The sequence below is a fragment of the Pseudomonas sp. NPDC086251 genome (genome assembly GCF_044746405.1).
Classification (GTDB): domain Bacteria; phylum Pseudomonadota; class Gammaproteobacteria; order Pseudomonadales; family Pseudomonadaceae; genus Aquipseudomonas.
In genome coordinates, this window is record NZ_JBIVBY010000026.1 from 57,672 (window position 1) to 99,393 (window position 41,722).

38 protein-coding genes (1 of these 38 running past the window's edge) are annotated in these 41,722 nt (G+C 60.9%); 15 read left to right on the forward strand and 23 right to left on the reverse strand.

The genetic code is table 11. The features are described from left to right. The 6 genes from ACIPL2_RS25805 to ACIPL2_RS25830 form a co-directional block, all read left to right on the forward strand. Positions 1-870 carry the 3' portion of an MFS transporter gene (locus ACIPL2_RS25805; RefSeq protein WP_401361086.1) on the forward strand. Its footprint begins 420 nt before the window's first position, so only the last 870 of its 1,290 coding nucleotides appear in the window; its start codon lies beyond the left edge, outside the window; the stop codon is at positions 868-870. 167 nt (positions 871-1,037) lie between these two features. Further along, on the forward strand, positions 1,038-1,871 hold the full coding sequence (locus ACIPL2_RS25810) for a dihydroorotate dehydrogenase electron transfer subunit (RefSeq protein ID WP_401361088.1): 834 nt from the start codon (positions 1,038-1,040) through the stop codon (positions 1,869-1,871). Continuing rightward, the gene (locus ACIPL2_RS25815; RefSeq protein WP_401361090.1) at positions 1,868-2,803 is read left to right on the forward strand and encodes a dihydroorotate dehydrogenase; all 936 of its coding nucleotides are present in this window, start codon (positions 1,868-1,870) and stop codon (positions 2,801-2,803) included. Before ACIPL2_RS25810 ends, ACIPL2_RS25815 begins: the two co-directional genes overlap by 4 nt. After that, positions 2,800-4,056 carry an allantoate amidohydrolase gene (locus tag ACIPL2_RS25820; RefSeq protein ID WP_401361092.1) on the forward strand — a complete coding sequence of 419 codons (1,257 nt, stop codon included), beginning with the start codon at positions 2,800-2,802 and terminating at the stop codon, positions 4,054-4,056. The genes ACIPL2_RS25815 and ACIPL2_RS25820 overlap by 4 nt, the downstream gene beginning before the upstream one ends. Beyond that, positions 4,053-5,399 (forward strand): dihydroorotase, encoded by a 1,347-nt coding sequence (locus ACIPL2_RS25825; protein WP_401361094.1) that lies wholly within the window; start codon positions 4,053-4,055, stop codon positions 5,397-5,399. Before ACIPL2_RS25820 ends, ACIPL2_RS25825 begins: the two co-directional genes overlap by 4 nt. Positions 5,400-5,436: 37 nt before the next feature. Beyond that, positions 5,437-5,766 carry a hypothetical protein gene (locus tag ACIPL2_RS25830; protein WP_401361096.1) on the forward strand — a complete coding sequence of 110 codons (330 nt, stop codon included), beginning with the start codon at positions 5,437-5,439 and terminating at the stop codon, positions 5,764-5,766. A gap of 164 nt (positions 5,767-5,930) precedes the next feature. Here the strand turns inward: ACIPL2_RS25830 and ACIPL2_RS25835 are convergent, their stop codons facing one another. Together ACIPL2_RS25835 and ACIPL2_RS25840 are read right to left on the reverse strand one after the other, a co-directional pair. Further along, the gene (locus ACIPL2_RS25835; RefSeq protein WP_059406030.1) at positions 5,931-6,563 is read right to left on the reverse strand and encodes a response regulator transcription factor; all 633 of its coding nucleotides are present in this window, start codon (positions 6,561-6,563) and stop codon (positions 5,931-5,933) included. 33 nt (positions 6,564-6,596) lie between these two features. Then, positions 6,597-7,958, reverse strand: coding sequence for a cache domain-containing protein (locus ACIPL2_RS25840; RefSeq protein ID WP_401361099.1), 1,362 nt, complete (start codon positions 7,956-7,958; stop codon positions 6,597-6,599). A gap of 378 nt (positions 7,959-8,336) precedes the next feature. Here ACIPL2_RS25840 and ACIPL2_RS25845 point away from each other — a divergent pair, with 378 nt between their 5' ends. Both ACIPL2_RS25845 and ACIPL2_RS25850 read left to right on the forward strand, forming a co-directional pair. Then, positions 8,337-10,394, forward strand: coding sequence for a carbon starvation CstA family protein (locus ACIPL2_RS25845; RefSeq protein WP_401361101.1), 2,058 nt, complete (start codon positions 8,337-8,339; stop codon positions 10,392-10,394). Positions 10,395-10,409: 15 nt separating this feature from the next. Then, the gene (locus ACIPL2_RS25850; protein WP_054050768.1) at positions 10,410-10,607 is read left to right on the forward strand and encodes a YbdD/YjiX family protein; all 198 of its coding nucleotides are present in this window, start codon (positions 10,410-10,412) and stop codon (positions 10,605-10,607) included. A 231-nt stretch (positions 10,608-10,838) separates the two neighbouring features. On the opposite strand, the gene ACIPL2_RS25855 is transcribed toward ACIPL2_RS25850, so the two are convergent. Beyond that, entirely contained in the window at positions 10,839-11,069 is a 231-nt protein-coding gene (locus ACIPL2_RS25855) for a DUF6555 family protein (protein WP_401361104.1), read from the reverse strand. A gap of 174 nt (positions 11,070-11,243) precedes the next feature. On the opposite strand from ACIPL2_RS25855, the gene ACIPL2_RS25860 reads away from it, so the two are divergent. Beyond that, a complete protein-coding gene (locus ACIPL2_RS25860) occupies positions 11,244-12,281 on the forward strand; it encodes a GGDEF domain-containing protein (protein WP_401361106.1) in 1,038 nt (345 codons plus the stop codon). 105 nt (positions 12,282-12,386) lie between these two features. Here ACIPL2_RS25860 and ACIPL2_RS25865 read toward each other — a convergent pair whose 3' ends face one another. From ACIPL2_RS25865 to ACIPL2_RS25915, 11 genes are all read right to left on the reverse strand, one after another. Beyond that, positions 12,387-13,694, reverse strand: a complete 1,308-nt coding sequence (locus tag ACIPL2_RS25865; RefSeq protein WP_401361108.1) for an OprD family porin — start codon at positions 13,692-13,694, stop codon at positions 12,387-12,389. Positions 13,695-13,838: 144 nt separating this feature from the next. Then, positions 13,839-14,411 (reverse strand): PPC domain-containing DNA-binding protein, encoded by a 573-nt coding sequence (locus tag ACIPL2_RS25870; RefSeq protein WP_059406023.1) that lies wholly within the window; start codon positions 14,409-14,411, stop codon positions 13,839-13,841. Positions 14,412-14,542: 131 nt separating this feature from the next. Beyond that, positions 14,543-16,120: an aldehyde dehydrogenase (NADP(+)) gene (locus ACIPL2_RS25875; protein WP_401361110.1), complete on the reverse strand. Its 1,578-nt coding sequence runs from the start codon at positions 16,118-16,120 to the stop codon at positions 14,543-14,545. A 31-nt stretch (positions 16,121-16,151) separates the two neighbouring features. Beyond that, positions 16,152-17,111 (reverse strand): amidohydrolase family protein, encoded by a 960-nt coding sequence (locus ACIPL2_RS25880; RefSeq protein WP_401361112.1) that lies wholly within the window; start codon positions 17,109-17,111, stop codon positions 16,152-16,154. Then, positions 17,104-18,063 carry an amidohydrolase family protein gene (locus ACIPL2_RS25885; protein ID WP_401361114.1) on the reverse strand — a complete coding sequence of 320 codons (960 nt, stop codon included), beginning with the start codon at positions 18,061-18,063 and terminating at the stop codon, positions 17,104-17,106. Before ACIPL2_RS25885 ends, ACIPL2_RS25880 begins: the two co-directional genes overlap by 8 nt. A 16-nt stretch (positions 18,064-18,079) precedes the next feature. Then, positions 18,080-18,535 carry a thioesterase family protein gene (locus ACIPL2_RS25890; RefSeq protein ID WP_401361116.1) on the reverse strand — a complete coding sequence of 152 codons (456 nt, stop codon included), beginning with the start codon at positions 18,533-18,535 and terminating at the stop codon, positions 18,080-18,082. A gap of 65 nt (positions 18,536-18,600) precedes the next feature. Next, complete coding sequence (locus ACIPL2_RS25895; protein ID WP_401361118.1) at positions 18,601-20,499, reverse strand: TRAP transporter large permease subunit; 1,899 nt, start codon at positions 20,497-20,499, stop codon at positions 18,601-18,603. Positions 20,500-20,514: 15 nt separating this feature from the next. Beyond that, on the reverse strand, positions 20,515-21,558 hold the full coding sequence (locus ACIPL2_RS25900; RefSeq protein ID WP_401361120.1) for a TRAP transporter substrate-binding protein: 1,044 nt from the start codon (positions 21,556-21,558) through the stop codon (positions 20,515-20,517). A gap of 170 nt (positions 21,559-21,728) precedes the next feature. Further along, complete coding sequence (locus ACIPL2_RS25905; RefSeq protein ID WP_401361122.1) at positions 21,729-22,934, reverse strand: CaiB/BaiF CoA transferase family protein; 1,206 nt, start codon at positions 22,932-22,934, stop codon at positions 21,729-21,731. A gap of 1 nt (position 22,935) precedes the next feature. Then, positions 22,936-23,715 carry an enoyl-CoA hydratase-related protein gene (locus ACIPL2_RS25910; RefSeq protein ID WP_401361124.1) on the reverse strand — a complete coding sequence of 260 codons (780 nt, stop codon included), beginning with the start codon at positions 23,713-23,715 and terminating at the stop codon, positions 22,936-22,938. Between the two features lie 75 nt (positions 23,716-23,790). Then, positions 23,791-24,930 (reverse strand): iron-containing alcohol dehydrogenase, encoded by a 1,140-nt coding sequence (locus tag ACIPL2_RS25915; protein WP_401361126.1) that lies wholly within the window; start codon positions 24,928-24,930, stop codon positions 23,791-23,793. Positions 24,931-25,105: 175 nt separating this feature from the next. Between ACIPL2_RS25915 and ACIPL2_RS25920 the strand changes: the two genes are divergently transcribed. Then, positions 25,106-26,029 carry a LysR family transcriptional regulator gene (locus tag ACIPL2_RS25920; RefSeq protein WP_059406013.1) on the forward strand — a complete coding sequence of 308 codons (924 nt, stop codon included), beginning with the start codon at positions 25,106-25,108 and terminating at the stop codon, positions 26,027-26,029. Between the two features lie 184 nt (positions 26,030-26,213). Then, positions 26,214-27,560 (forward strand): PQQ-dependent sugar dehydrogenase, encoded by a 1,347-nt coding sequence (locus ACIPL2_RS25925; protein ID WP_401361128.1) that lies wholly within the window; start codon positions 26,214-26,216, stop codon positions 27,558-27,560. Positions 27,561-27,569: 9 nt separating this feature from the next. Here the strand turns inward: ACIPL2_RS25925 and ACIPL2_RS25930 are convergent, their stop codons facing one another. The 5 genes from ACIPL2_RS25930 to ACIPL2_RS25950 form a co-directional block, all read right to left on the reverse strand. After that, positions 27,570-28,886 (reverse strand): MFS transporter, encoded by a 1,317-nt coding sequence (locus ACIPL2_RS25930; protein ID WP_401361130.1) that lies wholly within the window; start codon positions 28,884-28,886, stop codon positions 27,570-27,572. A gap of 118 nt (positions 28,887-29,004) precedes the next feature. Further along, on the reverse strand, positions 29,005-29,826 hold the full coding sequence (locus ACIPL2_RS25935) for an enoyl-CoA hydratase (protein WP_401361132.1): 822 nt from the start codon (positions 29,824-29,826) through the stop codon (positions 29,005-29,007). Beyond that, on the reverse strand, positions 29,823-31,262 hold the full coding sequence (locus tag ACIPL2_RS25940) for an aldehyde dehydrogenase family protein (protein ID WP_401361134.1): 1,440 nt from the start codon (positions 31,260-31,262) through the stop codon (positions 29,823-29,825). The genes ACIPL2_RS25935 and ACIPL2_RS25940 overlap by 4 nt, the downstream gene beginning before the upstream one ends. Further along, positions 31,259-32,041 (reverse strand): enoyl-CoA hydratase/isomerase family protein, encoded by a 783-nt coding sequence (locus ACIPL2_RS25945; RefSeq protein WP_401361136.1) that lies wholly within the window; start codon positions 32,039-32,041, stop codon positions 31,259-31,261. The genes ACIPL2_RS25940 and ACIPL2_RS25945 overlap by 4 nt, the downstream gene beginning before the upstream one ends. Further along, positions 32,038-34,128, reverse strand: a complete 2,091-nt coding sequence (locus ACIPL2_RS25950) for an acetate--CoA ligase family protein (protein WP_401361138.1) — start codon at positions 34,126-34,128, stop codon at positions 32,038-32,040. Before ACIPL2_RS25950 ends, ACIPL2_RS25945 begins: the two co-directional genes overlap by 4 nt. Before the next feature lie 170 nt (positions 34,129-34,298). Here ACIPL2_RS25950 and ACIPL2_RS25955 point away from each other — a divergent pair, with 170 nt between their 5' ends. Beyond that, entirely contained in the window at positions 34,299-35,195 is an 897-nt protein-coding gene (locus ACIPL2_RS25955; RefSeq protein WP_401361140.1) for a LysR family transcriptional regulator, read from the forward strand. Between the two features lie 182 nt (positions 35,196-35,377). Here the strand turns inward: ACIPL2_RS25955 and ACIPL2_RS25960 are convergent, their stop codons facing one another. From ACIPL2_RS25960 to ACIPL2_RS25970, 3 genes are all read right to left on the reverse strand, one after another. Continuing rightward, positions 35,378-35,521: a hypothetical protein gene (locus ACIPL2_RS25960; protein ID WP_401361142.1), complete on the reverse strand. Its 144-nt coding sequence runs from the start codon at positions 35,519-35,521 to the stop codon at positions 35,378-35,380. Positions 35,522-35,613: 92 nt separating this feature from the next. After that, positions 35,614-36,333 (reverse strand): SOS response-associated peptidase family protein, encoded by a 720-nt coding sequence (locus tag ACIPL2_RS25965; protein ID WP_401361144.1) that lies wholly within the window; start codon positions 36,331-36,333, stop codon positions 35,614-35,616. A 439-nt stretch (positions 36,334-36,772) separates the two neighbouring features. Further along, positions 36,773-36,976, reverse strand: a complete 204-nt coding sequence (locus tag ACIPL2_RS25970; RefSeq protein ID WP_401361146.1) for a hypothetical protein — start codon at positions 36,974-36,976, stop codon at positions 36,773-36,775. 585 nt (positions 36,977-37,561) lie between these two features. On the opposite strand from ACIPL2_RS25970, the gene nspC reads away from it, so the two are divergent. The 3 genes from nspC to ACIPL2_RS25985 all read left to right on the forward strand — a co-directional run bounded on the left by nspC (position 37,562) and on the right by ACIPL2_RS25985 (position 40,365). Further along, positions 37,562-38,659, forward strand: a complete 1,098-nt coding sequence (gene nspC, locus ACIPL2_RS25975; RefSeq protein ID WP_401361148.1) for a carboxynorspermidine decarboxylase — start codon at positions 37,562-37,564, stop codon at positions 38,657-38,659. A 27-nt stretch (positions 38,660-38,686) separates the two neighbouring features. Next, positions 38,687-39,922: a saccharopine dehydrogenase family protein gene (locus ACIPL2_RS25980; RefSeq protein ID WP_401361150.1), complete on the forward strand. Its 1,236-nt coding sequence runs from the start codon at positions 38,687-38,689 to the stop codon at positions 39,920-39,922. 116 nt (positions 39,923-40,038) lie between these two features. Next, entirely contained in the window at positions 40,039-40,365 is a 327-nt protein-coding gene (locus ACIPL2_RS25985) for a hypothetical protein (protein WP_401361152.1), read from the forward strand. A 300-nt stretch (positions 40,366-40,665) separates the two neighbouring features. Here the strand turns inward: ACIPL2_RS25985 and ACIPL2_RS25990 are convergent, their stop codons facing one another. Further along, a complete protein-coding gene (locus ACIPL2_RS25990; protein ID WP_401361154.1) occupies positions 40,666-41,340 on the reverse strand; it encodes a polysaccharide lyase family 7 protein in 675 nt (224 codons plus the stop codon). Positions 41,341-41,722: the final 382 nt, after the last annotated feature.

Sequence of the window (41,722 nt, forward strand, 5' to 3'; positions counted from 1 at the left end):
AAGCGCAACCGTGCCTCGTCCTATGTCGGCATGGGATGGCAGGCCGGGGTGTTGGCGGCGGCGCTGTTGACGCCGTTGCTGTTGCCGCATATCGGTTGGCGCGGAATGTTCCTGGTCGGGCTGGTGCCCGCGCTGCTGTCCTTCGTGATTCGCCACACCATGGGCGAGCCGGAGGAGTTCGTGAAGGCCACGGCCAATCCGATTTCCTTCTCCCGGCGCTTTGGCGAACTGTTCAAGGACGTGCCCACCAGCAAGGCCAGCATTGGCGTGATGGTGCTGACCTCGGTGCAGAACTTCGGTTACTACGGAATCATGATCTGGATGCCCAGTTACTTGTCCCGGCAGTTCGGCTTTTCGTTGACCGCGTCCGGCACCTGGACCGCCGCGACGGTGGTGGGCATGGCGTTCGGCATCTGGTTGTTCGGGCAACTGGCGGACCGCTTCGGACGGCGCAAAATCTTCCTGCTGTATCAGGCCAGTGCGGCGGTCATGGTGCTGATTTATGCCAACCTGACCGACCCGATCAGCATGCTGTTTACCGGTGTGATCATGGGGATTTTCGTCAACGGGATGATCGGTGGTTACGGCGCGTTGATCTCCGATCTGTACCCGGCTCAAGTACGGGCCACGGCGCAGAACGTGCTGTTCAACGTCGGGCGCGGGGTCGGTGGTTTTGGCCCGCTGGTGGTGGGTGCGATAGCCCTGGCGTACTCGTTCTCGGCGGCGATCATGCTGCTCGCCAGCATCTACCTGCTGGCCATGGCCGCGACCTTGTTTTTACTGCCGCGCAGCCAGGGTGATGCGGGCCAATCCACCGCCGCACCAGCACGACAAGAACCGGCGATTCAGGCGGATTCGCAACGCCCATAAAAAAAATCGTCCGCGCCGTATCAATAATTAGACAAATGATTTTCTCAGGCGTAGAGTTGGTCTCGTAAAGACACAAAACAACTCGCGGTGCTGCCATTCCTAGGGCGGCACCGCTTATCTTTGATTTGCCTGTATCAAAAATTAGACAAAAACAGAGGGCTTTCAAAATGACCGTGATTTCCAGCTGCTGCCGGGCCATCGCCGTCACGCCACCGAACGATACGTTGGCGGTGGTGCTTTCCAACGAATGGGTCAACGACGAATACAAGCGTCTGGTCCTGCAAGCCGATGGCGCGGCGTGCCACTCGCAGCCCGGGCAGTTTTTCAATTTGCTTTGCCCCAGCGAGGGCGAGCACAAGCCGTTCTTTCGTCGGCCGATGAGCACTTACAAAGCCGATCCGCTGAGCGGCCAAGTGGAGTTCCTCTACAAGGTCACCGGCAAGGGCACCTTCGGCCTGGAAACCCTGGGCGAGCAGCAGACCCTGGAGATCCTCGGGCCGTTGGGCAAGGGATTCGATCTGGATGCGAACTGGCAGCACATGACCATCGTCGCACGCGGTGTAGGCCTGGCGACGCTTGCGCCGCTGGCTGAAGCGGCGCATGCCCTCGGCATCAAACTCACTGCGGTACTCAGCGCTCGCAGCGAAAAGAGCCTGCTGTCACGGGAACGCTTCGCCTCCCTGGGCGCGGAAGTCGTCAGCGTGCTCGATGAAGACGGCAGCAGCTCACTGGAAAACATCGAACAGGTCCTGCGCGACATCATTGCTCGCGAAGGCAGCAATGCGCTGTTCACCTGTGGCTCGAAACGTCTGACCCGTTTGCTCAAACGGCTGTCGGGCGAGCTTGGGCTGGCCGGGCAGGTCGCGCTGGAGCAGCAGATGGTGTGCGGGCTGGGGATGTGCCAGTGCTGTGTCGATGTGTTTGAAGTCGACGGTTTGAAAATTGGCAAACGAGTGTGTCTGGAAGGCCCGGTGTTCGACCTGGCGGAGGTGCTGGAATGATTGATTTAAGCGTAAACATCGGCGGCCTGCGCCTGAAAAATCCGGTGATGCCGGCCTCTGGCACCTTCGCCGAAGAACTCACTCACTTGCTGGATTTCAACAACCTGGGTGCGTTGGTGACCAAGACCATTACTAGCGAAAAACGCACCGGCAACCCCATGCCACGGGTCTGTGAATTGGCCGACGGCATGATGAACGCCATCGGTATTCCGAGCAAAGGCGCGGACCTGTTCATCGAAAAGGTGGTGCCGTTCTACCGCGATTTTGATTCGCCGCTGATCGTCAGCATTTCCGCGCCCACCGCCCAGGGGTTTGCCGAGTTGGCAGCACGGCTGAGCGATGTGCCGGGCGTTGCCGGAATCGAAGCGAACATTTCCTGCCCGAACCTGGAAGCACACGGGGAATCGTTCGGCATGCGTGCCGACAGCACCCGCGACGTGGTCAGGTTGATGCGTGCCTCCACGGCGTTGCCGCTGTGGGTCAAGCTCACGCCGAACAGCGGCGAGATCGTCGACATTGCGCTGTCCGCCCAGGAGGAGGGCGCCGATGCGGTGGTGGTCGGCAATACTTTGTTGGGGCTGTCTATCGACATCGAAAAAGGTCGCGCGCGGCTGGGCAATTTCATGGGCGGGATTTCCGGCGCCACGATCAAACCGCTGATGGTCCGCCTGACCTATCAATGCGCCCAGGCGTTGCAGATTCCGGTCATCGGTTGTGGCGGCATTTCCACCGCCGACGACGCGTTGGAATTCATCTATGCCGGGGCCAGTGCGGTGCAAGTCGGGACGGCCACGTTTATCCATCCGAAAACCATGAACCTGATGGTCAATGAGCTGGAAGTGTTCTGCCGGCGCAAAGGCATCAGTCGCTTGAGTTCACTGATCGGCAGCCTCGACGACTCTCCCGCCGCTGCCTTTGGAGCATTGCCATGAGCACTCTCTGGAAACAACAGGCGCGACAGATTTTCAGTGAGATCGCCGAGCTGTCCCAAGACCTGGAAATCGGCATCACCCGCGAGAGCTATGGCGCGGGTGAAAACGCCGCGATTGCCTACCTGTCGCAATTTGCCCGGGCCAATGGGTTGCACGTCCACACCGACCGCGCCGGCAACGTGATTTATCAACGCGCCAATGACAACGGGCAGCCCGCGATCTGGATCGGTTCGCACCTTGACTCTGTTCCCCAGGGCGGCAACTACGATGGGCTCGCCGGTGTGGTGGCGGGGCTGTTGTGCCTGATTCGGCTCGATCGTGAACAGGTGCAAACCCTGCAGCCTTTGCGGGTGCTGGGTTTGCGCGGTGAAGAAAGTGCCTGGTTCGGCAAGTCGTACATGGGCTCGCGGGCCTTGATCGGGGGGCTGACCGGCCATGATCTGGCGCTGGTCAACCGCTTCAGTAAAAAGACCCTCGGTGAGGCGATGCGCGCGGTCGGCGCCGATCTGGAGGCCATCGTCAGCCAGCAATGGTTGATCGAGCGCGAACAATTCGCCGGTTACCTGGAAGTGCATATCGAGCAGGCCGAGTCCCTTGAGCGAATGGGCCAGGCGATCGGCATCGTGCCCGGTATTCGGGGCAACCTGCGGCATAACCTGGTGCGTTGCCTGGGCGAGGATGGCCATTCCGGTGCGGTGTCCCGTGAGGACCGGCACGACTCGGTGTTTGCGGTCAGCGAACTGGTGGCGCACATCGATCAACGCTGGGGCGAGTGGCTGAGCGACGGCAAGGACCTGGTCGTCACCGTCGGCACATTCGGGACCAACGCCTCACATCACGCCGTCTCGCGCATTCCCGGGGAGGTCTCCTTCAGCCTGGAAATCCGCAGCCTGCATCAACCTACGCTGGAAGCCTTCTATCGCTTGATCCATGCCGAAATCCGCCACATCGAAGAACACCGTCAGGTGCGTTTCGAGTTCGACGAACGAATCGACACCCAACCGGCCGCCATGCATGGCCCGTGGGTCGATGCGCTCGTCCGGGTGACCCGCGAGCATGGCTGGAAAGGCGTCCTGACACCGAGTGGTGCGGGGCATGACGCTGCGGTTTTCGCCAACGCCGGAATCCCCAGCGCCATGCTCTTCATCCGCAATCAGCACGGCTCGCACAACCCTCATGAGGCCATGGAGCTGGACGATTTTATCGAGGCAACGGAGGTGCTTTATCACACCACGCAGGAGTTGACCGTATGACACTCGCACGTAATTCTTGGCTGATCCGTAACGCCACATTGGTCAATGAGGGCCGGCGCTTTCGCAGTGACTTGCGGGTGCGCGACGGCCTTATCGAACGGATCGCGCCGCGCCTCGAACCGAAGCCCAATGAGGAAGTGATCGACGCCACGGGCCTCTGGCTGTTACCGGGCATGATCGACGATCAGGTGCATTTTCGCGAACCGGGGATGACGCACAAGGCCGATATCGCCAGCGAATCGCGGGCCTGTGCCGCCGGTGGCATTACCAGCTTCATGGAAATGCCCAACACCCGTCCGCCGGCCCTGGATCGCGCTTCACTGGAGGCCAAGTACGCCATAGCGGCGCAATCGTCAGTGGTCAATTACGCCTTTTATATGGGCGCGAGCAACGACAATCTTGAGGCGATTCGCGGGATTGATCCCAAGAGTACGCCTGGGGTCAAAGTGTTCATGGGCGCCTCCACCGGCAATATGCTGGTGGACGATCCGGAAGTACTGAACGGGATCTTTCGCGACACGCCGGTGATGATCATCACCCACTGCGAAGACTCGCCGATGATCGAGGACAACCTGCAGCATGCCCTGCGCGAATTCGGCGAAGAGATTCCGGCGCGGATGCACCCGCTGATCCGCTCCCGCGAGGCCTGCATCAAATCCACGCGACTGGCCATCGACCTGGCCCGCAAGCACGGAACCCGCTTGCATGTGCTGCACATTTCCACCGCCGAGGAGCTTGAACTGTTCGAGCCCGGGTCGCTGATGGACAAGCAGATCACGGCGGAAACCTGCGTGCATTTCCTGCACTTCAATGACAGTGATTACGAGCACCTGGGCATGCGCCTCAAATGCAATCCGGCGGTGAAGACCGAGGCGGATCGGCAAGCGATTGTCCGTGCGCTGGCTCAGGGCCGTATCGATGTGCTGGCGACTGATCATGCCCCGCACTTGCTGGAGGAAAAGCAAGGCTCCTATCAGAAAGCGCCTTCCGGTTTGCCGTTGGTGCAGTTCGCCCTGCAAGCGGCGCTGGAGCGCACGTTCGCCGGTGAGTTGAGCCTGGAACGGGTTGTCGAAGCGGTCAGCCATGCCCCGGCCATGCTGTTCGACGTGGCCCGGCGCGGGTTTCTCCGGGAAGGTTATGCGGCGGATCTTGTGTTGGTTGATCCGCACAAGTCCCAGACCGTGGAGCGGTCGCAGGTGCTGTCCAAATGCGGCTGGAGTCCGTTCGAAGGCGTGACGTTTTCATCACGCATCGTCAGCACTTTTGTTAATGGGCAATGGGTCTGGGACGGTACGCGGGTCGCCACGGGTGTTCACGGCCAACGACTGTCGTTCGATCGTTGATGGCTGTTCATTTCACTGACGTTGTAAGGAGTCTGCCATGAACTTTTCAACCGCTGTCCAGGAGTTTCGCAATGCCTTGCCCGGCACCGATGCGTTCAAACGCGTGCGCATGCACTGCGAGCAACTGATTCGCACCGTACCGGAGCAGGCTGCGCTGTGTTTTTTCGTCGGCGAGTTTTGCCGCGCGTATGTGTTGTTCTATGAAGACCAGGAAGTCAGCCCGGAATTTGCCCAGCAGATTCAGATGCAATTGCTGGGCTACATGGACAGCCTCGAAACCGCGTTGCAGGCCAATGATAGCCATGTGCTGATTGCCGCTCTGAATCAGGTGGTGGTGGCTTATGCCGGTAGCCGCGGACTGGTCTGAGAGCAGCACCACCATAGATGTAGCAGCTGGCGAAGCCTGCGTTCGGCTGCGAAGCAGTCGTGAAATCAGACAATGCGGTGCCTCAGGGATACCGCGTGCGCAGGTTTTACGACTGCTGCGCAGCCGAACGCAGGCTTCGCCAGCTGCTACACGTGCGTTGTGGGCTACCGCGAAATGATCCCGTGATCGATCGCGTATTTGACCAGCGCCGCGGGTTTGTCGATGTTGAGTTTGCGGCGGATGCTCAGGCGATGGGTTTCGACTGTGCGCACGCTGATGTCCAGCTCCCGGGCCATTTCCTTGTTGTTCAGCCCCTGGGCCATTTTGTACAGCACCTGACTTTCGCGCGGAGTCAGCTCATTGTCGGTGCTTTTATCCGCGATCAGTCTCTGGGCAATTTCGGCGCTGTAGAACGTGCCGCCGCTGGCGATGGCTTCGATCGCCGCAATGATTTCCCGCGACGGTGAGTTCTTCAGGACGTAGCCGCTCGCACCCGCGCGCACCGACTCACTGACGTATTCATTGTTGTCGTACATGCTCAGCATCAGCACCTTGAGCGACGGGTATTGGCTGCGTAGTACCCGGGTCAGTTCCAGGCCGTTCATGTCTTTGAGGCTGATGTCGACCAGCAACAGATCCGGCTTGCAGCGCCCGACCATCTCGATCGCGTCCGCGCCGTTCTCGGCTTCGCCCACCACTTCCAGGGGCGCCATGACCGCGAGCAAGGCTTTGATGCCGTCGCGGACCAGGGAGTGATCGTCGACCAGGGCGACGCGGATCGGGTAGGGCAGGTTCATCGCAGGCATTCACTCTTGTTGTTGGTGGGCACGTCAGCGTTTGGTGCCGGGCATTTTCATCGGCAGCCAAACGTCGAGTTCACTTCTACCCGGCATCGAGATCAGGTCGAAGCGGCCACCAAAATGCTCGACCCGTTCACGGATATTTCGCAGGCCAATGCCGGCGTGACGACGTTCGACCTGGGCAACGTTGAAACCGATGCCGTCGTCGACCACGGTCAATCGCACGGATTCTTCGCTCCCGTGCAGGGTAATGGAGACGTTTTTTGCCTGTGCGTGGCGTTCGATGTTGGTCAGGCCTTCTTGCACGATGCGAAACAGCGAGACGGCGGCGCCATCGACCAAATCACAGGCGAATTCGTTGTCGTCATAGGTCACCACCAGCCCGCTGCGTTGTTCGAATTCAGCGGCGAGTTGGCCGATCGCCGCTGGCAGGCCAAGGGTGTCGAGCAGCGACGAGCGCAAGTCGTGGGAGAGGCTGCGAACTTCGCCAATTGCATCGCCCAGGCGCCCCGTGGCCTCTTTTAGAATGTTCAAGCCCTTGTCTTGTCCACTCTCCAGCACAAGGCTCGCCAGTTCGAACTGAAACTTGATCGAGACCAGCACCTGGCTGATGCCGTCGTGCAGTTCGCGGGAAACCCGTGATCGTTCTTCCTCTTGCAAACTGACGATGCGCTGGGTCAGCCGCTGGAGTTTTTTGTCGGCCAGGCGATGCTCGCTGACGTTTAGCGTCATGCCGCTGGCGAAGACGAACAGCACCGCCACCAGGGCGACGACGGCAATCGCCATCATGGTTTTGCGGATGCCCTGCGCGACCTCGGCCCGCGCCTGTTGCGTGGCGCGCTCGACGTCTTCAAGGTAGATGCCGGTCCCGAGCATCCAGCCCCAGCGATCCAGCATCACCACGTAGGCGAGCTTGTCGGTGACCTGGCCGGAAGAGGGTTTGTTCCAGGCGTAGCGTTGAAAGCCTTCGCCGGATTGCGCACTTTTCAGCAGCGCCTGGATTACGGGGAGGCCGTGCGGGTCTTTCATGTCCCACAGGTATTGCCCCACCAGATCCGACTGCCGCGCGTGCATCAGGCTGCGGCCCTCGCGGTCGTAGACGAAGAAGTAGCCGTTGATGCCAAAGCTGAGTTTGCGCAATTCTTCCAGCACTTGTTGCTGGGCTTGCGCGTCACCGTGGCCGTCGTCGTACAGCGGGGCGATCAGGCTTTGCGCCATTTCGACGTAGTTTTTCAATTCGGCGCGCTTGCTGGCCAGAATGCTGTCTTCGATCAGCTGCGCCTGTTGATCACCCAATTGGCGGTTCAGGGAAATCACCAGCGCGCAGATGACGGCGATCGCCAACACCAACGGCAGAATCCCGAGCGCGACGATTTTGTGTTTGAGCTGCATCGGTGCTCCTGACCGGACCGAGGGAAGGCGGGGCTCGGCATCATATGCCAAAGATACGCCCGCCCTGTAGCGCTGCTGGACGGAATGACCGGTGGCCAGGATGCCCGTCACTTGAAACGCCAATCCTTGTGGGAGCGGGCTTGCTCGCGAAGGCGGTAGATCAGTCACCATTGATGTTGAATGACAGATTGCATTCGCGAGCAAGCCCGCTCCCACAAGGGATTGGGTTTATCTACGTAGAACTACGTAGGTGGCGCGTACGTAGTAACGCGGATTTATTTGTAGACGGCATGCGGGGATATTGGGCCAGCTCCGCACAGCGGACACAATTATAAAAATTACCGCCGCAGTCCACTGGCTGTCGGCAGGAGACACGCTATGCCCCGTCTGGCTAAACACCTCGCCTGGTTTGCCGTGGCTGTCCTTGGAGCGTTTGCGCTAAGTGTCGTGGCCCTGCGCCGCGGCGAAGCGATCAACGCCCTCTGGATCGTAGTCGCAGCCGTCGCTATCTACCTCGTCGCCTACCGCTATTACAGTCTGTTCATCGCCACCAAGGTGATGCAACTCGACCCCAATCGCGCGACCCCCGCCGTACTCAACAACGATGGTCTGGACTACGTGCCGACCAACAAACACGTGCTCTTCGGTCACCACTTCGCCGCCATTGCGGGCGCGGGTCCGCTGGTCGGTCCGGTGTTGGCCGCGCAGATGGGCTATTTGCCCGGCACGCTGTGGCTGATCGCCGGCGTGGTGCTGGCCGGTGCGGTTCAGGACTTCATGGTCCTGTTCATGTCCACCCGCCGCAATGGCCGCTCCCTGGGCGACATGGTCCGTGAAGAAATGGGCCGCATCCCCGGGACCATCGCGCTGTTTGGCTGCTTCCTGATCATGATCATCATCCTCGCGGTGCTGGCGCTGATCGTGGTCAAGGCCCTGGCCGAAAGCCCGTGGGGGATTTTCACGGTGATGGCGACCATCCCGATCGCGATGTTCATGGGCATTTACATGCGCTACATCCGCCCGGGCCGCATCGGTGAAATCTCCGTGGTCGGCGTGCTGTTGCTGCTCGGTTCGATCTGGCTGGGTGGGCAGATTGCCGCTGATCCGGTGTGGGCCAAAGCCTTTACCTTTACCGGAATCCAGATCACCTGGATGCTGATCGGCTACGGTTTCGTGGCTGCCGTGCTGCCGGTGTGGCTGATTCTGGCACCGCGCGACTACCTGTCGACCTTCCTCAAAATCGGCACCATCGTCGCCTTGGCGATCGGCATCCTGATCACCATGCCCGAGCTGAAAATGCCGGCGCTGACCCAATTCATCGACGGCACCGGGCCGGTGTGGAAGGGCGGGATGTTCCCGTTCCTGTTCATCACCATTGCCTGTGGCGCGGTCTCCGGTTTCCACGCGCTGATCGCATCCGGCACCACGCCGAAGTTGCTGGCCAGCGAAGGGCATGCCCGTTACATCGGTTACGGCGGCATGCTGATGGAATCGTTCGTCGCCATCATGGCGATGGTCGCGGCGTCGGTGATTGATCCGGGCGTGTACTTCGCCATGAACAGCCCGGCCGCCATTGTCGGCGCCGACGCTGTTTCGGTTGCGCAAACCGTCAGCAGTTGGGGTTTTGCAATCACTCCGGAAGCGCTGCAAGCGGTGGCCAAGGACATTGGTGAAACCACCATCCTGGCCCGTGCTGGCGGCGCGCCGACCCTGGCGGTCGGTATCGCGCAGATCCTGCACCACGTCCTGCCGGGTGAAAACACCATGGCGTTCTGGTACCACTTCGCGATTCTGTTTGAAGCGTTGTTCATTTTGACCGCCGTTGACGCCGGTACCCGTGCCGGGCGTTTCATGCTGCAGGACTTGCTCGGTTCCTTCGTGCCGGCCCTGAAGCGTACTGATTCCTGGACCGCCAACCTGATCGCGACCGCCGGTTGCGTGGCGATGTGGGGTTACCTGCTGTACCAAGGCGTGATCGATCCACTGGGCGGCATCAACACCTTGTGGCCGCTGTTCGGTATCTCCAACCAGATGCTGGCCGGTATCGCGCTGATGTTGGCGACTGTCGTACTGATCAAAATGAAACGCCAGCGCTACGTTTGGGTGACCATGCTGCCAGCGGTATGGCTGCTGATCTGCACCGTGACCGCAGGCTTCATCAAGCTGTTCGACGCCAACCCGGCGATCGGTTTCCTGGCCCTGGCCAAGAAATACAGCGATGCCCTGGCCAACGGTCAGGTGCTGGCCCCGGCCAAAAGCATCGAGCAGATGCAGCACGTGATCTACAACGCGTACACCAACGCGACCCTGACGGCGCTGTTCCTGTTCGTGGTCTTCAGCATCCTGTTTTTTGCACTCAAAGTCGGTGTCGCCGCTTGGGGTACCAAGGAACGTACGGATAAAGAAGCGCCATTCCAGGCCATTCCGGACGCGTGATCGAGGATTGCAACCATGTTCAATGACCTGAGTCGCCTCGGTAAATACCTCGGTCAGGCCGCGCGCCTGATGGTCGGCATGCCCGACTACGACAACTACGTCGAGCATATGCAAACCAAACACCCGGACAAACCGGTGATGGACTACGAGATGTTCTTCCGCGAACGGCAGGAAGCCCGTTACGGAAGCAAGGCCGGGCCGAAGTGCTGTTGATCGTCGACAGCGCTGAACCCGCTTAAAACGCAAACGCCGCTCAATGAGCGGCGTTTTCGTTTGTACGAGTTTTATGCCCACGACCTGTAGCAGCTGTCGAGCTTGCGAGGCTGCGTTCGGCTGCGAAGCAGTCGTAAACCCTGAACACACGGTCTCCCTGATACACCGCATTGCCTGATTTCACGACTGCTGCGCAGCCGAACGCAGGCTGCGCCAGCTGCTACAAGGTTTTTACGGCAATTCTTCCCATCTAACCTGCGTCAAACCGGACCTTTCAGCGTGTTCGCGTAGCTGCGCGTCATGATGTTCAGAGTGGATTTCTCCATACAAAAGATCCACGCCCGCATGCAGGCACGCGTAGTACCAGGCGTCTTCATCGGTCATGTGCGAGTCAGGCTGGACAAAAATGTGCCGCTGCTTGTTGAAGCAATAGGTGATTTGAAAATGCCGAGGGCGGTTCATCCGATTCTCCTGGTATGCCGCTACGACACTAGTGGCTCAATGCCAGTTCAGTTTATTTCGAACGTCCCCCTGTTTTTTTCCTGCAACGCAGTCCGCGAGGACATGGCTGTTTGCCCTGCGTGCGGTTATGCTCCGGCTACTTTCCGTTTTCCTTTAATAAATAACAGTGACGGCATGAACCCATCAGAGACACGAACTAATGCTCTAGCGTTATATCCCGAGGATTCCCGCGAAGCGGCTGCGTTGCTCAAGCAGGCGGTGCCGCTGATGGTGCGTCACAACATTCCGCCCAATCCGGTGCACTACGCCCTCTGGTATACCTACAGCAAAGGTGTCGAGCCCGAACTTAATCGCCACCTGGATCGTGTGGTGAAGGACTTCGACAGTTTCCCGCCGGAGTCCGCGTCGAAGCTGTTCCGCGAATACATCATTCGCGACGAGCTGGAAGACGCCCGGGCCGGGCAGCAGCAAGCGATCAATCTGGTCGACGGCATGGAGCGGGACGTCTCGCGCAGCGTCAGCGGCAGTCGCGATTATCAGGACAGTTTGGGCCATTGCCTGGAAATGCTTGAGGCGCCGCTGGACACAAACCTGCCGAACATCCTCAACGAGCTGCAACAAAGCACCCAGTTGATGCAGGATCAGCAAGCGCTGTTTCTCTTCCAGCTGCGCGCCGCGCAAAACGAGATCAAGGCCCTGCGTGACAAGCTCGAAAGTACCAGCCGGGCTGCCACGCTGGATGGCCTGACCCAGGTGTTGAACCGAAATGCCTTCAACCGCGTGCTGGAAAAGGCCATGCGCAAGGCACCCGAGACAGTCGCGCTGGTCATGCTGGATATCGACCACTTCAAGCAATTCAACGACCAGTACGGTCATCCGCTGGGTGACCGGGTACTCGAACATGTCGGCCAGGTGCTGCGCAACGCGTTGCCGGCCGAAGCCGTGGCGGCACGTTATGGCGGCGAAGAGTTCTGCGTGATCCTGCAAGGCTGCACCGATCTCGACAGTGCGCGCGCATTTGCTGAACAGCTGCGCCTGAAAATTCAGTCATTGCGGATCAAGGCCCGCGTCACCGACACGGTGCTCGACACCATCACGGCGTCCTTTGGTGTGGCGCTGTCCAAGGCCGGCGATACCCTGGAAACGCTCGTGACTCGTGCCGACGATGCGCTCTACCGGGCCAAACGCAACGGGCGCAATCGCGTGCAGTGATGAGATTCGGCCCGCATAAAACAAAGCGCTGACGCAAGGTCAGCGCTGAGGTAAGAGGCCAGGCCGGCGTCCTCGAAGTGCGCGCAATGGCGGGGTGTCGCGGTGTTAAAGCAGCGGAATGCTGTAGCTGACGATCAAGCGATTCTGGTCCTGATCACGGCTCGCTTCACTGTTGGACTTGCCGTTACGCCAGCCAAACCCGACCCCTTTAAGCGCTCCGGATTGAATCGTGTAATCCAGGGCGATATCCCGCTCCCATTCCTTTTGGGTGTCGCCCGTGGTGGTCTTGATGTTGTCGCCGCTGAGGTAGATGACCGACGCCTTCAACCCAGGCACACCCAAACCCGCAAAGTCGTACGCATACTGTCCGAAAGACGTGCGTTCGCCCGCGCGGGTGAAGGTTTGAATCAGGCGGTCGGTGTACAGGTAAAGGCTGGCGCCGCCGGCACCTTTGTCTGGCAGGTTGCCCTGGCTCAGTTGAGTGAAGTTACTGCCGCTCGAAACGCTTTGGTAACCCGCCGTCAGTGCATGGGCGCCCACGGTGTAAACCAGCGCGGCACTCCAGGTGCGGTTGTCGATCTCGCCATCACCGTTTTTGGTGAAACCACTGATTCTGTAGCCTGTGGTGCCCGAGCTGTTTGCACCGGACGAGTCTGTGTTGAAGTAGCGCAGGTCGGTTTTCAGGGATTGATTGTCCGAGATAGCCAGGGTGTGGATCAGGCCGAAAAACTGCTGGGTGTAGTAGTTGTCGAGGTTGGCGAAGTAATACTGGGCGGTCAGGTCTTTGGTGACCTTCCAGTCGGCGCCGGCGAAGTCGAATTCGTTGCTTTCACGGGTACCGCCTGTGGCGGCCAGTCCGGTCTGATCGCTTGAACCCCGCCCTGTCGCATGTTCGATGCGTCCGCCTGTCAAGGTCAGGTCCTTGAATTCGCCCGAGGTGATTTGCCCGCCTTCGAAGGTTTGTGGCAGCAGGCGACCGTCGTTGGACACCAGGATCGGCAGCTTCGGTATCAGCGTGCCCAGGCGAAGTTCGGTCTTCGAGACTTTGACCTTAGCGGTCAACCCCAGCCGGCTCCACTCGTCGACAGCGCTGTTATCGCTGTCCGACGGAATCATGCTGCTGCCGACGTGCCGTCCCTTGCCGCTGTCCAGGGTAATCCCCATCAAGCCCAGTGCATCGACGCCAAAACCCACCGTGCCGTCGGTGTAGCCGGACTTGAAGTCCAGCATGAAACCCTGCGCCCACTCTTCGGTTTTCGAAGGCGTGGCGGTGCCGTCGCGGTTGTCATTATTGAAGTAGAAATTCCTCATCCCCAACGTGGCTTTGCTGTCACTCAGAAAGTCCGCCTGTGCCTGGGTGCTGAGTGCAAAGGCACCCAGTGCAAAAGTTACCGCCGTCTTCTTACCGCTCATGTGTATCGCCCCTTTTATTTTTGTAATTTGAAGGTGGGAGCGGACTGGTCCGCGAATGCTGTGAATGGGTGGCTCCCGCCAGCGCGGAACTCGGTAACGTTCCATGCCTGCGGGAGCGATGCTTTTGGGTGAGTGGGGCTTGGGTTAAATCCCCAGGACATTGGCCCCGATGCACGGATCGATGCCGCGTTCCAGGCGACGCTGGTGGACGATGACAGTGATTTCCATCGAACCGGTGGTGACTTCAAAGTCGAGGATGTGGCCGCCATAGGCCTGGAACGTGGCGTCACCGGCAACGCCGTGCATATGGATCGAAGGCTGGTCGTTCTTCCACGCCACGGAGCCGGTAATGCTGGCCATCTCGACGCTGTTCAAGGTCTTGGCGTCGAAGTCCTTTTTATCCTTGTTCCAGAAGCCGAACTTAACGTTGCCAAAGCCGATACCGCTGATAGAGGCGCTCGGGATCTTTTCGGCGATGGCCAGTTTGGTCAGCTCTTTAAAGGCGTTGTCGCCCATACGCAGCACCATGAGGTAACCGGTCGGGGTTTTGGTGTAACGCGGTGTCGCTTCAGTTGCACATTGCATAGGCGCTGGCGTCGCGGTTGGTGCGGTTTCTGCAACCGCTAGTTGGGAAATACTTGAATTGAGCAGAACGGCAGCGGTGACCGCCAACATCATTTTGGATAAACGCAGTGTCGGGTGACGTTGAACTTGCATGAGACTTCCTCTGTTTTTGTTGTTGTGTGGATGCAGCGTTTTTTGAGACGAGCGTGTCCGGCGCCTGTTTTTCAACAGGCGCGGGAGTTGTTGTTAGCCGTGGGTGTTAGTTACGGCGTTACTTGGGTGGATTACAGCGCATCGCGGCCGCCCATACCGTCGACCAATCGGTTAATGCCCAGCGGATTGGCGTTCTGCAGCGCTTCGGGAAGCAAGCTGTCGGGGCAATTCTGGAAACACACCGGCCGTAGAAAACGATCGATCGCCAACGTCCCGACCGACGTGCCGCGCGCATCCGACGTCGCCGGATACGGGCCACCGTGAACCATCGCATCGCTGACTTCGACGCCGGTGGGGTAACCGTTGAACAGCACGCGCCCGACTTTCTGTTCCAGCAGCGCCAACACCTCGTTCAAGGTGCTGAGCTCCGAGGTCTCGACGATCAGGGTGGCGGTCAACTGACCACGCAAGCCGTGCAATGCCTGGAGCAACTCGGCCTGGTCGGCGACTTCCACCACGATGGTGGTAGGCCCGAACACTTCTTCCTGCAAAAGCTCATCACCGTTGATCAACAGGCTGACATCGGCCTTGAACAATTGTGGTCGCGCCTGGTTGCCTTGTTGCTCGGCACCGGCCAAATGCGTCATGCCGCTGTGAGCACGGAGGTTATCCAGGCCGTGACAATAGCTTTTCAGCGCGCCGGCGTTGAGCATGGTTTGCGCGGGTTGCTCGCCCATCAATGCCGCGAAACGTTCAAGGAATGCGCTGAACTCTGGCGAGCGAATGCCCAGCACCAGACCGGGGTTGGTGCAGAACTGACCGGCGCCGAGCACCACGGAGGCCGCCAGTTCGCTGGCGATTTTGTCGCCGCGTGCCTTCAGGGCTTCGGGCATCAGCAGCACCGGGTTGATGCTGCTCATCTCGGCAAACACCGGGATCGGTTGCGGCCGCGCCGCCGCCATATCGCACAACGCCCGACCGCCGCGCAACGAGCCGGTGAAACCGACCGCCTGAATAGCCGGATGTTTGACCAGTGCCTCACCGACGCTGCCGTAGAGCATGCTGAACACGCCATCAGGCATGCCGGTTTTTTTCGCCGCGCGAGTGATCGCATCGGCGACGTAATCGGCGGTCGCCATGTGCCCGCTGTGGGCCTTGAACACCACCGGGCAACCGGCCGCGAGTGCCGCTGAGGTATCGCCGCCAGCGGTGGAGAAGGCCAGGGGAAAGTTGCTGGCACCGAACACGGCGACCGGGCCCAACCCGGTACGGTATTGACGCAGGTCGGCGCGAGGCAGCGGTTGGCGATCCGGCAGCGCACGGTCTATGCGCGCACCATAGAAATCACCGCGTCGCAGCGTCGTGGCAAACAGGCGCATCTGGCCGCTGGTGCGCGCTCGTTCACCTTGAATGCGCCCGGCGGGCAGGGCGGTTTCCCGGCACACCAGGGCGATGAACGAGTCGTCTAGCGCATCGAGTTCCGTGGCGATGGCATCGAGAAATTGGGCACGGCGCGCGGCCGACAGGTTACGGAACGTCGGAAACGCGCTGGCCGCGGCTTGCGCCGCTGCATTCACTTCATCGACGGTCGCCTGATGAAAGCGGTAGGGCAGGGCTTCGCCGGTGCTGGCGTCGTGGCTTTGCAGGGTGGTCGAACCGTTTGCCGAGCGAGTGCCAGCGATGTAGTTGTGGCCTGAAACTTCAAACATGGGAACTCCTGATGAGCTGTTCAAATGAGGGTCAAGTCAGCCGGTAAATACGCCGGGCGTTGTCATGAAACCGGGCCAGCCGATCGGCGCGGGAGCGGTCCCGGACGATGGTTTTGAAACCGTCGAGAATTTCGCTCATGCCATTCACCACGCCATCGACCGGGTAATTGGTGGCAAACGCACAGCGGCTGACACCGACAATCGAAATCGCATCGTTCACCACCACGCGGTTCGACTCGACGGGCCATGCCTGGCCGGGGATGCAAATGCCGGAAATCTTCAAGGCCACATTCGGCTCGCGGGCCAACAGGGCCAGGTTCTTGCGCCAACCCGCCAGGCCTTCGTCGGAACGATCGGACGGCAGCGCGGTGTGATTGACCACGATGGTTACGTCGGGAAAATCTCTGGCCAGCTCGGCGGCCTCCGACAAATGCCACCACGGCGCCTGCAACTCGAAATGCAGGCCGTTATCAGCCAGTTGTGCGTAACCCTGGCGCCAACGGGGATCGCGCATCGAGCCTGGCGCGGCAAAATCTTCACGCCATGCCTCGCGGCTAGTCACCGCCGGTTTGTGCCGCACACCGCGAACCAGCGGGTGCTCGCCGTACTGACGCAACAGCTGCGAGGCATCTTCACGATCCAGCCAAGCCTGACCGACCATGGCGCCCAGTGTCGGCTCGGTGTTCGCCAGCGACGCGACAAAATCCACCTCATCGGCCGGCGTCGCCGGGTCCCATTCGCCTTCGATCACTACCGTCTGCACGATGCGATGGCTGCCGGTGAGTGGGCGATAGTCCTCGGGCAGAAAGTTGCGACAGATCGACGAGTAATCGCCATAACGAAACGGCCGCAACGGGCGATCGTTTAGCCACGGGTAGTAATGCGCTTCGATGTCGAAGTAGTGTTGGTGAGCATCGACGATGGGCAAGTCGGCGTCCTCGCCACTGGCGAGAAACCGCGTGCGCCAGTCGATGGCCGATACGTTATCCATGCTGCTCCTCCAGTCGGTAAAAGCGTCGGGCATTGCCGGCGAACACCGCTTTCTGCACCGCGCGGCCCATGGGCGCGAGCATCGCAGCCATGCCATCGGCAATCGTGTCGTAGGACGCCCGCAATCCGGCGACCGGGAAGTTGCTGGCGAACATGCAACGCTCGGGGCCGAAAATTTCCAGTGCGGTCAACACCACCACGCGGTTGTCGTCGTAGTTCCACGGCGAATCTTTCAGGCCGAATTCCGAGAGCTTGATGTGCACGTTCGATTGCAAGGCCAGGGCTTCCAGGCCTTTGCGCCAGCGCGCCATGCCTTCCGGGCTGCGATCCCAGGCGAAACCGGTGTGGTTCAGGGCAATCCGGATCTGCGGGAACATTGCCGCCACTTCAGCGGCCTCGGCCAGGTGCCACGGCGGCACCCGCAGATCCCATGACAGCCCGTGATGAGCCAGTCGTGAAAACCCTTCCAGCCATTTTGGGTCCTGCATGGTGCCGCTGGCGCCGGCAATCGAGACATCCGGTGATGCCGAGGTCACCGGTTTGGAGCGGATGCCCCGCACCAGCGGCCGCGCGGCCTGGGCGGCGAGAATCTCGGCGCTGTCTTCGCGATCGAACCAGGCGTGGGCAACGATGGCGTTCGGGAAGCCGTAGCGTTCATTCACCTGTTCCAGCCAGCGGGTCTCGGCGACTTGCTCATCGCGGGCACGCTCGGCCTCGACATGCACGGTGCCGACCAACCGTTGCTTTTCGGTCAGGGCGAGAAACTGTTCCGGCAGGAAATCACGGCACAGGCTGCGATAGTCACCGAGAAAAAACTCCTCGTGATACTCGTCCTGCAGCCACGGATAACGCCCGTTGCCGAGGTCCCACAAATGATGGTGAGCGTCGACAATCGGTAGCGCATCCTCGGCGGCGAGGTTCGGTAAGCCGTTGCGTTCGTGGAGGGTGATCATGGCGTCGTCCCTTGACTCAGCGCGATGCGAATTGGGAAGGGCTGAGCACGCCGTCTTCGACTTCTCCGGCGGCGGCCGCTTCGGCCTTGGCCTGGACGCGGCTGCGCAGTTTGGCGACGTTGACCATCACCCGGGTATGCGCCGCCGTGGCGACCAGTTCGACGTCATCGCGCACCTCGATATTGAAGGTGACGCTGCGCCCCTCGATGCGGGTGACTGTGGCGACGATGCTCACCGACATGCCCAGCAGCGTGGCACCGACATGGCGAATATCGACCGCCGCGCCGACGGTGTTCTCGCCTTCACCGACGAAGCCGAGCAGGTAGTCGAGGCAGGTCTGTTCGATGTCGTCCACCAGCCGGGGCGTGGCGTAGATGCGCAAGTCCTCGCCGAGAAACGAGATGGTGCGTTCGCGGTCGACGATCAGTCGGCGCTCGGTGGCGGTACCTGCTTGCAGTGTGGAGAAATTCATAAGCGACCTCGAGTTTGAGTGCCGACAGTCGGGGCTGCGACCATCGGCGGGATGTCAAAGGGTGATCATTTGGTCGGCAGGAAACCGATAGAGATCCACGGCACGGCGATCAACACGCCCAGCGCCACCACGAGCGCGCCGAGGTACGGCCAGACCCGGCGCATGGCGCCACTCGGATCAACCTTGGCGATGGCGCACGCGGCATAGAAACCGACACCAAAGGGTGGTGCGAACAGGCCCAGGCCCATGGCGAAAATCGCAACCATGGCGTAGTGCACGTCGTTGATGCCCATGGCTTTGGCAATCGGAAACAGCAGCGGCCCGAACAGCACGATGGCCGGGATGCCTTCCAGAAAACTGCCGAGGAGGATGAACGCCACCGCGGAGATGATCAGGAAGCCCATCGCGCCACCCGGCACGGTCGACATCACCTGCGCCAACTGGTGCGAGAAGCCCGACTGGGTCAACGCCCAGGCCATGGCGGTCGCGCTGCCGATGATGATCAGGATCGCGCCGGACAACGACGCGGTGCTGACCAGAATCGGGTACAGGCGGCGCCAGTCAAAGCAGCGGTAACACAGCAAACCGACGATGAAGGTGTAAGCCACGCCGATGGCGGCAACTTCGGTGGCGGTGGCGACCCCTTCAACCACTGCGGTGCGGATCACGAAGGGCAGGGCCAGTGCCGGTAGCGCGACCAGCAGCGAGTGCACGATCTCCTTGCCGGTGGCGCGTTTGCCGGTGGAGGCCTCGCCTTTGCGGTTCTTCCACCAGATCACGGCGGCCATGGCAATCGCGCCGACGATGGCCGGCATGAAACCGCCGGTGAACAGCGCGGAAATCGACACGCCCGTCACCGAGCCGATGGTGATCAGCACCAGGCTTGGCGGAATGGTTTCCGACATCGCACCGGAGGCATTGAGCATCGCCACCAGTTCGTTTTCATCCTCACCGCGTTTCTTCATTTCCGGAAACAGCGCCGGCGCGATGGCGGCCATGTCGGCAGCCTTGGAACCGGAGATGCCGGAGATCAGGTAGATCGCGCCGATCAGCACATACGACAGGCCGCCCCGCACATGGCCGATCAACGAGCAGAGAAAGCGGATCATCGCCCGCGCCATGCCCATGGCTTCGATCAGCGCACCCAGGAACACAAACAACGGAATGGCCAGCAGAATCAGACTCGCCATGCCTTCGTCCATGCGACCCACGACCAGCGTCAGCGGTGTGCTGGTCATGGTCGACAGGTACGCCACGGTGGCCAGGCCGAACGCGACCATGATCGGCACGCCGATGACGATCATCGCCATCACCCCGATCATGAAAAACAGCACCAGGTTCCAGTTGCCCATCAGCAGCAACGTGCCTTCCGCCGCCCACAGCAACCCGGCCAGGGAGGCCAGCATCGCCACCGATACGGAGAAGTCGATCAGCCGTGCGCTGGTCAACAGCCGCGCGACACAGGTCATCAACATCAGGCTCAGGCCGACCGCGATGGCGGACACGCGAAAGGCGTTGGGGATTTCCAGCGCGGCGGTGGTGATGATCCACTCGTCGCTGACGTACTCCCAGGCCGGTGTGAACAGCAGCGCAATGAAGGTGATGACGATCACCGCGCCCAAGGTGTCGACAAAGGCGCGCTTTTCCGCAGGCAAGCGCCCGATGAACGAGGTGAGCCGCATGTGCTCGCCCCGACGCATTGCCACCACCGAACCGAGCATCGCCAGCCACAGAAACAGCAGCGAGGCCAGTTCGTCGCCCCAGACGATGGGCTGGTTGAGCACGTACCGGGAGAACACATTGCAGAACAGCAGCGTGACTTCAACGACCACCAGCAACGCCGCGCTGCCCTCGGTCAGCCAACGCAGGCCAGTGTCGAGTCCGCGGCCAAGACGAAAGGTGGTGTGGTGCGGGCTGAGTCGTTCAGCGGGAGAAACATCCGTCATTGGTAGTTCGTTTTTCATGACCTTGTCTCCGGCTTAGGACAGTTGACCCGCGTACTGCTCGAGCAAGCTCCAGGCTTCCGGGCCGTACTTGTCTTTCCATTGGGTGTAGAAGCCTTTGGACTGCAGATCCGTCCTGAACAATGCACGGTCGACTTTGTTGAACGTGATGCCGTGGGCGGTCAGGGACGGCTCCAGGCTGGCGTTGAGATCGATCACTTGCTGACGCTGGACCAGCGCGGCGGCGTTGATCTGCCGGGAAACGATTTCCTGCACGTCGGCGGGCAGTTTTGGGAAGGTCTTGCCCGAGGCAACGATCCAGAAACCGCCCCAGATGTGGTCGGTCATCGAGCAGTATTTCTGCACTTCGTAGAAGCGCGCGGACTCGACCACCACCAGCGGGTTTTCCTGGCCGTCGACGACTTTGGTTTGCAGCGCCGAATAGGTTTCGTTGATGCTGATACCGGTCGGGGAGGCGCCCAGGGCGCTGAACATGGAGGTCCACAGCGGGCTGACCAGCACGCGCAGTTTGAAACCGGCGAGGTCTTGCGGCGTGTAGATCGGGCGCGTCGAGCTGGTGATCTGGCGGAAGCCGTTGTTCCAGACTTTTTCCATCGGAATCAGGCCGACCTTCTCGGTCTTGGCGCGCACGTGTTCGCCCAGCTTGCCGTCGAGCGCGGCCCAGACACTCTCGTAATCCTTGAACGCGAACGGCATGCTTTCGATCGACATGGCCGGCACCAGCGTGGAGAGAATCGCGCCTGGCAATGGAATGAAATCGATCGCCCCGGCGCGTACCTGGGACAGCATGTCGGTGTCGCCGCCCATGGCGCCGTTGGCGTACACCTGAAGGTCCACGGCACCGTTGGTTTCGGCCTTGATCGCTTCCGAAGCGGCCTTCATCTGTTTGTTCAACGGATGGGTGTCGGGCAGGCTGCTGGTGTAGCGCAACACAATCGGTTTGGTGGCGGCGAAGACACTGGAAGGCAGCAGGTTAGCGGCAAATGCACCGCCGACGGTGACGCCGGCAGATACCAGGAATGATCGGCGGCTGACGGCCTCGGTCAAGATACGGCTCATGATGTTCACCTTATTGTTTTTGTAGTTGTTCTGAAAAATCTGCGGATCAAATGTGCGAACCCTGTCTCCTGTGGGAGCGGGCTTGCTCGCGAAGGCGTCGTGCCAGTCAGCATGTATGTCAACTGACCCACCGTATTCGCGAGCAAGCCCGCTCCCACAGGGGATTGGCGTTATGCCAGGGCCACCACGGCTTTGGTATTGATCAGCTCATCGATTTCGCTTTCCGAGTAGCCGCTTTCTTTCAGCACTTCGCGGGTGTGTTCGCCGAGCAGCGGGGCGTGTCGGCTGGTCGGCGGTGCCGCGTTGTCCATGTCGGAAAAGTGAATCGGCAGGCCCATGCCGCGCACCCGGCCTTCGGTCGGGTGTTCGGTTTCAACCACCATGCCTCGGGCTTTGGTTTGTGGGTGGGCCAGCGCCGCAGCGATGTCGAGGACCGGTCCGGCAGGCAGGCCGAGACCGTCGAACAACACCATCCACTCATCGGTAGTGCGCGCGACCAGCACTTCGTTAAGGATGTCCACCAGCGCCAGACGGTGCTCCATGCGCAGCGCGTTGCTGGCGAAACGTGGATCGGCTTTCAGTTGCGGCAGCGCCAGGGCCTCGACCAGTCGCTCGTAGTTGGCCTGGTTGGCGGCGCCAATGTTGATCCAGCCGTCCGCGGTGCGGAACACTTGATACGGTGCGCTGGTGGAGTTGGCCGAACCCATTTTCGGCAGGATGGTGCCGTCGGCGAAGTACGCCGCCGCCGGCCAGTACATCTGTTGCAGACCGGCTTCGAACAACGACGTGTCGACCATCTGCCCGAGGCCGGTTTTCTGTTTGGCGGCGTACGCGGCGCAGATGCCAAGGGCGGCGAGGATGCCGGAGTTGATGTCGGCCACCGGCGAACCGGCCTTGACGGGTTCACGTCCGGCTTCACCGGTCATGCTCATCATGCCGCTCATGCCTTGGGCAATCAGGTCGAAACCGCCTTTCTCGCCGAACGGCCCGCTGCGCCCGTAACCGGAGATCGCGCAGTAGATCAGCCCTGGGTTAAGGGTTTTCAGGGTGTCATAGCCCAGGCCGAATTTTTCCATGGTGCCGGCACGGTAGTTTTCCGTGACCACGTCGGCGTCCATCAACAGGCGGCGCAACACGTCGCGACCGCCCTCGGTTTTCAGGTTCAGGCCGATGCCGCGCTTGTTGCGGTTGACCACCATGAACGAGGCGGATTCGCCGCTGGCCATGATCGGCGAGAAGCGGCGGGAATCATCACCGTCCGGGACTTTCTCGACCTTCACCACGTCGGCGCCCATGTCGGCCAACATCATTCCGCACACCGGGCCGGACATGATGTGAGCCAGTTCTACCACGCGCATTCCTGTCAGCGGTCCCATGTTATTTCCCCTTGAATTGTGGTTTGGCTTTCGCGATGAAAGCGTTCAGACCGATCTGAAAATCTTCGGTGTCGTAGCAGGAGTAACTGGCATCGATTTGCGGGGCAGTGGGTGCAACGCCGGCTTCGAGTTGAAGGGCGGCCTGGCGATGCCAGCGGGCGACGAGGGGCGCGCCGTTGACGATGCGCTGGGCGGTGGCGAGGGTTTCCGATTCGACTTCGGCATCGGCGACGACGCGGGTCACGAGGTTTTTCACGTAGGCGTCCTGGGCGTCGAGGATGCGACCTTCGAGGAGAATCTCCAGGGTTGTCGAGCGTCCGGCCAATGCCACCAGACCGGCCATTTCGTCATAGGACATGACCAGGCCGAGTTTGCCGACCGGTGCACCGAAGCGGCTGGAGGTGCCGCAGATGCGCAGGTCGCACAGTGCGGCGATTTCCAGGCCACCGCCGACGCACACGCCGTGGATCATGGCGATGACCGGGTGCGGGCATTCCACCACCGCGCGCATGGCAGCTGACGTGACCTCGGCATACACGCGGGCTTGCGCCTGGTTGGCGCGCACGCTGGGGAACTCACTGACATCGGCGCCGGCGGCGAAGGCTTGTTCGCCGGCACCGCGCAATACCACGCAGCGCACGCTGGCGTCGGCGGACAGTTCAGTCATGACATCCCCCAGGTCCTGCCACATGGACAGGGTCAGGGCGTTCATTTTCCCGGGGTGACTGAGGGTGACGATGGCAATGGATTCTTGCCGTTCGATAAGGACGGTGGGCTTCATGATTGTTCCGCTGGCGTCGAATCACGTTCGACGCTGCGGCTGCCTCCTGATTTATTGTTGTTGGATAGCGGCTGTTTACAACGACTGTTCAAGCATCGACAGGTAGTCCGCGGACGATGCTTCGCGGGGGTTGGTCTTGTGGCTGTGATCGTGCAGCGCGCCTTCGATGATCCCGGCAAACAGACTCTCATCGACACCGATGTCGCGCAGGCGGGTCGGCAGGCCCAGGCGGCGGGTCATGTCTTCGATGGCCGTGCCGATGTTCGCGCCGGCCTCAAGGCCCATGGCGTGACGCAGGCGCTCAAGCTTGCGTTCGTCTCTGACGGTGGGGGCGTTGGCGTTAAAGTCGACGACCGCCGGCAGGAAAATGGCGTTCAACGTGCCGTGGTGCAGTCTCGGATTAATCCCGCCCAGGGCGTGGGACAAGCTGTGCACGCAGCCGAGTCCTTTCTGGAAGGCCAGCGCGCCCTGCATCGACGCGCTCATCATGTTCATCCGGGCTTCGCGATCACCGGGTTCGGCGGTCGCACGCTCGATGTGTTCCCAGGCGCGCCACAGGCCATCAAGGGCAATGCCATCGGCGGCGGGGTTGAAGGCCGGGGCCAGGAACGTTTCGATGCAATGGGCGATCGCGTCCATGCCGGTGGCCGCAGTGAGCATCGGTGGCAGACCCAGGGTCAGTTCCGGATCGCAGATGGCCACGCGAGGCACCACATACGGTGAGATTACGCCCACCTTGCGACCATCGTCGAGGATCAGGACGGCGCCGCGACCGACTTCGCTGCCGGTGCCGGCCGTGGTCGGAATCGCAATCAGCGGCGCGGTGGCCGAAGTGATGCGGTCCAGTCCGCCTTCGATCACCGCAAAGCTTTGCAGCGGGCCGTCATGGGTGGCGCAGACCGCCACGCCTTTGGCCAAATCGATCGAAGAACCACCGCCGACGGCGATGATGCCGTCGCACTCGCCGCTGCGGTATTGCGCGACGGCTTCACGGACGGCGTGTTCGTTGGGGTTGGACGGGGTAGCGTCGAAAATCGCTGGCGTGCGGCTACCACCGAGGGCGGCGATGACTTTGTCGACGATACCGGCATTGCGCACGCCGACGTCGGTGACGATCAGCGGCCGGGTAATGCCCGCGCGCTCGGCCTCGGCGGCCAGATGCTGGAGGCTGTCGTAGCCGAACTGGATCTTGGTGACGTAATTGATGATGGACATGATTCACCACAAGTTATACAGGATTGTTATTGTTGCAATCGGTCTGCGGCAGGAGGGCAGTCGCTCTCTGGTCAAACCCGTTGCATTGCCTGGTCGTGGGGTGGACTATAGGGCCGTCGTGGCGAGCCTCGATACTGACAACTTTCGATACCTCTATAACTTTTAGTTAACCCTGATGACGCCCTCACTCAATTCGATCATGTCCCGCCTGCACATCAAGCAACTGCGTTTGCTGATAGCCCTTGATGAGCACGGCTCCTTGCTGGGCGCGGCCAAACAGGTGGCGCTGACACAGCCGGGCGCCAGTAAAGCCCTGCAAGAAATTGAAACCACCTTCGGCACCTCGCTGTTCACCCGTACTAACCGCGGGCTTGAGCCAAACGATGCCGGACGCTCGGTCATTCGCTACGCCAGATTGATCCAGACCGACCTTGCGCACCTGCGCGAAGAGATCATCGGCATCATGAGCGGCGAGGGCGGGCGCGTGTCGGTCGGCACCATCATGGGTGCGGTGCCGCTGTTGACCACCGCCATCAGCCGGGTGATTGCCGACCACCCGAAGCTGTCCATCGAGATCGTCGAAGACACCAGTGCCGCGCTGCTCAGCCAGCTCGACGCCGGGCGCCTGGACCTGGCGATCTGCCGGACCACCATCAGCACCACGCCTTACCTGTACGAAAGCTCGACCTTCGTCGAAGAAACCCTGGCGGTGATCGCCAGCACCCAACACCCGTTCGCCTATGCCAGGCAACTGTCGCTGAAAGACCTGGTGGATTACCGCTGGGTCGTCTATCGCGCCAACATGCCCATGCGTCTGCTGTTGGAGCGCGAGTTTCATGAGGCTGACTTGCGGTTCCCGGTGCACCTGCTGGAAACCACGTCGGCCTTCGCCACCCTCTCGTTGCTTCAGGAAAACCCGACCCTCGTCGCGCTGGTGTCGACCGACGTGGCGAAGTTCTGCTCCGGCTACGGCTTCACCACTACGCTGCCGCTGCCCATCACCTCGCGCAGCGAACCGTACGAACTGGTGTCGCGCAAAGGCGTGCCGGACTCGCCGGCGGCGAGGCTGTTACGCGAGGCATTGCTCAACCCGCTTTGAACTCAGGGCCGGTCAACAGGGTCGTTGGGGATAGTGCCCGGCTTTGCATGCGCGCATTCGTGCGATTCAGGCAAATTTGATTTGTGCCGGACGCGGTGTTTGAACGGAATCGACGCCGCGATACTTCGCAGTGATTTTGCCTGCCCAATAACTGGCCCACGGATGGCCATCGCGAGGTTAAACAATGACTGTATCCAACCGACTTATGCTCTTGATGACGACTGCCGCGCTGCTCACGGCGTGTGGTGAGTCCTCCAAACTGCCGCCCCAGGCCAGCGTCGGCCCGAGCCCTCAGTTGCCTGAACCCACCACATCGCTGATCCCCACGTTGAAAGTGTCCAAGGCCGTCGGCTGGTCGGGCAGTGACATGCCCAAGGCTCCCGCCGGTTTCACGGTGACCGCCCTGGCCGAGAACCTCGACCACCCGCGTTGGGTGTACACGCTGCCCAATGGCGATGTACTCGTCGCCGAGAGCAACCACCCGCCGATGCCGGAAGGCGCGACTGACGGCGGCACCGGCCCGATGGCCTGGGCAAAACGTACTGCCATGGGTTTTGTGATGGGCCGAGTCGGCGCGGACGCACCCAGCGCCAATCGCATTACCTTGTTGCGCGACGTTGACGGTGACGGCCGCGCCGAAGTGCAGAAGGTCTTCATGACCGGCCTGGCTTCGCCGTTTGGCATGGCATTGGTGGGCAATGAGCTGTTTATCGGCAATGCTGACGCCGTGGTCAAAGTGCCTTACGTCGAGGGGCAAACCGAGATCAGCGCGACACCGGTGAAAGTCACCGATCTGCCCGCCGGCATCAATCACCACTGGACCAAGAACGTTATCGCCAACCAGGAAGGGAGCAAGCTGTACGTCACGGTGGGCTCCAACAGCAACGTCGGCGAAAACGGCCTGGAGGCGGAAGAGGGGCGTGCGGCGATTTGGGAGGTCGACGTCAAAAGCGGCGACAAGCGCCTGTTTGCCAGCGGCTTGCGCAACCCCAACGGCCTGGCCTGGAAACCGGGTTCGACGCAGTTGTGGACCGTGGTCAATGAACGCGACGAAATCGGCAGCGACCTGGTGCCGGATTACCTGACATCGGTGAAGGACGGCGCATTCTACGGCTGGCCGTGGAGCTATTACGGCGCCCACGTCGACACCCGTGTTGAGCCGCCGCGCCCGGACATGGTGGCCAAAGCCATCTCGCCGGACTACGCACTGGGCACCCACGTTGCACCGTTGGGCCTGACGTTCTCCGATGCCCGCGCCATGCCGGTCAACTTCGCCAATGGCGTGTTCGTCGGTGAGCACGGCTCCTGGAACCGTAACCCGCAGGCGGGCTACAAGGTGGTGTTCATTCCTTTCAACGACGGCAAGCCTTCAGGTTTGCCGGTGGATTTCCTCACCGGTTTCCTCAATGCCGACGGCGAAGCGCAAGGTCGCCCGGTGGGGGTAACGCTGGATCAGCGCGGCGCGTTGCTGGTGGCCGATGATGTCGGGAACAAGGTTTGGCGCATCACACCCGCCAAACCTGCCCAATGAAGATGAAGCTTACCGGTTGACCATTTTGGCCGGTACGAACAGCACGATAATCATCGCCGAGACAAAAACGCAGATCGACACGATGACCAGCCCGCTGGTCATCGATTGCGTCAGGTCTTTCAACCAGCCGAGCAGGGCCGGGCCGGCGAAGCTGGCCAGGTTGCCAGTGGAGTTGATCAGGGCAATGCCCGCCGCCGCCCCTGCACCGCCGAGAAATGAGGTCGGCAAGGCCCAGAACATCGGCAATGACGTGATGATCCCGGCCGTGGCGATGATCAAACCGATAATTGCCAGCCACGGTGTCGAAGGGAAAAACGCACAGATCAGAAAACCCGGCACGGCCACCAACAACGGAATCACCGCGTGCCAGCGGCGTTCACGGCGACGGTCCGAACTACGGCCGGCCAGGTACATGCCAAGCAATGCGGCTACGTAAGGCACTGCCGAAATCAACCCGATCATGCGCGGGTCGGTGATCCCCGAATTACTGATGATGCTCGGTTGCCAGAAGCCGATGGTGCTGGTGCCCATGACCAGTAAAAACAGAATCCCGCACATCAGCCACACCCGGCCACCGAGCAAACCCTGGCGCACCGAACTGTGGGTTTTGTTGCTGTTGTCCTGTTTGATCTCCTCAGCCACCAAGGTCTTTTCAGCGGTGTTCAGCCACTGCGCGTCGTCGACCTTGTCGGTCAGAAAGTAAAGCACCACCACGCCCAGTATCAGCGCCGGCGCCGCTTCGATAATGAACAGCCATTGCCAGCCCGCCAGCCCGTGGACGGCGTTCATGGTGTGCAGGATGTAGCCCGAGACCAGGCCGCTGAGAATCCCCGAGACCGGGTTGCCCGCCATCAACAGGGCGACCATTTTGCCCCGACGATGGGCCGGGAACCACAAGGTGAGGTACAGCACGATGCCCGGAAAGAAACCCGCCTCGGCGATACCCAGCAAAAAGCGCAGCACATAGAACTGCAGGGGCGTTTGCACCAGCGCGGTGGCGGCTGAAATCAACGACCAGGTGATCATGATGCGGGCGATCCAGCGCCGAGCGCCGACCCGGTGCAGGATCATGTTGCTCGGCACTTCGGCGAAGAAGTAGCCGATGAAGAAGATGCCGGCGCCGAGGCCATACACGGCATTGCTGAAAGACAAATCGTTGAGCATGGTCAGCTTGGCGAAGCCGACGTTGATGCGGTCCAGGTAACTGACGACGTAGCAGAGAAACAGCAGCGGCATGAACCGCCACATGATTTTCTTGAACGTCGATTCAGCCAGGTCCAGGTGGCGGGCGCTGGCCGTTTGTTCCACGGTGTTGAGACTAGTCATCGCTGACTCCTTGTTATTTTTATTGAGTACTCGAGGTATCAGTACGGCCTCATCGCCAGCGGACGTTGATTGCAGGTTCCACTGGCGATTGTCGCAGTTCGGCCGGCGCTTGTGAGGCTCAGCGGCCGCTGAAGCGTGCCGGTCGTCGTTCGATGAAGTGCGCGACCCCTTCCTTGAAGTCCTCGCTTTGAATGCTCAGGAACATCTCGCGGTTGGCCATCGCGATAGACTCGGTCAGGGTCTGGAACGGTGACTCGCCTAATTGATGCTTGATCACCTTGACCGAACGTGGCGAGACGTTGAGGGCGATGTCTTCGGCATAGGCCAGCGTTTGTTCCAGCAGTTGATCGGCCGGGTACAGCCGTTGCACCAGGTTCATGCTCAAGGCTTCTGGCGCCGTCACTTTGCGCGATGACAGCAGCAGGTCCGCTGCATGGCCCGGACCGACGATGCGTGGCAACAAATAGGCGATGCCGTGTTCGGCGATCAACCCGCGCTTGGCGAACGCAGTGGAAAACACCGCCGATTCGCTGGCAAAGCGCATGTCGCTGTAGAGCGCCAGGACCAGGCCCAGGCCGGCAGCGGCGCCGTTGATCGCGCTGATGATCGGTTTACGCACCGCCGGAAAGTACGAGTAGCGGCTCTGGTAATCGGCCCGGCGGTTCATGTCATAGGCACGCATCCAGGCCATTTCGCTGATGTCGTCGGGTGGCAGGACTTCGAGTTCATCAATGTCCATGCCGGCGCAAAACGCCCGACCGCTACCGGTCAGCACGATCACGCGCACGCTGTCGTCGCGGTCAAGGCGGGCAAAGGCTTCGCGCAGTTCCTGCTCCATGACTTTGGTCAGGGCGTTCATTTTTTCGGGGCGCATCAGCGTGACCACAGCAACGTGCTGCTGGGCACCGGCGCGGGTGATTTCGATCTGCTTGAACATCATGCTTGCTCCTGCGTACGGGCGACGGGCAACTGAATCGCGCGCAGCTCAACGAATTCTTCAATGCCGAAGGTGCCGCCTTCGCGACCCAACCCTGAGTCACCGAAACCGCCGAACGGGGCTGCGGCGTTGTACGGCGCGCCGTTGACATCCACTTGGCCAGCGCGCAGCTGTCGGGCGATGTGAAGGGCGTGTTCAGTGCTGCCCGCCCAAACTGCGGCGGCCAGGCCGTAGGCGGTGCCATTGGCGATATCGATGGCCTGCTGCTCATCGTCATAGGTGATGACGCTGAGGACCGGGCCGAACACTTCCTGTTGTGCCAGCGTCGACTGCGCCGGCACGCGTCCGAAAATCGTCGGCGCGATGAAGTAGCCACGCTCGGGCAGGGCGGCGTGGCTGCCGCCGGCAATCAGGTCGTAGCCCTGGGCTTCGCTGTCGACGATGAACGACTGCACGCGGTCCCGATGTGCCGCCGACACCAGCGGCCCCATGCGCGTGGCGGCCTCGCGCGGATCGCCGAGGGTCAGGCGCGTGACCGCCTGCGCCAGCAAATCGCGGTACTGTTCATACAGCGCGGCGGGCACCAGCAGCCGGGTCAACGAGTTGCATGACTGGCCCGAGTTGAGGAAGCACGAGCCGATGACCTGACGCACCACGTTTTCGATGGGGGCATCCGCCGTGGCAATGCACGCCGATTTACCGCCCAGCTCCAGCGCCACGCGCTTTAACGCCTGACCCGCTGAGGCGGCGATACGCCGGCCCACGGCGGTGGAGCCGGTGAACGACAGCATGTCGACCTCCGCGTGGTCGACCAAGGCCTGACCGGTGGCGGCGTCGCCCAGCACGATGTTCAGCACGCCGTTGGGCAGACCGGCCGCCAGGGCCGCTTCGCCCAGGGCTTGGGCGGTGCAGGGCGCCAGTTCCGACGGCTTGAGCACCACCGTGCAACCGGCGACCAGCGCCGCCGCGACCTTGCCGGTGATCTGGTGCAGTGGATAGTTCCACGGCGTGATGGCGCCGACCACGCCCACCGCAACGTGAGTGATGGTCGAGTGGCCGACGCTGGTATCCGCCAAACACTGCGCGGCGAGATCGGCGGTTGCGCGCCATGCCAGCAGCGGCGCTTGAACCTGTATCCGTTGCGACAGTTTCAGCGGCATGCCGACTTCAGCGGCAATGCCCGCCGCCAGATGTTCGACGTGTTCTTCAAGCTGATCGGCGATGCCGCGAACGTAGTCGGCGCGGACGTTCACTGGCAGCGTCGACCATGCCGCGAAGGCGTTTTTTGCGGCGCGAACGGCGAGATGGATTTCCTCGTTCGTGCCATGAACAACGTTTGCCAGTTGCGCTACGGTAGCCGAGTCATAAACGGTCGTGTGCTGCGCTGAATGCGCGGCCATCCAGGCGCCGTCGATCAAGTGATGTCGGTAGTCAGTCATTGGGTGTTTCCTTTGCGTGCACGGGCGTCGAGAAACGCGCGCATCGTGGTCTGGGGTTCGCCGCTGGCGTAACACTCGAGTTGGGCGCGGATGCCTGCGGTGCAGGCGTCGTCAAAGCCCGGTTGCGTGAGCGCCCGGAAGCGTTGTTTGGATTGGCGGATGGCCGTCGCCGGATGCTGTGCCAGGGAACGGGCGCGGGTGAGGGCGGTGCCCAGCACGTCGACGTGCGCCAGCTCGGTGATCAGCCCGATTTCGTGGGCGCGCTGGCCACTGATCAACTCCCCGGACAACGACAACTGGGTGTTGTGCGTCAGGCTGGTGTGCAGTGACATCAGGTAGGAGCCGACGATGCTGGCCAGCCCGGCCTTGACCTCCGGTTGACCGATCCGTGCTTCGGGCGATGCAATCCGCCAGTCGGCACACAGCGCCAGTTGCATGCCAGCCCCGGCCGCCACGCCGTTAATGGCTGCCACGCAGGGCTTGGCCAGATCGCGCACGGCCTGATACATGGCGCGCTGCGCGGTCAGCCAAGACGCGATTTGTTTCCACTCGATGACGCTGGCTTCTTCCAGGTCCTGCCCGGCGCAAAACGCCCGGTCGCCGGCGCCGGTCAGGACGATGGCGCGCACTTCGGGGTTGTGATTGAGCTGCTGCAGCGCCGCGATCAATGCGCTGCGCAGGGTCTGATTGACTGCGTTGAGACTGGCGGGGCGATTGAGGGTGACCAGTGCCACGCCACCCTCCTGGATCTCCACCAATACGCTCCGAGTCATACTCATGGGGCCTCCCGGTATTCAATAACGGCATCCACCGCCACCACGCCGTCGGCCATGACCATGACCGGGTTGATGTCGATGCTCAGCAGGTGCGCGCGCTGCTGCACTGCGAAGTTGCCGAGGGCGACGGCGGCATGGGCCAGCGCCAGGGCGTCGAGTGGTGGCTGGCCGCGCACGCCTTTGAGCACGGGAGCAATGCGCAGTGTGCCGATCGCGGCCAGCGCTTCGGTCACACTGAACGGTGCCAACAGCGACACGGTGTCGTTGCGAACTTCCACCAGCGTGCCGCCTTCACCGATGGCCACCAGCGGGCCGAACAGCGGGTCGACGACCACGCCGAGCATGAATTCATGCAGCCCTTTCACCGAGCGGGCGACGATCAGCCGGCCGTGGGGCACGCCGAGCCGATCCAGCGTTCCCAGGCACCGCCGCGCAGCGTCCGCGACCGCCTGCGGATCGGCGAGGTTGAGGTGCACCAGGGCGTGTTCACTTTTATGCGGGATCTGCGCGGCGCAGCCCTTGAGCACCACCCGCGCACCGAATTCGGCGGCGATTTTCGCGGCGGTTTCCGGGTCGTGGCACACCGCGTGTTCAACCACGGGCACGCCGGCGCTGGCCAGCAGGGCAAGGCTTTCGGCTTCATCCAGAAGCCCGGTATACGTGCGAGGGGCGGCGGCAGGTTGCGCGGTTGGCGGTGCTCCGCGCCATTGGCAGCTACTGGCGTATTGCTGGAGCGCCGCCACGGCATCGCTTTCATGGCGAAAAACCGGCACGCCTGCTTTCTCGAATTGAGCCCTGACCTCGGCTTGCGGTGCGCTCATGACCAGTGTTTTGCCGGTGCGCCGCATAAAGCGTCCGGTGGTCTGCGCCAATCCCGGCACGTCGTAACCGGGGCCGGCGACCGGGATGCCGATCAGGAACATGTCGGCTTGCGGATCGTCACCGAGTGCTTCGAGCACCCGAGGGAACATCTCGCCGTTGCCCAGCAGGGCGGCGGTCAGGTCCAGCGGGTTGGCGGCGGTGGCGAAGTCAGGAATAAGCGATTTCAGGCGCTCGCGGGTTTGCGCCGACAGTTCGCTCAGGGGCAACCCGACGCGCTCGGCGGCGTCGGCGCAGAGCACGCCGACGGCACCGCTGTGACTCATGATCACGGTGCGCCCGGCACCCGGCGCGTAGCCGTTCAGGTAGAGCGGGGCGGCGTTGACCAACTCATGCACGTCGTGGGCGCGGCAGATGCCGTGGCGTGCCAGAAAGGCATCGAGCGCGCCGTCCGCGCCGATCATCGCGCCCGTGTGGGACGCCGCGGCGGCTGCGCCCTTGTGGCTGACGCCGCCCTTGAGCAGGACGATGTGGCTGCCGTTTTGCCGCGCCAGGTACGCCGCTTCCGCGAGCATTTGCGGGTTGGAAACACTCTCCACGTACACCAGGATCAGGCGGATCTGCGGGTCTTCGACGCAATGACGAACCAGTTCGGAAACGCCCAGGTCGGCGTCATTGCCGGTGGCCGCCAGATAGCGCACGCCATAACCTTGCTCACGCAGCATGGCGTAGGGCATGACGCTGGCCGCGCCGCTCTGGCTGACGATGGCAATCGGACCGTCCTGCGGCAGCACTTCCATGAACATGGTGCTGAAATTCAACACCGCGCCCGTGGCGAAGTTGGCGAAGCCCTGGGCGTTCGGGCCGATCAGGCGCATGCCGTGCAAGCGGGCGTAATCGACCACCTCTTGCTGCAACTGGCGACCGCTTTCGCCGGTCTCGGCGAACCCGGAGGCCATTACCACTGCCGTGGCCACGCCGGCCCGGGCGCAGTCCTTGATGGCTTCGACCGCGTTCGCGCCGGACACCGCGATGATGGCGGCCTGCGGGACGACGTCCAGCGCACTCAGGCTGGGGTAGCACGCCAGCCCTTGCACCGTGTCGCGCTTGGGATTGATCGGGAGGATGCGGCCCTGGTAGCCGAACTTGAGCATGTAGTGAATGGGGCGTCCGCCCACTTTATTGGGATCGTCCGATGCGCCGATGACGGCGACACTGGATGGATTGAGCAGCAGTGACGCTGCCGGGCGGGTTTTATTGTTATGGGCCATGGGGCGCTCGTTTCAGGAGGTTTGGCTTCAGGTCTGATTCGAGTCTAGGGAGGGTGGGAGTCATGCGGAAGTGTCATAGAGGCGATATCAGGTAGACGAAAAAGTGATGGCTTGGGCTTGCTGGATGGCTTATGTTTCAGGCTCATTCCGCCCCAGGTACCGGCCACTCCATGAACCTCAAACAACTGCAAAGCGTGGTGTTGATGGACGAACTGGGCTCGATTTCCCGCACGGCCATTGCCTTGGGCACCGCGCAGTCGCTGGTCAGCCGGCAACTGGCTCAACTGGAGCTGGAATGGGGGGATCAATTGTTCGTGCGCACCGGGCGCGGGTTGGTGCTGTCGGACTTCGGTCGGCTGGTGCTGCCGGAAATCCGCTTGCTGCTCGAACAGTCCGAACGTTTGGAGACGTTGGTCAAGGAGTCGTCGGGAATACCGGCAGGCGTCGTCCACATCGGCGTGTTGCCATCGATGTCACGTCGGCTGCTGCCGTTGCTGTTCACCGAGCTGCAAACCCATGCGCCGGCCGTGCGCCTGCATGTGGTGGAAGGGTTCAGTGGCGATCTGGATGAGCAACTGGCGGCTGGGCGCCTGGACCTGATCGTGGTCAATCGCTATGGCGTTTCCAATAGTCGGGACGAGGAAACCCTGGGTCTGGTCGACACCTACCTGGTGGGCAAGGCCGGCAGTCTGCGGGCGTATGGCGACGGTATCGACTTTGCGGCGTTGTCAGGTTTCCCGCTGATTTTGCCGTCGCGCCCCAATGGCCTGAGGACCACCCTTGATCAACTCGCCCGCAAGCATCAGATCGAGCTGACCGTGGCGATTGAAGTCGACACGCTCAATGCGATGAAGGATGTGGCCACTTCGGGCGGGGCGTTTACGATACTGCCGCTGCTGGCGGTGCAGGACGATCAGGCACGTGGCTGGCTGGACGCCGTGCGCATCATCAACCCGGACATCAAGCGCACCATCGCCATGGCGTTTACCCGCCAGCATCCGCTGTCGAAAGCGGCCCGAGTGGTGGGCAATCATGTACGGGAACTGGCGAAATCCCTGCTGGTTTAAAGGACGCACCTCGAAAGCTACAAGTCGCCTGAGTGCCGAAATTTACGTCTCATCACTCATCCCCTGTGGGAGCGGGCTTGCTCGCGAAGGCGATTTCACTTTCAACATCAATGTTGACTGACCCACCGCCTTCGCGAGCAAGCCCGCTCCCACAGGATCTTCGGTGTTTTGCTGATCGGATTTCAGGCATAAAAATCATCCTGAACCACCCCTGTGTTTTCAACTGCCCGGTTGGCGAGCTCGGCGTTGTGAACGAGCCGACACAGCACGACGACGATCATGATCGACAGCAGTGGCCAATAGAGGAAAATGGCTTTCAGGAGCATGGCGTCACCTCGTGCTTGATCTCATCGCGCATAACCTGCTGGATCAGAGTGGCCCTTATTCATGACGGAATCGCTGTCATCGCCGACGCTGATTATCCGTTGTTGACGAAACCTCCACCCGCCACCCTGACTTCACTGATCGGCTCAATCAGCTCGGCCCCCTGGTTACGCACGTTGCCCACCGCCCGGTCGACCTTGAACCACTCGAACGCTTCGCTCGGCTCACCCTGGAACAGCACCAGCTGTTCGGCGCGCTGCGCAGGTGTCGCCGGGTCCATCCATTCGCGGCCTAGTTCCGAGGAGAGCGCCACCGGGCGACGGTCATGGACGTCCACCATACCGCCCGCACTGTCGGCGGTAATGATGACGAAACCGTCATGCTCGCCCGGCTCATGCCCGGCGGTGGGGTACTGGCCAATCGCGGCACACAGGATTGGCGCCTGATCGCGTCGGCGGATCAGGTAAGGCTGTTTCTTCGGTCCGCCTTCATCGACCCATTCAAACCAGTTGTCGATTGCGACGATCGCCCGGTTCGGCCAGATCGCCTTGAAGAAGGGGCCGTGGGCGACTTTCTCGACCCTGGCATTGATGGGCGCGGCTCGGTCCTTGGCCCAGTGCGGCCGCCATCCCCAGCGCACATTGTCGGCGTGCAGCACGTTGCCTTCCTGGTGGAAGAGGGCGAGCTGCGTCGTCGGCGCGGCGTTGTAGCGCTCGAATGGCTGGTCACCGACGTGATTGACCAGCGCGTCGGGGATGCTCAGCACGGCTACGAAGTCGTGAATGCCCCGGTACTGTGAAAGTCTCCCGCACATGGCCAGATCCTCACCTTGAATGTTCAGCGTAGATCATCAGGCGGCTGTTTGAACGGCTGGAAGGCTTGGCGCTGCTGGCCATTGAACTGTGGGGAGCGAAATACGTCCAAGCACTACGCGCAGTTTTGCGCGAAGTGTTCAATTTTCTGTAAACGTGCCAAAGGCCGGGAGAATGTGATGGGGAGGCGCAGGATGATCAAATTTCTGGCGGCTTACCTGTCCGTCTGCTGCCTTCTTGGATGGGGCGTGGCCCAGGCATCGCCCTGGATTGCCTCTCATCTTCTGCTGAAGTGGATGATGTAGTGGCGCATGTCCGCAGCGACACTTCGCCAATCACCCCTTTCAAAAACGCCAGAGTCGACTGCCTGTGTGCGAATCAACTCTGACGATTCCGACCGTTGCCTGAAGGGTGACGCATGGGCACTCAAATCAAACGCAATCAGATCAAGTAGCCAACAGCCTGACTCAGGTGGTTATCCTGCGCGCTGGCGATGAGGTGCAGTGGCATGTGTTGCGCATCAATGGAGGGGACTTCCAGACTGCCTACAACGTGCAGGTGTCGCTCCCTCAGTGCGGCCGACTCTTCTGCCTTTGCCATAACCATTCTCGCGTGATTCGCTGCGATTTCATTGAGCGTTGACACGTTACATCTCCCGGTGACTGACCAAGCGTATCGCTGGAGTCCTTAAGCGTTAATTGAGTGCCGCCGCGTCAGAATTACGTCGTTCCGGGGCTGGCAAGAGCGTCCCGTGCAATCCTTAAGCCAGACATACGCGGGTATTGGGCGCCAGGTTTTCGTAGGCGACGAATGGTGAATCGGGGGCACTTCCTGAACAATAAAACACTTTCGTGTCCGTCTGGTGACAGGCCTGTCGGGCCCAATGTTAGTTTTGTTCAGCCTTGTGTTCAGGACACTTGGCGCGGCTGTGGGTAAAGTCAGTATCGTTCGCCCGGCCAGGTGTGTTTCAGATGGATTCTGAATGGCCAGCAACTGGTCAGGGTGGGCACCCGGTTTCTATTAAGGGTGGTGTAATCTTTCCGGCTGAAAGCATTCTGCTTTCTGCCCCCGCGTTGCCTTGGCCTCCACGCCATCCGGCGCATCGCACTCAACCTGGCAGCCACGCAAGGCGTAGACTCGGCAAACTGTGCGTTCTGCTCTTTCGATATGGAGCAAGTGAAGGCACAATGCGCATCCTTTTTTGGCTGGCCTTGCCGGAGGCGCCTCGAAATGATCAAAACGCCGTACTACCTCATCGATAAACAGAAGCTGCTGGTCAACCTGAAAAAGATTGCCTATGTGCGCGAACAGTCCGGGGCCAAGGCCCTGCTGGCACTCAAGTGCTTCGCCACCTGGTCGGTGTTCGACCTGATGCAGCAATACATGGACGGCACCACGTCGTCGTCGCTCTATGAGCTCAAGCTCGGTCGTCAGAAGTTCGCGGGCGAGACTCACGCCTACAGCGTGGCCTGGGCCGACGACGAAATCGAAGAGATGCTCGCCAACTGCGACAAGATCATCTTCAACTCCATCGGTCAGTTGCAGCGCTACACCGAGGCTTCAGCAGGCAAAGTGCGCGGTCTGCGGGTGAATCCGCAAGTCAGCAGCTCGGATTACCTGCTGGCCGACCCGGCGCGCCCGTTCAGCCGTCTGGGCGAGTGGGACCCGGAGAAAATCGAGCATGTCATCGAGCAGATCTCGGGCTTCATGTTCCACAACAACTGCGAGAACGACGACTTCGGCCTGTTCGACCAGATGCTGTGCACCATCGAAGAGCGTTTCGGTCATCTGCTGCACAAGGTCGAGTGGGTCAGCCTCGGCGGCGGCATTCACTTCACCGGTGAAGGCTACGCGCTCGACGCCTTCTGCGCGCGGCTCAAGGCGTTCTCGCAGAAGTACGGCGTGCAGGTCTACCTGGAACCGGGCGAAGCGGCCATCACTCAGAGTGCCTCGCTGGAAGTCACCGTCCTCGACACCCTCTACAACGGCAAGCACCTGGCCGTCGTCGACAGCTCCATCGAAGCGCACATGCTCGATCTGCTGATCTATCGCCTGAACGCCAAGCTGGCGCCTAGCGAGGGCGAGCACACCTACATGGTCTGCGGCAAATCCTGCCTGGCCGGTGACATTTTCGGTGAGTATCAATTCAGCCGTCCGCTGGCTATCGGCGACCGGTTGTCGTTCGTCGACGCGGCGGGTTACACCATGGTCAAGAAGAATTGGTTCAATGGCCTGAAGATGCCGTCCATCGTAGTGAAACAACTCGATGGTAGTGTCGAGGTGGTTCGCGAGTTCGGTTACAACGACTACATGACCAGCCTTTCGTAAGCTGGCTAAGAAGGAGAGAGAGAAAAATTGAAGAAGAACGTACTTATCATTGGTGCAGGAGGTGTCGCCAAGGTGGTGGCCCACAAGTGCGCGCAGCACAACGACGAACTCGGTCGTATTGCTATCGCGTCGCGCAACATCTCCAAATGCCAGGCCATCATCGACAGCGTCAAGGCCAAGGGCAGCCTCAAGCAGCCCGCTGAGATCAAAGCCTTCTCGCTGAATGCTCTGGACGTCGAGGCGACCAAAGCCCTGATCCGCGAAACCGAATCGCAGATCGTCATCAACGTCGGCTCTGCCTTCCTCAACATGTCGGTGCTGCGTGCCTGCATCGATACCGGCGCGGCCTACCTGGACACTGCTATTCACGAAGAGCCGGGCAAAATCTGCGAGACGCCGCCCTGGTACGGCAACTACGAGTGGAATCACCTCGAGGAATGCCAGCAGAAGAACATCACCGCCATTCTCGGCGTGGGCTTCGACCCCGGCGTGGTCAATGCCTATGCAGCACTGGCGAAGCAAGAATATTTCGACAGCATTGATTCGATCGACATTCTCGACGTCAATGCCGGTTCCCATGGCAAGTATTTCGCCACCAATTTCGACCCGGAAATCAATTTCCGCGAGTTCACCGGACAGGTGTGGAGCTGGCAGAACAGTCAGTGGACCAGCAACACCATGTTCGAAGTCAAACGCACCGACGACCTGCCGGTTGTCGGTTCGCAGAACCTGTACCTGACCGGCCACGATGAAGTGCACTCCCTGTCGAAGAACCTCGGCGTGCCCAACGTTCGTTTCTGGATGAGCTTCGGCGAGCACTACATCAATGTGTTCACCGTACTCAAGAACCTCGGCCTGCTCTCCGAGCAACCGGTCAAGACGGCCGAAGGCCTGGAAGTCGTGCCGCTGAAAGTGGTCAAGGCCGTACTGCCTGATCCAAGCTCGCTGGCTCCCGGCTACACCGGCAAGACCTGCATCGGCGACCTGGTCAAGGGCACCAAGGATGGCCAGCCGCGCGAAGTCTTCATCTACAACGTGGCCGACCACGAAGAAGCCTACGCAGAAACCGACAGCCAGGGTATTTCCTACACTGCAGGCGTGCCGCCCGTAGCGGCGGCCCTGTTGGTCGCCCGGGGCGAGTGGGACGTGCAACGCATGGTCAACGTCGAGGAGCTGCCGGCTGAGCCGTTCCTCAAGGCGCTGGACGTGATGGGCCTGCCGACCCGCATCAAGGACGAAAATGGAGATCGTCCCTGGAGCTGAAACGCCTGAGGCTCGCTCAATCGATGTGAGCCTCATCGCCCGCTCCAAACGCAAAAACGCCGCTCATTTGAGCGGCGTTTTGGTTTGTGCGTAGAGGGCAGATATTGGCGCAGGTGGTGAATGAATTTGCCGGTGGTCGGCCATTTGGAATTACTGGTGCTGGCCGTACTCCACTACCCGAGGGACAGCTGTCTCTCGATAGCGGTGACATCCGCCTCGAGGCAAATGCAATGACGTCGTTCGAAGAGTTCAGAACTACATCGCACAAGCTTCTGATAGAGCTGGACGCTGCGACCACCAAGATGATGATGCTGGTGTCCGCCAAAGAGGTCTCAGGGCCTTTTTGGGATGACGCAACGCTCCGCCATCATGATGCCGTTGAGGCATGGCATGCCTTTCTTAATCTGCGAACCGGCGCCGAGCCGGGTCCATTGGATGTCTGAGCACGGTTAATAGCCGCTCGCCTGGAACCCGAAAACAGGTAGTGCCCAAGCCTATAAAGCCAAGGCAAAAGGTTATTAGACGTGCCGGGCCTTCTTTGTTAAAAAATAAGTGCATAGCTGCGTTCAGCACGCCAATGCATCCCCATTCGTTGAATGGAAATCGCCCAACATTGAGCTGGGCAACGATCAATGAGCCTGATTGCCGATACAGGGACTGGTAATTGCGACTTTGGCCAACTGCTCGCGCACTTGCATCGGGCTCATTGATCCCCTTCGTTTTCTGCCTTAATCCCGACTATATCAACCGTGAGTGATGGACAGCTCGCTGATGACGCAGGCTGAGCCGTCTTGCGGGTCGGTGGTTTCGGAGTAATCAATCTGGTTGTAGACACCGCCGTGGAAGGCGAGGGTCTTGGTGTCCCAGGTGTTGTCGAGCCGCATGATTGCGGAGGTGGATTGAACGCCGTTACAGCTCGCCGATACGGAAACGGCACCGCTCGAATTGGCGTGAATGTTGATCTTGAACAGCGCGCCGAGCGGCACGTTCTCCAACACCGTCGAGTTGACCGGATCGTCTTGCAGGTAACTCGACCGGAACCCCATGATGATTTTGCCTTTGTTCCAGAACACCTTGACCGGAGGTCGTTCTGAATCCTTCACATGAATCTGGGCGATCACCACCTTCTGCAGCGAGTTGACCTTGGTCAGGCGCATTTCCTGGCGGTTCCAGTGGTTTGCGGCGCTGGAGAACAGCCAATACCCCGGCTCCTTCCATTCGCAACGGGTGCGTTTCGTACTCTTGCTTGACGCTCCGAGGGTGGGCGCCGTCATCTGCAGCGAACCGTCAGGCTGCATCGATACGACGTCCGGGCATTCGACCAGTGCCCGCCAACCGATGAGCTCAAGCGCAATCGGGTTGGTGTCGGAGATTGGAAGCGGGGTGGCGATGGTGAAGTTAGTGATGTCTACAGTCATGGTGTGTGCCTCATTCCATTGATATTGCCGTTGCTCGATTGAGCCCTTCGTTTGATGCAGGCCTACATCCCGCTGCCCACTCGGTGAATGGGCAGAGGCGATGTTTTCCGGTGAGGCGGTATTGGCGGATCTCTCGGCTGGGTGGAATGAACATAACCGTTAGGTAACTTATTGTGCAATACCTGTTGGTAACTAAAATTGCATTAGTGCATAAAAAATCTTGTTCAAGGCCGTAGTGAAGGCTTGATTTGGTGTGTATATCCGTTATTTGGGTTATGGCCGCTATTGGTTTCGCCCTTACGGCGAGTCACTTTCGAAAAGCGCGAAAGTAACCAAAGCGCTTCTGCCCTTTCGTTCGGTGCCTCGCTAAGGCTCGGCATGC

What these genes read in the sequence shown, in the direction of transcription:
- ACIPL2_RS25810 (WP_401361088.1), top strand. Translation starts at nt 1,038, where the DNA reads ATGACCGTGATTTCCAGCTGCTGCCGGGCCATCGCCGTCACGCCACCG.
- ACIPL2_RS25815 (WP_401361090.1), top strand. Translation starts at nt 1,868, where the DNA reads ATGATTGATTTAAGCGTAAACATCGGCGGCCTGCGCCTGAAAAATCCG.
- ACIPL2_RS25820 (WP_401361092.1), top strand. Translation starts at nt 2,800, where the DNA reads ATGAGCACTCTCTGGAAACAACAGGCGCGACAGATTTTCAGTGAGATC.
- ACIPL2_RS25825 (WP_401361094.1), top strand. Translation starts at nt 4,053, where the DNA reads ATGACACTCGCACGTAATTCTTGGCTGATCCGTAACGCCACATTGGTC.
- ACIPL2_RS25830 (WP_401361096.1), top strand. Translation starts at nt 5,437, where the DNA reads ATGAACTTTTCAACCGCTGTCCAGGAGTTTCGCAATGCCTTGCCCGGC.
- ACIPL2_RS25835 (WP_059406030.1), bottom strand. Translation starts at nt 6,563, where the DNA reads ATGAACCTGCCCTACCCGATCCGCGTCGCCCTGGTCGACGATCACTCC.
- ACIPL2_RS25840 (WP_401361099.1), bottom strand. Translation starts at nt 7,958, where the DNA reads ATGCAGCTCAAACACAAAATCGTCGCGCTCGGGATTCTGCCGTTGGTG.
- ACIPL2_RS25845 (WP_401361101.1), top strand. Translation starts at nt 8,337, where the DNA reads ATGCCCCGTCTGGCTAAACACCTCGCCTGGTTTGCCGTGGCTGTCCTT.
- ACIPL2_RS25850 (WP_054050768.1), top strand. Translation starts at nt 10,410, where the DNA reads ATGTTCAATGACCTGAGTCGCCTCGGTAAATACCTCGGTCAGGCCGCG.
- ACIPL2_RS25855 (WP_401361104.1), bottom strand. Translation starts at nt 11,069, where the DNA reads ATGAACCGCCCTCGGCATTTTCAAATCACCTATTGCTTCAACAAGCAG.
- ACIPL2_RS25860 (WP_401361106.1), top strand. Translation starts at nt 11,244, where the DNA reads ATGAACCCATCAGAGACACGAACTAATGCTCTAGCGTTATATCCCGAG.
- ACIPL2_RS25865 (WP_401361108.1), bottom strand. Translation starts at nt 13,694, where the DNA reads ATGAGCGGTAAGAAGACGGCGGTAACTTTTGCACTGGGTGCCTTTGCA.
- ACIPL2_RS25870 (WP_059406023.1), bottom strand. Translation starts at nt 14,411, where the DNA reads ATGCAAGTTCAACGTCACCCGACACTGCGTTTATCCAAAATGATGTTG.
- ACIPL2_RS25875 (WP_401361110.1), bottom strand. Translation starts at nt 16,120, where the DNA reads ATGTTTGAAGTTTCAGGCCACAACTACATCGCTGGCACTCGCTCGGCA.
- ACIPL2_RS25880 (WP_401361112.1), bottom strand. Translation starts at nt 17,111, where the DNA reads ATGGATAACGTATCGGCCATCGACTGGCGCACGCGGTTTCTCGCCAGT.
- ACIPL2_RS25885 (WP_401361114.1), bottom strand. Translation starts at nt 18,063, where the DNA reads ATGATCACCCTCCACGAACGCAACGGCTTACCGAACCTCGCCGCCGAG.
- ACIPL2_RS25890 (WP_401361116.1), bottom strand. Translation starts at nt 18,535, where the DNA reads ATGAATTTCTCCACACTGCAAGCAGGTACCGCCACCGAGCGCCGACTG.
- ACIPL2_RS25895 (WP_401361118.1), bottom strand. Translation starts at nt 20,499, where the DNA reads ATGAAAAACGAACTACCAATGACGGATGTTTCTCCCGCTGAACGACTC.
- ACIPL2_RS25900 (WP_401361120.1), bottom strand. Translation starts at nt 21,558, where the DNA reads ATGAGCCGTATCTTGACCGAGGCCGTCAGCCGCCGATCATTCCTGGTA.
- ACIPL2_RS25905 (WP_401361122.1), bottom strand. Translation starts at nt 22,934, where the DNA reads ATGGGACCGCTGACAGGAATGCGCGTGGTAGAACTGGCTCACATCATG.
- ACIPL2_RS25910 (WP_401361124.1), bottom strand. Translation starts at nt 23,715, where the DNA reads ATGAAGCCCACCGTCCTTATCGAACGGCAAGAATCCATTGCCATCGTC.
- ACIPL2_RS25915 (WP_401361126.1), bottom strand. Translation starts at nt 24,930, where the DNA reads ATGTCCATCATCAATTACGTCACCAAGATCCAGTTCGGCTACGACAGC.
- ACIPL2_RS25920 (WP_059406013.1), top strand. Translation starts at nt 25,106, where the DNA reads ATGACGCCCTCACTCAATTCGATCATGTCCCGCCTGCACATCAAGCAA.
- ACIPL2_RS25925 (WP_401361128.1), top strand. Translation starts at nt 26,214, where the DNA reads ATGACTGTATCCAACCGACTTATGCTCTTGATGACGACTGCCGCGCTG.
- ACIPL2_RS25930 (WP_401361130.1), bottom strand. Translation starts at nt 28,886, where the DNA reads ATGACTAGTCTCAACACCGTGGAACAAACGGCCAGCGCCCGCCACCTG.
- ACIPL2_RS25935 (WP_401361132.1), bottom strand. Translation starts at nt 29,826, where the DNA reads ATGATGTTCAAGCAGATCGAAATCACCCGCGCCGGTGCCCAGCAGCAC.
- ACIPL2_RS25940 (WP_401361134.1), bottom strand. Translation starts at nt 31,262, where the DNA reads ATGACTGACTACCGACATCACTTGATCGACGGCGCCTGGATGGCCGCG.
- ACIPL2_RS25945 (WP_401361136.1), bottom strand. Translation starts at nt 32,041, where the DNA reads ATGAGTATGACTCGGAGCGTATTGGTGGAGATCCAGGAGGGTGGCGTG.
- ACIPL2_RS25950 (WP_401361138.1), bottom strand. Translation starts at nt 34,128, where the DNA reads ATGGCCCATAACAATAAAACCCGCCCGGCAGCGTCACTGCTGCTCAAT.
- ACIPL2_RS25955 (WP_401361140.1), top strand. Translation starts at nt 34,299, where the DNA reads ATGAACCTCAAACAACTGCAAAGCGTGGTGTTGATGGACGAACTGGGC.
- ACIPL2_RS25960 (WP_401361142.1), bottom strand. Translation starts at nt 35,521, where the DNA reads ATGCTCCTGAAAGCCATTTTCCTCTATTGGCCACTGCTGTCGATCATG.
- ACIPL2_RS25965 (WP_401361144.1), bottom strand. Translation starts at nt 36,333, where the DNA reads ATGTGCGGGAGACTTTCACAGTACCGGGGCATTCACGACTTCGTAGCC.
- nspC (WP_401361148.1), top strand. Translation starts at nt 37,562, where the DNA reads ATGATCAAAACGCCGTACTACCTCATCGATAAACAGAAGCTGCTGGTC.
- ACIPL2_RS25990 (WP_401361154.1), bottom strand. Translation starts at nt 41,340, where the DNA reads ATGACTGTAGACATCACTAACTTCACCATCGCCACCCCGCTTCCAATC.